Here is a 57,671-nt window from a genome sequence, read left to right as displayed (position 1 = left end):
GTCCTGCAGGTTCTTGGGTTCGGCGGGGTCCGGGTGGTGGTTGGGGAAGGTGCCGTCCACCTCGCAGAACAGTTCGGTAACCTCGCAGCCCAGGGCGCGGAACAGCGCGGGCGCCACGGCGCCGGCCACGCCGTTGCCGCAGTCGATAGCGATCTTCATGGGCCGCGCCAGCTTGACGCCCGAGGCCACGCGCGCGACGTAGGCGGCCACCAGGTCCAGCTGGCGGCGCGTGCCGGCGCGCGCCGCGGCGGCCGGGGCCGGGCCGTTCATGGCGGCGGCCAGCGACTGCACGTCATCGCCGTAGAGGGCGCGCCCACCCATCATCATCTTGAAGCCGTTGTACTTGGGCGGATTGTGGCTGCCGGTGATCGCCACGCCCGAGCCCGTCTGCATGACGTTGGCGGCGAAGTAGACCAGGGGCGTGGGCACCATCCCGATGTCCAGGGTATCCACGCCGCCTTCCAGCATGCCTTCCTGCAGCGCCACGGACAGCATTTCGCTGCTCAGGCGGCCGTCGCGGCCGACGACCAGCGTCTGCACGCCTTGTTCGCGCGCGCGGGCGGCCAGCGCCGCGCCCAGCGCGCGCGCGAAGCGGGCGTCGATCAGGTCCGGCACGGTGCCGCGGATGTCATAGGCCTTGAAGACTGCGGCGGGAAATTGCGTGTTGTTGCCCACGGCGATTCCTTTGGTAAGGGGTTACAGCGCGGGTGTCCGCCAGGTTTAATGGTAAACCCGTATGTCAATGCGCGCCTGGCAAAGGGCCAAGGCGGAATTATCCTCCATTGGAGGTCGCCCTTCATCCGGCGGATGGCGTAGGGCATTTGCCGCCGGGGCGCCCGGGCGGGGCTGCCCCGGCCTGGTGCGTGGAACGGCCGCTTCCGCCTTGTTCCGGTGCGGTTTGCGGGCGCCGGCGGGCGGCGCTCCCCGGGGGCGGAGCATGGCATGGAACTTGCTCGGCACTCGAAGGTGATACGCTTGCTATGCAAGCAGAAAGACCGGGAGGGGCACATGGGTGCAAAAGTTTCTACTGTCATGCCATCGGGAGGCGCCACCAGCCGGCGGGGCCCCCCCACGGACTATGCCGGGCCTGCCGCGGGCCGCGAGCGCCGGCTCGATATCCATGTGTTCGTCTCCGAGTCGGGCAGCCTGGCTACGGGCCGCGCCTGGGAACGCTGCGTCTGGCGCGAAGCCCGGGTCCTGATCGCCGAATGTCCGGCGCCGCACCTGCCGTCTTCCGTCGAGAACGCATTGCGCACTGTCGCCGCCGACGTGGCGCGCGACCACGGCTGGCAGGGCATGGGCACGGTCGCTTTCGCGCTGGATGACCGCAGCGGCGTGTTCCGCGTGATCAGCGCCGAGGCGCAGGCCCATTCGGGCGCGGCCATGGCCGATTGCGAACCCGTCGCCGGCCATGCGCTGGAAGTCCGCATCGACGGCTGCGTGGATCGCCGCCTGCCCTGCACGCGGCTCCTGGTGTGCGGGGCGACCCGCGGCGAGGCCCTGCGCCGCGCCTACCGGGCCCTGTCCGAAATGCCCGGCCCCGCCGGCATCGACCGGGCGTTCCTGATGAACCGTATCGCTTCGCGCGCCTTCTGCTCCGGCCTGACCGGCACGCGGCTGGACCAGGCGGTCGGCTGAGGGCGGTTTGCCGGGCCGTTCAGCCCCTACAATAGTCCGCACATCCCTTGATCCGGCGCCTGGGCGCGACCAGGCCTTACTTGTGCGGCGCATATGACTTTGCTGAGCGAACTTCAGGCCCTCCTGGGCGCATCCCACGTGCTGACCGGCGCCGATGCCGACACCTACGTGCTGGACTGGCGCCGCCGCTATCGGGGGGCGGCACTGGCAGTCATCCGTCCGGGTTCCACGGAGGAAGTGGCGGCGGCGGTGAAGCTGTGCGCCACGCATGGCGTGCCGTTGGTGCCGCAGGGCGGCAATACCGGCCTGTGCGGCGGCGCGACGCCCGACGCTTCCGGCACCGCGATCGTCCTGTCCACCGCGCGTCTGACCGCCGTGCGCGCCGTGGATACCGATAACGACACAATCACCGTGGAAGCGGGCTGCGTCCTGCAGGCCGTGCAGGAAGCGGCCGCCGCGGCAGACCGGTTGTTCCCCCTGAGCCTGGCCGCGGAGGGCAGCTGCACCATCGGCGGCAACCTCGCGACTAACGCCGGCGGCACGCAGGTGCTGCGCTATGGCAACACGCGCGACCTGACGCTGGGGCTGGAGGTCGTGACCCCGGAAGGCGAGATCTGGAACGGCCTGCGCGGCCTGCGTAAGGACAACACCGGCTACGATCTGCGCGACCTGTACATCGGCAGCGAGGGAACGCTGGGCATCATCACCGCGGCCACGCTGAAGCTGTTCCCGCGGCCGGTGGCCTCCTGCACGGCGCTGCTGACGCTGGACAGCATCGACAGCGCCGTGGAACTGCTGTCGCGCGCCCGCTCGGGCTTCGGCGCCGCGCTGACCGGCTTTGAACTCATGAGCGGCGCGTGCCTGCAGGCGGTCGTGCGCCTGTTCCCGCAGCAGCGCCTGCCGTTTGAAGGCGAGTCCGCGGCCTCCCCGTGGTTCGCCCTGCTGGAACTGTCCGACAGCGAAAGCGAGGCGCATGCGCGCGAACGTTTCGAGGCCGTGCTGGGAGCCGCTATCGAAGACGGGCTGGTTAACGACGCCGCCATCGCGGCCAACGTGGCGCAGAGCAAGGCGCTGTGGCAGCTGCGCGAGAGCATTCCGCTGGCCGAAGCCGAGCTGGGCAAATCCGTCAAACACGACGTGTCCATTCCCATCTCATCCATCGCCGGCTTCGTGCACAACACGAACGCCTTGCTGCAGGCCCGCTTCCCAGGCGTGCGCCACGTGATCTTCGGCCACCTGGGCGACGGCAACCTGCACTACAACGTGGCCAATGCGCCGGGGCAGACCGAGGCCGAGCTGCTCGCGCTGCAAAGCGACATCTATGGCGTGGTGCACGACAGCGTGCACGCCCACGACGGCTCCATCAGCGCCGAGCATGGCGTGGGCCAGCTCAAGCGCGACGAGCTGCCGCGCTACAAGAGCCCCGTGGAACTGGCGCTGATGCGCAGGATCAAGCACGCGCTGGATCCGCAGGGGCTCATGAACCCGGGCAAGGTCCTGCAGGCATAGGGCGCGGGGCACGAAGGAAACACGAGGGAATCCAGACCATGGCAGCCAGTCCCGCGGCGGGCGCGAATTGCAGAGTTCTGATCGTCGAAGATGATCCGGTCATCGCCGGCAACCTGTACTCCTTTCTGGAGGCCCGCGGCTTCCTGCCCGATACGGCCTATTCCGGGCCCGCGGCGCTGCAGCGCCTGGCGGAGCAGCGTTTCGACGCCGTGATCCTGGATATCGGTCTGCCGGGCATGGACGGCAATGCCGTGCTGCATACCCTGCGCAACGACAGGCGGCTGGACGTGCCGGTGCTGATGCTGACCGCGCGCGACAGCCTGGAGGACAAGCTGGCCGGCTTCTCGCACGGCGCCGACGACTACCTGACCAAGCCTTTCGCGCTGCTGGAGGTCGAAGCGCGCCTGCTGGCGCTGATCCAGCGCGCCAAAGGGTCGACCGTGGATTCGGTGCGCGCCTTCGGCCCCCTGCAGTACGACACCCGCAGCCGCGCCGTCTCCGTCAATGGCAATCCCGTCCACCTGACGCGCAAGGCGGGGCTCATTATCGAAGCCCTGCTGCGGGATCCGGGCAGGGTGGTGTCGCGCGAAGAACTGGAGTCGGTGCTCTGGGGCAACGAGCCGCCGTCCTCCGACGCGCTGCGCAGCCAGGTGCACCTGTTGCGCCGCGCGCTCGCCGATGCCGGTTTCGATGGCATCGAGACCATACACGGGACCGGATGGCGCCTGTCCCTGGACGGCGGGGCGGCGCCATGACGGTCGCCTCGAGCGGCACGCTCACCCAGCGCGTGGTGTGGGCGCTGACGGGAACGGTGGCGCTGTTCGTGACGGCGCTCGCCCTGCTGGCCTACCTGACCTTCGACCAGATGGAAGACGATCTGGTCAACGACATTCTGAATACCGAAATGGACCGGCTGGTTCAGCATGCGCGGGTCAGCGACGGCTTCCTGCCGCGCGAAGGCGTGCGCGAACTGGGCGGCTCGATGCGTGCCTGGGTGAGCGTGGGCGGGGGGCGGCCCGCGGGCATCCCGGAGGAAATCCTGGCCCTGGACAGCGGCCTGCACCTGATCGAGCCGGGCGCCTATACCTGGCACGTCATGGTGGCCGAAACGGGCCGCAGCAAGGTTTATCTGTTGTACGACGCCACCGACAACGAAGAGCGGGTCCATGACTTCGGCCTGATCGTGCTGGGCGTGGGCGCCATCTGCGTGGTGGGGGCCTATGCGCTGTCGCGGCGCGTCGCCGCCGTGGCGGTCGGTCCGCTGCTGGACCTGACGGACCGGCTGGCGACCTGGGCGCCCGGGTCGCCCGACATGGCCGTCACGCGCGACGACGAGGCCGGGCGCCTGATCGAGGCCTTCAACCGGGTGCAGAATCAGGTGGACAGGTCGATCGCCCGCGAGCGCGAATTCGCGGGCAACCTGAGCCACGAAGTGCGCACGCCCCTGGCGGCGATCCGGTCGGACAGCGAATTGATGCTGCTGACCCAGGCGCTGACCCCGGACCAGCGCGAGCGCCTCGCCCGCGTGGTGGATAACGTGGACGACGTCATCGTCAGCCTGGAGAGCGCCCGCGCCATGGCGCGGGACCAGCTGCGCCCGCCGGAACCGGTGGATCTTTCCGCCTGTATGGAAGACGCCTGGCGCGGCTACGAAGCGAACGCGGCGCTGGCGAAGCTGCGATTCGACAACCAGATCTCCGTCGGGCACGTCCGCACGCTGGACCGCTATGCCTTGCTGACGGTATTGCGCAACCTGGTCCGCAACGCCGTCGAGCACGCCGCGCCGGCGACGCTGACGGCCCGCCTGGCCGTCGACGGGGCGCTGGAGCTGGCCGACGACGGCAAAGGCATTGCCGCGGAAGACCTGCCGTTCCTGTTCCGCCGCTACTACAGCGGCCGCTTGCGGGATTCCGGCATGGCGGCGGCCGACGAAGCGGCGCGGGGGCTGGGCCTGGCGATCGCCAAGCGCGTCTGCGACATGCAGGGGTGGTCGCTGGCCGTCGCGTCATCCCGGGAAGCCGGGGCGAGGGGAACGATCTTCACGCTGCATTTCGAGGATGGGGCGCAACAGCCGGCGGCGGCGATGGGCGCGCAAACGCGAATTTGACGAAATTTCGACTGTCGGCGGCTTACGCTCTGCGTTTGCCCGACGCGCCTCCTCTGCCCATCGACCATGCTGCCCCTATCGCTGCCCGAGCTTCGGAAGCCGACGGCCGCCTCGTACCTGTTCAGCCATGTCATCGCGGTGACGCTCGTCCTGGCCTGCCTGGCCTGGTGGGCCAATGCTTCCGGGCTGGACCTGCGCATCGCGCGGGCGTTGTTCGACACCACCCTGGATGATTTCCCCCTGCGCGCCAACCGCTGGCTCGACCTGATCGGCCATCGCATGGTGCTGGCCTTGCCGATCGGCATCGGGCTGGCCTCCGTGGGCGTGGCGGCGGCCAGTTACCGGATACCGGCCTGGCGGCCCTGGCGCGGGCCGGCGCTGGCGGTGGCGGCAACCTGCCTGGCCGGGCAGGTGCTGGTGAACCAGCTGAAACACCACACGACGCTGCCCCGTCCCTACGATCTGGATACGCTGGGCGGATATACCCCCTATCCGTTGCACTGGTGGACCTGGGCGCGGGCAAAGGCCGGGGGCGCCCTGCCCAGCGGCCATGCCGGCGCGGGCTATTCGATGCTGACCCTGTATTTCGCGGGGTGGGCGCTGGGACGTCCTGCATGGCGCTGGGGCGGGCTGGCCATCGGCATCGCCGCCGGCGCGAGCTTCTCCGTCGTCCGCATCCTGCAAGGCGCCCATTTCCTGAGCCAGACGCTCTGGTCGGCCGCATTGCTGTGGTTCCTGGCGGCGCTGTGCTTCTATCCGCTGATCGCGGTCCAGCCGGCGGGTCATCGTACAACCCCGCACGTATAATCGACAGGCGCGAGTTTTCAGCGCCTCGCGTTGCACAACCGCTTTCGGATCCTCCTGATGACCGCTCCCGCCGAATCCCCCGTCTTGCCGCGGCGTCGTCCCCGGAACCTGGCCCAGGGCCTGGTCGAGAGCATCTCGGAGCGCATCCGCGGCGGCGACATCCGGCCGGGCGATAAGCTCCCGACCGAATCCGAAATCATGCGCCAGTTCGGCGTGAGCCGAACCGTCGTGCGCGAGGCCTTGTCGCGGCTCCAGGCGTCGGGCCTGGTTGAAACCCACCATGGCGTGGGCACCTATGCGCTGGAGCCCAGCGGCGGCGGCGATTTCCGGGTGGACCCGGCCGACATCGCCACCGTGCGTGACGTGCTGGTGCTGCTGGAACTGCGCATCTGCCTGGAAAGCGAGGCCGCGAGCCTGGCCGCCGGCCGGCGCACCGACACCCAATTGCACGAGATGCGGCGTGCGCTGGACGCGTTCAAGGCGGCGCTGGACAGCGGCGGCGACACGGTCACGCCGGACTTCCAGTTCCACCTGCTGATCGCGCAATCCACCGAGAACCGCTATTTCGCGGATCTCATGTCGCACCTGGGATCGGCCATCATCCCGCGCACCCGCATCAATTCCGCGAAGTTCGCGCATGAAGACCGGGCGGCCTACCTGGCGCGCGTGAACCTCGAACACGAGGACATCTACAGCGCCATCGTGCGCCAGGACCCCGAAGGCGCGCGCGCAGCTATGCGCACGCACCTGAGCAACAGCCGCGAACGCCTGCGGCGCGCGCAATAGCGCAGGCATGGGGGTAAGCCGCGCCAAACCGCGTTAATCTTGCCCGTTTTCTTTTTTTCGACGACGAGGCGGCATGGTTCTGCTCGGTACACACAGCATTTTTTCCATTGAGCAGGCATCCCAAGGCCAGCGGGGGGCGGGTTCATGCGCCGCTTGACCCTCAGGTTCATCATTGCCGTCCTGGCGCTGCTGACGCTTTCGCGCCTGGGCCTGGCGTTCTGGATGTGGGACCGCGTGGAGGCGGCCGGTGGGCTGGCGCCGCTGCTGTTGGGCGGCCTGCGCATCGACGTCTGCCTGATGTCGATGGTGATCGCGCTGCCGGCGGTGTTCTCGCCGTGGTTCGGGCACCGGCCGCTGGCCGCCCGCATTACCGCCTGGTGGTTCCGCGTGTGGTGGATGCTGTACGTGCTGCTGGAGGTCTCCACGCCGCAGTTCATCGCCGAATACGACACCCGGCCGAACCGCCTGTATTTCATCTACCTGCTCAACCCCAAGGAAGTCGGGTCCATGCTGTGGCAGGGCTACAAGGGGGTGCTGCTGGCCGCTTTCGTGGTGCTGGCGCTTGCCGCGTGGATGGCGATCAAGCTGTTTCCGACCCGGGTGCGCGACCCTTTCATGTCGTGGTGGAAGCGGCCGCTGGCCTCGCTCGTGATCCTGGCGCTGGTGTTCCTGGGCGCGCGCGGCACGCTGGAGCATCGTCCGATCAATCCGGCCAAGGTCGCGTACAGCTCGGACGCTATGGTCAATGCGCTGGCGCTGAATTCGCTGTACAGCGTGTTCGACGCCGCCTACCGCATGCGCGACGAACGCTCGTCCGCGGCGATGTATCCCAAGATGTCCGTGGACGAGATGAACGCCATCGTGCGCGACAAGGCTGGCATGACCGGCGCGCCGCTGGATCCGCGCTATCCCAGCCTGCACGAGCAGAAGGCCACCGTGCGGCGCGGCAAGCCCCTCAACGTCGTGATCATCCTGCAGGAAAGCCTGGGCGCCCAGTACGTGGGCAGCCTGGGCGGGCGCGACCTGACGCCCAATATCGACCGGTTGGGCAGGGAAGGCTGGATGTTCCATCGCGCCTACGCCACGGGCACGCGGTCGGTGCGCGGCATCGAAGCCGTCACGGCGGGCTTCCTGCCCAGCGTGGCTGACGCCGTCGTGAAGCTGCCGCGCTCGCAGACCGGCTTCTTCACGCTGGCGCAGCTGCTCGGCAAGCATGGCTACCATTCGCGCTTCGTGTACGGCGGCGAGTCGCACTTCGACAATATGCGCGCCTTCTTCCTGGGCAACGGCTTTGACGAAATCGTGGACCGCCCCAAGTTCGTGGACCCGGTGTTCGAAGGATCGTGGGGCGCATCGGACGAAGACATGTTCAACCAGGTGGACCGGCTGCTGCGCACCGACGGCGACAAGCCCGTGTTCACGCTGGCGTTCTCGGTCACCAATCACTCGCCCTGGGAGTACCCGTCCGGACGCATCACGCCCGTGGGGGATCCCGCCTCGGTGGACAACACCGTGCGCTATGCGGACTGGGCGCTCGGCCAGTTCTTCGACAAGGCGAAGCAGGCTCCCTACTGGGACAACACGGTGTTCCTGGTGATCGCCGATCACGATTCGCGGGTCTATGGCTCGATTCCGGTGCCGGTGCGGCACTTCCAGATCCCGGCGCTGATCCTGGGGGCCGGCATCGCGCCCCGCCAGGACGACCGCCTGGTCAGCCAGATCGACATGGCGCCCACCTTGCTGTCGCTGATCGGCCTGGACAACGTGAACCCGATGCTGGGGGTGGACCTGACGCAGCGCGACCCCAACCGCGCGATGATGCAATACGCCGACAATTTCGGCTACCTGCAAGGCGACAAGCTGCTGGTGCTGGAGCCGTCCAAGCCGCCCAAGGAGTTCCGTTATGAAGCGGCGCCGGTGGGCCGGGACGAAATCTACGACCCGGTGCTGCCCGCGGATCCGACGCTCACGCAAGAGGCGCTGGCGCACGCCCTGTGGGCGAGCTGGGCATACCGCGAGGAGAAATACCGCTTGCCTTGAAGGGGTATTTTGTCCCTGGGCGGGGCCCGTCGCATGCCGGCCGGGTTGATCCTGCGCAAGCCATTTTCCGTCCGGCGGCCGCAAACTGGCGGCCATGAATTTTCCAGATCAGCCCTCCGACGCGGCCCGCGCCGCCGCCATGCAACGCAGCACGGATGCTCCTGGCAAGCCCTTGCCGCAACGCCGCGCCTTGCCGGTGCCGCGCGGCCGGTTTGCATGGATGACCGGCGCATTCAGCGTGGCGCTGCTGGCCGTCAGCACCGTGTTCTGGTGCCTGCTGCTGTTTCCGGTGGCATTGCTCAAGCTGCTGCTGCCTTTCGCCGCGGTCAGGCGCCGCGTCGACCCGGTGCTCAACGCCATTGCGACGGCCTGGGTGTCCAGCAACGCCGGCTGGTTCGCGCGCATCCAGCGGGCGCCGTGGGATATCCAGGGCCATGCCGGGCTGCGCTATGCGGACTGGTATCTGGTCAACTGCAATCACCAGTCGTGGGTAGACATCTTCGTGCTGCAGCATTCGCTGAACCGGCGCATCCCCCTGCTGAAGTTCTTCCTGAAGCGCCAGCTGATCTACGTGCCGGTGATCGGCCTGGCCTGGTGGGCGCTGGACTTCCCGTTCATGAAACGCCATGGCAAGGCCGAATTGCGCCGCAACCCCGCATTGGGGCGCGAGGACCAGGAAGCCGCGCGGCGCGCGTGCGAGAAGTTTTCGCTGGTGCCGACCAGCGTGATGGTGTTCGCCGAAGGCACGCGCTTTACCGACGCCAAGCGGGCCGCGCAGGCCTCGCCGTACCGTCATTTGCTAAAACCCAAGGCGGGCGGGCTGGCGGTGGCGCTGAACGCGATGGGCTCGCGCTTTCGCTCGATGATCGACGCCACCATCGCCTATCCGGAAGGCATACCCAGCTTCTGGGACCTGGCTTGCGGCCGTGCTGGGCAGGTGGTCGTGCGCATGCGGCAGCTGCCGGTGCCGCCGGCCTTCTGCGACGCCGACTACACCCGGGACAAGGCTTTCCGAACGGAATTCCACCATTGGCTGGGGCAGCAGTGGCAAGCCAAGGATGACGAGATCGAGCGGCTGACGGCGCGCCGCGCAAACTGAGCGCGGGCGCCGCCAGCTCCTCGGGATCAGGCGCGCGCCGGCAGGACCGTGCCCGAGCTTTCCCCGAAGCCGATCCGCGGGTAGCCCGCCTTCACGCATTCGGCCCGCATGATGACCTGGTCGCCGTCTTGCAGGAAGGTGCGCTTTTCGCCCCAGGGAAGTTCGATCGGCGCCTTGCCGCCGTTGCTCAGTTCGAGCAGCGAGCCGGCTTCGGCGGCCTGCGGGCCGGACAGCGTGCCCGTGCCCAGCATGTCGCCCGGCTGCAGGTTGCAGCCATTGACCGTGTGGTGCGTGATCAGCTGCGCCACGCTCCAGTAGGCGTCGCGGAAGTTGCTGCTCGACAGCGGGGCGGGAGGCCGCTTTTCGGCACGCGACTTCTCTGTGGTCAGCAGCACTTCCATTTGCACGTCGAAAGCGCCCTTGGCGCGGTTCGCGTCGGATTCCAGGTAGGGCATCGGCTGCGGCTCGGACGGGCCGCGGTTCCATTGTGTGCGGAACGGCGCCAGCGCTTCCAAGGTGACGACCCAGGGCGAGATCGTGGAGGCGAAGTTCTTGGCCAGGAAGGGGCCGAGGGGCTGGTATTCCCAGGCCTGGATGTCGCGGGCCGACCAATCGTTCAGGATGCACAGGCCGAACACGTGCGATTCGGCGTCCGCCAGCTTGATCCGGTCGCCTTGCGCGTTGCCGGTGCCAACGAAGATGCCCAGTTCCAGTTCGTAGTCCAGGCGGACGCAGGGGCCGAATTGCGGCGCCTCGCCTTCGTTGGCTGGGCGGGTCTGGCCGACGGGCCGGGGGAACTTCTGATCCACGCCGATGCTGGACGCGCGTCCGTGGTAGCCGATGGGCACCCACTTGTAGTTCGGCAGCAGGGGATTGTCGGGACGGAACTGCTTGCCCACCGCAGTGGCGTGGTGCACCGAGATGTAGAAGTCGGTGTAGTCGCCGATGCGCGCCGGCGTGGCGTATTCGGCGTCGGCCTGGGAGACCAGCAGCGGCTCGATGGCGCCGCGCAGGGCGGCGCCTTCGCGCAGGGCGCGCGACAGCGCCAGGCGCAGCGCGCTCCAGTGCGCCTGGCCCAGCGCCATCAGCCCGTTCAGGCTGTCGGCGGCGCAGGCCGCCAGGGCCTCGGCGGCCAGGCCTTCGAAGGGCTGGCTGGCGCCCAGCGCGGCCAGGTCCAGGATCTGGTCGCCGATGGCGACGCCCACCCGGAACGGCTCGGACGTGCCCTTGCGGCGGAACGAGGCGTACGGCAGGTTCTGCACCGGAAAATCGGACGCGTTCGTGTTGGCACTGGCGATCCAGCTCTTCAGGGACGGGTCGTGGGTTTCATTGATGGTGGTGGTCATGGCTGCGTGTCTCTTTCAGTGTTGTGATTCGTGCTGCCCCAGAGGGGCAAAAAACCAAATGCCAAACGGCGATGAGCTTGCGCTCATCGCCGCGGGCGTGGCAAGCCGGGGCTTTCCCGTCACGCCTTCTTGGGATCGAAATGCTTGGCGAGGCCCTGCCAGCACCGGTAATAGTCGCCCTGCAATTCTACCGAGGCCAGCGCCTGTTCCGTGGGGCGGATGACGCGGCGGGTCTCGAACATGAAGGCCATCGTGTCGCGGATGTAATGGGCCGTGCCGGTGTCGGCGTGGGAGGCCTTTTCGAAGGTTTCCGCGTCGGGGCCGTGGCCGCTCATGCAGTTGTGCAGGCTGGCGCCGCCGGGGGCGAAGCCGTCGGCCTTGGCGTCGTAGACGCCCTGGATCAGGCCCATGAACTCGCTGGCGACGTTGCGGTGGAACCAGGGCGGACGGAAGGTGTTTTCCATGGCCAGGATGCGCGGCGGGAAGATCGCGAAGTCCATGTTGGCCGTTCCCGGGGTGTCCGACGGCGCGGTCAGCACGGTGAAGATCGAGGGGTCCGGATGGTCGTAGCTGATCGAGCCGATGGTGTTGAAATTGCGCAGGTCGTACTTGTACGGCGCGTGCGTGCCGTGCCAGGCGACGACGTTCAGCGGGGAGTGGTCGATGGAGGCGCGCCAGAAGCCGCCCGTGAATTTCGCGATCAGTTCGAAGTCGCCATCCTGGTCTTCGTACCAGGCTGCGGGCGTTTTGAAGTCGCGCGCGTTGGCCAGGCAGTTCGAGCCGATGGGGCCCAGCTCGGGCAGGCGCAGCGCGGCGCCGAAGTTCTCCAGCATGTAGCCGCGGGCGGTATCGTCCAGCAACTCCACGCGGAAACGCACCCCACGGGGGATGACGGCGATTTCGAGGGGCTCCAGGTCGATCAGGCCGAGCTCCGTGGCCAGGCGCAGGCGGCCTTGCTGCGGCACCAGCAGCAGTTCGCCGTCGGCGTTGTAGAAGTAGCGGCCCTGCATCGAGCGGTTGGCCGCGTACAGATGGATGCCCACGCCGCCCTGTTCGTCGGGGCCGCCGTTGCCGCCCCAGGTTTTCACCCCTTCCAGGAAATCGGTGGGAGCGGCCGGAATCGGCATCGGGCTCCAGCGCAGCTGGTTGGGCGTGACGGGGCCGTGGCCGAACGTGCTGAGCCAGCCCGAGGCGCCTTCAAAGGGCTCGAAGGGCTTGTGCTGGGCGCCGGGACGGATGCGGTAGAGCCAGGAGCGGCGGTTTTCGTTGCGGGGCGCCGTGAAGGCCGTGCCCGAGAGTTGCTCGGCATACAGGCCATAGGGGCACTGCTGCGGCGAATTGCGGCCCACCGGCAGTGCGCCGGGCAGGGCCTCGGTGGCGCAATCGTTACCGAAACCGGTTTGGTATTGCAGTTCCATGGAATCCTCCTGGGCGGCGGCGCGGTGCTTGGCCGCGCGGCCTGGTTCAGATGGCCCGTCCGGAGCGGGTCCGCAGGGCGATATGCCATTGTCGGAAAAATTCTCCCTTGCGGCTACGGGAATGCAAAAATAGAGACTATAAAATTTGTGAATAATGGAGAGGCCCATGGCCGAGCTGCGCGACGTCGATCTGAACTTGTTGCTGCTGTTCCAGCATTTGCTTGAAGACCGCAACCTGTCGGCGGTGGCGCGCCGGATGGACCTGTCGCAGCCGGCCGTCAGCAATGCGCTGCGCCGCCTGCGGGAGGCCTTCGGCGACGATCTGTTCGTGCGCACCGGGCAGGGCATGCTGCCCACGCCGCGCGCGCAGCGCCTGGCAGGCCCCGTCAGCGAGGCGCTGACCGTGCTGTCGCAGGCGCTGAAGGACCAGGACGTCTTCGACGCCACGACCAGCACCCGCCGGTTCCGGGTGGCGATGACGGACGTGGGCGAGATCCATTTCATGCCCCGGCTGATGGAAGTGTGCGTGCAGGTCGCGCCGCAGGTGCGTATCGATTCAGTGCGCATCCAGGGGCCGGACCTGCCCCGGGAAATGGAGGCGGGGCGGGTCGATCTGGCGATCGGCGCCTTCGATGAGATGGGGGCGGGCACGCTCGCGCGCATGCTGTTTCGCCAGGGGTATGCCACCCTGTTCCGGCAGGCGCACCCGACAGCGCACGCCGGCATGGGCATCAAGGCGTTCCGGGCCGAGCGCCACCTGATCGTTTCGCGGGCCGCGCCCTACGGGCAGGTGAACCAATCCATGGAACGCGCGGGCGTGGACCTGGCCGAGCACTTCAGCGTGCCGCATTTTTCGGCGGTGCCGTATATCGTGAGCGCCACCGACCTGCTGGCCACGGTGCCCGAGAAACTCGCCGCCAGCGCCGCGCCGCCGTTCGGCTTGCGCTTTATGACGCCGCCGGTGAAGGTCCCCGCGCTGCAGACCAATCTGTACTGGCAGCGCAGGGTGGACCGCGATAGCGGCAACCAATGGTTGCGCGCGCTGATCGTGAACGCGTTCGCGGTCGGGGCGTGAGCCGTACCGGGGCGGGCCCCGGCTCGGCGCGCACCCGCCGTCAGGCGGGCGGCACGACCGACGCGCGCGCCTGGCGCAAGGCTTCGCGCAGCACGTCCATGTCGCCCAGGTGGTTGGCTAGCAGCAGGATCAGCGCCGCATTGAGCTCCTGGCTCTGTTCGTTGCTCAGGTCGCGGTGCGTGTCGATCAGCGCTTCGTAGAAGTCGTCCGGCGAGATCAGGTTGGTTTCGGTAATCAGCATGATGGAGGACCTCGGGGTTCAGGCGCGGCCCGTGGCGCGGTTGACCGCCGCCGCGATGGCGGCGGCGTCGAAGGCTCGCCAGCGCGCGGCGATGTGCTGGTCGGGGCGGATCAGGTAGGCGGTGCCGGTCTGCGCGTCGTAGCGCTTGCCCAGGCAGCCTTCGCGGTCCGTCACCGCGGCCAGTTCCCCGGGCAGCGCGGACAGATCGCATGGCGGGCTGGCCACCAGGACGGCCTTGACCGGCACGGGCGCCAGGCGCAGCGCCTGCAGGGCGAGCAGCGCCTCGCGGCCGGGCAGGGCGTCCCCGCAGAACAGCGCCAGCACGAAGCCGCCATCCAGCTGCGACAGCCACCAATCCGGCGTGCCCTGCGTTTCCACCGGCGCGTCCAGCGCAACGGCGCCGGGCACCATGCGGCCCGTGAAGGCGTCCGCGTCGGGCGTGTTCAGCGGCGAAGCCGCGTAGGTAGCGGGCAGCGACAGACGGCCGCTGTTGACCAGCGAGCGCGCGAAGGGGTGGGTCTTGGCCAGGTTCAGCACCGCGTTGCGGAAGCTGCGGCTGATGTCGCTCTTGGGCGTGATGAAGTCGGTGGCGCGCGAGGAATTCAGGATGTTCTCGTCGGCGGCGTATTCGCGTTCGGCGCCGTAGCTGTCGATCAGCGTGTCGGGCGCCTGGCCGGCCAGCACCAGTTTCAGCTTCCACGCCAGGTTCTCTGCGTCCTGCACGCCGCTGTTGGCGCCGCGCGCGCCGAACGGCGATACGCGGTGCGCGGAGTCGCCGGCGAACACGATGCGGCCGTGGCGGAACTTGTCCATGCGCTCGCACGCGAAGGTGTAGACGCTGACCCATTCCAGTTCGAAGCGCGCGTCGGGGCCGAGCAGGGCCCGGATGCGGGGCAGCACGTTTTCCGGTTTGACGGCCTCGATGGGATCGGCATTCCAGCCCAGCTGGAAGTCGATGCGCCAGACGTTGTCGGGCTGCCGGTGCAACAGCACGGACTGGTTGGGATGGAAGGGCGGGTCGAACCAGAACCAGCGTTCGGTGGGGAAGTCCGCCTGCATCTTGACGTCGGCGATAAGGAAGCGGTCGCGGAAGATGCGGCCATGGCTTTCCTGGCCGATCAGCTTGCGCACCGGCGAACGCGCGCCGTCGCAGGCGATGAGCCAGTCGGCGTGCAGCGTGTATGCGCCGTCGGGGGTCTCCACGTTCAGGACCACGCCGTCATCGCGCTGCTCCACGCCGGCGACCTTGTTCTTCCAGCGCAGATCGATATTGGGTTCCTGGCGCGCCTGTTCGTACAGATAGCCTTCGGCGTAGTACTGCTGCAGGTTGATGAAGGCCGGGCGGCGATGGCCGGGCTCAGGCAGGAGGTCGAAGCGCCACACTTCCTGCTCGCGGAAGAAGACCTTGCCCACGTTCCACGACACGCCCTTGTCGATCATGCGTTGACCCACGCCCAGACGGTCCCAGATCTCCAGCGTGCGCTTGGAGAAACAGATGGCGCGGGATCCGGTCGACAGCCGGAAGTCGTCGTCCAGCACCACCACGCGCACGCCCTGGCGCGCCAGGTCCAGCGCCGTGGTCAGGCCGACCGGGCCGGCTCCCACTACCACCACCTGATGGCGCGCAAGCTGGCTGGCCGCCTGGTCGGCGTGCTTTTCATAGGCGAACTCCATCGCCTGAAAATCGATGTCTCCCACGGTTGTCTCCTGTGTGGGTCATTTTGTTTTTATGCGCCGACGCCGCGCGCTGCCTGGCGGCGCGCGATTCCGGTTCCTGCTCGGCGGGGAGGGGCCGTTTGCCGCGGCCCCTTCGGGTCAGCCTTCCAGCTGCGCCCACATTTCCAGGTCGCGCTTGTCGGTCCAGATGCGCGGGTCGTTGTAGCCGGTGGCCTCGTCATAGGCGCGCGACACGTCGAACGGCATGCAGTGGTCGAAGATCACCCAGTCGCTGTAGCGCGGCTTCATGAAGTCGTAGACCTCGCGGTAGATGGTCTTCAGGTCCTTGCCTTCGGCCACGCCGCGGTTCACGGCGCCGTACAGGTCGGTCAGGAAGGCGCGAGTGCCGGCCAGGCCCTGGCGGACTTCGGTGGCGTTCTTGAGCGCCGGGCCGCGGCCGGGGACCATTTTTTCGGCTTCGAAGCCCGACAGCGCGTCCAGCGTCGTGGGCCAGTCGCGGAAGTAGGCGTCGCCGCAGTAGGGGGTGGACTGGTATTCGACCAGGTCGCCGGCGAACAGGATCTTCTGCTCGGGCAGCCAGGCGATGGTGTCGCCCTTGGTGTGGCCGCGGCCCACTTGCAGCAGCTTGACTTCCAGGTTGCCCAGGTTGACGGTCATTTCGCCCTTGAACGTCATCGTCGGCCAGACCAGGCCGGGCGGAATCGATTCGGCGTTGCGGAACAGGCGGGGGAAGCGGCCGATTTCGCTGGCCTTGTCCTGCTCGCCGCGCTCGGCGATCAGGTCATAGGTGTCGCGGCTGGCCAGGATTTCCTGCGCGTCGTAGGCGGACGCGCCGAACACGCGCACCGCGTGGTAATGCGACAGCAGGATGTACTTGATGGGCTTGTCGGTGACTTCGCGGATGCGGCGGATCACGTCTTGCGCCATGACGGGAGTGGCCTGGGTGTCAATCACCATGACAGCCTCGTCGCCGATGATCACGCCCGTGTTGGGGTCGCCTTCGGCCGTGTAGGCATAGGCGTTGTCGGACAGTTTTTCGAACGAGACGACCTTGTCGTCCAGGTCGGCGTGCGAGGCGAATTGCTTGCTCATGGAGGCTCCTTCCACTTTTATAGGAATAGGGGTGTGGAAGAAATATAGCGCGGCGTTAGTGTTTGTGCAATACGTTTGCTATAAACAAATGTCCTTGTTTTTACAGGGATTTCCCGTGGATTCCGGGTGGGCGAAGGCTTAATTCCTTTGGCATTTCGGGCAGTAGTAGGTTGCGCGCTGGCCCTGCACGAAGCGCCGGATCGGGGTGGCGCAGGCGCGGCACGGCTGACCTTCCCGTTCATAGACCGCCGCGTGGATCTCGAAGTAGGCCCCCGGCTCGCCCGTGGCGCCGACATAGTCGCGCAGGGTGCTGCCGCCCGAGGTGAGAGCGTCGGCCAGGGTGGCGCGCACCATGTCCGCCAGCCGGTCGCAGCGGGCCGGCGAAAGCTTGTTGGCTGGGGTCTTGGGGTTGATGCGGGCCCGGAACAGGCTTTCCGATGCATAGATATTGCCCACGCCCACTACCGCCATGCCCGCCAGCAGCACCTGCTTAACGGCGGCGCCATGGTTCTTGAAATGGCGGTGCAGCCACGCCCCGTCGAAGCGCGGGTCGAAGGGCTCGATGCCCAGCTTGGCCAGCAGGGGATGGGCCTCGATGGGGCCGTCGGACTCGGGGTGCCACAGCACCGCGCCAAAGCGCCGCGGGTCGTGCAGGCGCAGCACCGCCTGATCGAAGATCCATTCGACGTGGTCGTGCTTGCGCAGGAATTCGCCCGGGGCGACGCTGCGCAGGGACCCCGACATGCCCAAGTGCACGATCTGGGTGCCGTGCTCGAAGCGCAGCAGCAGGTACTTGCCGCGGCGCGCGCACTCCAGCACGGCGCGGCCGCCGACCAGGGCAGGCAGATCCGGCGGGATGGGCCAGCGCATGCGGGATTCGTGGACGACCAGCCGCGTCAGCGTCCGGCCGGTGATGACGGCGTCTATTCCCCGACGCGTGGTTTCGACTTCAGGCAGTTCCGGCATGAGCCAGTGTAAGATCATCAATTGCGTGTACGAAGATTGTGCCATCAACCGGACGGGCCGCGTGAAGTCGTCTTTCAAACCAATGAACATCGGGATTGCCGCGCTTGCGCTTGCGCTGGCAGCAATACTGACCCCGCCGGCGCAGGCCGCCGACAGCCGGACCCGCGATGCGACCGGGCCCCGCATGGCGCCCCAGAGCCGCCAGCCTGAAACCGAGGTGATCCGTCTGCGCCCGGGCCAGTTACCCTATGTGTCGCTGACCGCCGACATCTTTTATCGTGTGCTGGCATCCGAGATCGCCGCGCAGCGCGGTATGTACGGTTCCGCAGCGACCACCATGCTCGGCCTGGCCCGGGACACCAGCGATCCCCGGCTGGCCCGCCGCGCCCTGGAATTCCAGCTCGCCGGCGGCAACCTGCCCGGCGCGCTGGAGGCAGCCCGTGTCTGGGCGCGTCTGTCCCCCAACGACATCGAGGCTAGTTCCACCGAACTGGCGCTGGCCGCGGCCAATGGCCAGACCAAGGGCCTGGCGCAGGCGCTGCGCAACCGCATCGACGCCTCCCGCGACAAACCCGCCGCCATCGGCCAGGCGCTGGCCGTGCTGAGCCGGCTCAACGACCGCCGCCTGGCCCTGCGCATCCTGGACGAATCCCTGAGCGACAACGTGCGCAAGCTGCCCGCCGCGCACCTGGCGCTGGCGGACGTGGCCTCCGCCGCGGGCGACTACGAGCGGGCCGCCCAGGAGTCCCGCGCGGCCCTGGCCGCCGATCCCAAATCCGAGGCGGCCGCCCAGCGCGTGCTGGAATACGGCTCCAAGGTGGATCCGCAGCGCGCGCAGGCCGAGGCCCGCGCCTATATCAACCGCAATCCCAATGCGCGCAAGGTGCGCCTGATGCTGGCCGGCCAGTTGGCCGATAGCGGCGATTACAACGGCGCCCTGGCCGAATTGCAGGCCATGTCGCGCCGCTCGCCGGAAGATTTCGACCTGCTGTTCATGCAGGCCCAGTTGGCCTACAAGGCCGGACAGCTGCCGCAGGCCAAGACGCTGCTGCAGCAATACCTGGATGTGCAGAACCAGCGCCAGCGTGCGACCGTGCCCGGCGCCACCGACGCCGGCGCCGCGGCCGCCGACGCCCACGTGCTGCTGGCCCGGATCGCCGAAGACCAGGGCCACTACGACGATGCCATCGCCGAACTGGGCCGCATCGACGACCCGACCTTGCGCTATTCCGTGCGCATGCGGCAGGCCGCGCTGCGCGCCAAGAGCGGCAAGATCGACAGCGCGCTGTCCATGATCGATGCCGCCGGCCCCCAGGACGACGAGGAACGCACGTTGGGCGTGCTGACCAAGGCCCAGATCCTGCGCGACGCGGACCGCGTGCCGCAGGCGGTTTCGGTGCTCGAGGCTGCCGACCAGGCCATGCCCGACACGGTCGAGATCAAGTACGAGCTGGCCATGCTCTATGAGCGTGAGAACCGCCTGGCTGACCTGGAGCGCATGTTGCGCCAGGTCATCGCGCTGGATCCGGATCACGCGCACGCTTACAACGCGCTGGGCTACACCCTGGCCGATCACAACCAGCGCCTGCCCGAGGCTCTGGATCTGATCACTCAGGCGCTGGAGCTGGCGCCCAACGATCCCTTCATCCTGGACAGCATGGGCTGGGTGAAGTACCGGATGGGCGATTCCACGGCCGCCGCGGATTACCTGCGCCGCGCCTACAGCGTGCGTCCGGAAGCCGACATCGCCGCGCACCTGGCGGAAGTCCTCTGGAGCCAGGGCAAGCAAGACCAGGCCGTCGACCTGCTGCGCGCCGCGCTGCAGAAGGATCCAAAGAACAAGACCGTCCAGGACGTGATCAAGCGCCTGGGGGTCCGTCTGTGACCGCGGCAATCCCGCGCCTGCGCGATGCTGCGATGTTGCTGCGCTGGGCGCTGATGGCGATGCTGGCAGCCGTGCTGGCCGCCTGCACCACCCCCAAGCCGATCGAAGGCGCCAGCGCCGACGCGTTTTCACGCATCGGCCGCTTTGCGCTCACCGTCAATGAAGAAAGCGGCAAGCAGAATGCGGTGCAGGGCGGTTTCTCCTGGTCGGATGACGGCCGCCGCTATGTGCTCGACCTGACCAATCCGCTCGGTTCGACCGAAGCCCGCGTGGAAGGGCGGCCGGGCGCCGCCAGCCTCACCAAGGCCGACGGCACGCGCCTCGTCGCCGACAACCCCGATGCCCTGGCCGGAGAGGCGCTGGGCAGCAGCGTGCCCGTGTCGGGCCTGCGCGATTGGCTGCGCGGCAAGCTGGCTCCGCAGCCGGAAGCCACCGAGGTCACCAGCGATGACCTGGGCCGCCCGGTGGCGTTCGAGCAAGGCGGCTGGCGCGCGCGCCTGTCGCGCTACGACGCGCTGGGGCCGCAGCTGCTGGTCCTGGAGCGCCAGGAGCCGGGCCGCCGCATCCTGCTGCGGCTGGTCGTCAACCAACCCTAGTTTCGCCGTGACGCTCTACGACGTACCCGCGCCCGCCAAGCTGAACCTGTTCCTGCATGTCGTGGGCCGGCGCCCCGATGGCTATCACCTGCTGCAAACCGCTTTCCGGTTCATCGACCTGTGCGACACGCTGCATTTCGATGCGCGGGCCGACGGCGTCATCAGCCGCGCCACGGCGCTGCCGGGCGTGCCGCCGGAGCAGGATCTGACGCTGCGCGCCGCGCACGCCTTGCAGCGGGCCACGGGCACGAAGCAGGGCGCGCAGATCGGGCTGGAAAAGCGTATCCCGCAGGGCGGCGGCCTGGGGGGCGGGTCCAGCGACGCCGCCACGGCGCTGATCGCGCTGAACCGGCTGTGGGGAACGGGGTTGTCCCGGCGCGAACTGATGGCGCTGGCCTTGCCGCTGGGCGCCGACGTGCCCGTTTTCGTGTTCGGCCAATCGGCGTTTGCGCAGGGTGTGGGCGAAGAGCTGGCCGCCGTCACGCTGCCGGAACGCGCCTACCTGGTGGCGCAGCCGGACGCCAGCGTGCCGACTGCCGAAATATTTTCGGCACCCGATTTGACAAGGGATTCTTCTTACATCACAATAGCGGACTTTCTTGCTTCGCCAACTTTCTGCTTCGGCAGGAATGACTTGGAGCCGGTGGTCTACCGCCTTTACCCAGAAGTGCTTGGGGCATCGCGGTGGCTTGCTGAACAGCTGAAGCCTCAGGGCATCGCAGTTCGCATGTCGGGATCTGGTGCGTGTTTGTACGCCGAGTTTTCCGAGCTTTCCGAAGCCGTTTTGGCGAAAACAGAAATTACCGCTATAATGCGCGGCGCTGATAAAAAAATCAGCCGAACGCATCCACGGTTTCGGTTAGTGCAGGCTTGTACTGGATTGGCTGAGCATCCGTTGCGGAATTGGATTGCAAGATAGTTGGGGAGTCGCCAAGCTGGTTAAGGCACCGGATTTTGATTCCGGCATGCGAAGGTTCGAATCCTTCCTCCCCAGCCAACCGAATACATAACAAAGCTGTTGAACACGCCTGTAAGACACTGGCCCGGGTTCAGCAGCTTTTTTATTTTCCGGATCGGCTGGTGTTCAGTATCACCCCCCGCATCACTCGTCAGTGTCTTAAACGACCATCGCATCATCCATCATGGCAAACGATAGCTTCATGATTTTCACGGGCACCGCCAATACTCGGCTGGCCGTGGACGTAGTCAACCACCTCGATATGTCCCTGGGCAAGATGACCGTCGGTCGCTTCTCGGACGGCGAAGTGATGGTCGAGATCAACGAGAACGTGCGCGGCAAGGACGTCTTCGTCCTGCAGCCCACCTGTGCTCCCACCAACGACAACCTGATGGAAATCATGGTGATGGTCGATGCGCTGCGCCGTGCTTCCGCCGGCCGCATCACCGCCGCGATTCCCTATTTCGGCTATGCCCGCCAGGACCGCCGCCCGCGCTCGGCGCGCGTGGCCATTTCGGCGAAGGTCGTGGCCAACATGCTGCAAGTGGCCGGCGTCGACCGCGTCCTCACGATGGACCTGCACGCCGACCAGATCCAGGGTTTCTTCGACATCCCCGTGGACAACATCTACGCGGGCCCGATCCTGCTGGGCGACATCTGGCGCCGCAACTTCTCGAACTTGGTCGTCGTGTCCCCGGACATCGGCGGCGTGGTCCGGGCCCGCGCGCTGGCCAAGCAGCTCGAAGCCGACCTGGCCATCATCGACAAGCGCCGTCCGCGCGCCAATGTGTCGGAAGTGATGAACATCATCGGTGAGGTCGACGGCCGCACCTGCATCATCATGGACGACATGGTCGACACCGCCGGCACGCTGTGCAAGGCGGCCCAGGCCCTGAAAGACCGCGGCGCCGGCGCCGTTTACGCCTATTGCACGCACCCCGTGCTGTCGGGCGGCGCCATCGACCGCATCGAAGCGTCGGAACTGGACGAACTCGTCGTCACCGACACCATTCCGCTCTCCGAGCAAGGCCAGGCCAGCGGCAAGATCCGCCAGCTGTCGTGCGCCGCGCTGCTGGGCGAGACCATCCTGCGTATCTCGAACGCGGAATCGGTCAGCTCGCTGTTCGTCGACTGAAGCCTCGGCCGACGGACAGACAGTCCGAATATTCAGTTCTTGCGTCTTGCTGGTCGCGGCAAGGCGCAACAAACACGGCGCGCGTTTTGCGCGCCGTGCATTTAACCGGTGAAGTCTCTTCACCTTATTGTTTTTGGAGTTATCCATGAAATTCAATGCCACTGCGCGTAGCGTCCAGGGTTCGAGTGCGAGCCGCCGCCTGCGCCGCGCGGGCCGCGTTCCCGCCATCGTTTATGGCGGTACGGCTGCCCCGCTGAACATCGAACTCGACCACAACGAGATCTACCACGCCCTGCGCAAGGAAGAATTCCACGCGTCGATCCTGCAAATGGCGCTGGAAGGCGCAGCCAAGGAAGAGCAAGTCCTGCTGCGTTCGGTTCAATGGCACGCCTACAAGCCGCAAGTCCTGCACGTGGACTTCCAGCGCGTGGACGCCAACCAGGCCCTGCACACCAAGGTCCCGTTCCACTTCATCAACGCTGAAATCTCGCCGGCTGTGAAGCTGGGCGGCGCCATCATCAGCCACGTCCTGACCGAACTGGAAGTGACCTGCCTGCCGGCGGCTCTGCCCCAGTTCATCGAAGTCGACCTGAAGGACCTGCTGCCTGGCGCGTCGGTCCACCTGGCCGACATCAAGCTGCCCAAGGGTGTGACGTACGTCCCCCACGGCGGCGATGCCAACCCGCTGCTGGCCGCCACTGCCGTGGTCAAGGGCGGCGCTGCCGCTGCCGACGAAGGCGAAGCCGAAGCTCCGGCCGCCTAAGTTTGCCTCGGGCCCTAGGGGCCCGCAGGCGGCTTGAGCCCGAAACCCTGCGTGTGCATTTGCATGCGCAGGGTTTTTTGGTTTAAACACCCCCATCATGTCTATTCCCATACGCCTCATCGTGGGATTGGGTAATCCCGGTCCCGACTACGAAACCACCCGGCACAACGCCGGCTTCTGGCTCGCCGACCACCTGGCGGACGATCTGCGTGCGTCTTTCGCGCTGGAGAAGTCCTTTTTCGGCATGGTGGCCAAGGCCCGCCTGGGCGCGGATAACGTGCTGCTGCTCAAGCCCACCACCTACATGAACCGGTCTGGCCAGGCGGTCGGCGCGTTGGCCCGCTTCTACAAGCTGGCGCCGGAGCAGGTGCTGGTGCTGCATGACGAACTCGACCTGATGCCGGGGCAGGTGAAGCTCAAGCAGGGCGGCGGACATGCCGGCCACAACGGCCTGAAGGATATTCAGGCCGCGCTGGGCAGCCCCAATTTCTGGCGCCTGCGCGTCGGCATCGGCCACCCGCGCACGCTGGGCCTGGCGCAGCAGGTGGCGGACTTCGTCCTGCATCCGCCGCGCCGCGAAGAACAGAAGCAGATCGAAGCCGTCATCGACCGCTGCCGGGCCGTCGTGCCCGCCATGCTGGCCGGCGACTTCCCGCTGGCGACCCGCCAGCTCCATAGCGGCAACGACGCCTGATGTCCGAAACCGGCGACCGGCCCGCCATGCCGCGAGGAAAAACGCGCTTCCGCAGCGAAGTCGTGGATTTCTGGCGCTTCATCCGGCACCCGCACCCCGCCGCGCGCCTGCCCGGACGGGCGGCCGCCAGCGGGCTGGTGGCGGACTGGTGGCCGGGCATCTCGCCGGGACGGCTGCTGGCCTGGGCCGCGCTGCTGTGGGCCTTGAATCTATTCGCGCTGGGGCCGGTGGCGGTGGCGGCGGCCGGGCTGGGCGGCGTGACCCACCGGCTCGACCCCGCCAACATCCCCTGGCTGACCGCCGTGATCTGGGCCCCGCTGGTCGAAGAACTGCTGTTCCGCTATGGGCTGCGCCGCCCGAAGCAGGCCCTGTGGCTGATCCCCGCGATGCTGCCCGTGGTCCTGTGGGGCCCCAAGGTCTGGACAGGCCTTCTGCTGGCCGCATTCGTGATACTGGCCTGCTGGGGCGTGCGCCAGCGCGCCGAGCCCCTGAAGGCCTGGGACACGACTTGGCGCCGCTACTACCTGAGGCACTTCGGCCTGGTGTTCCACCTGGTGGCGCTGACCTTCGCGGCCGTGCACCTGACCAACTTCGTCTATGCCAAGACGCCGTACTGGCTTCTGCCGCTGCTGGTCCTGCCGCAATGGCTGACCGGACTGGTGCTGGGCTGGATGCGCGTGCGGCGCGGCATCGGCGCGGCCATGCTGCTGCACTCGGCTTTCAATGCCGGCCCCATTTTGATGATCTGGCTCATCATGCGCTGGGCCCCCACCGCCGCCGGTTAGCGGGGCCGCATGCCCCGCCGTTTCCGGAAAACCCATTCCGCCCGGCGGGGTAAACTAGAACGTTAACGATCAATACCGTACTCACACAGGATTCCCATGGCTCTGCAATGCGGCATCGTCGGCCTGCCCAACGTCGGCAAATCGACGCTTTTCAATGCTCTGACCCGCGCCGGCATCGCCGCCGAGAACTATCCCTTCTGCACGATCGAGCCCAACGTCGGCGTGGTGGAAGTGCCGGATCCGCGCCTGCAGAAGCTGGCTGAAATCGTCAAGCCCGAGCGCATCCTGTCCGCCACCGTCGAATTCGTCGACATCGCGGGCCTGGTCGCTGGCGCGAGCAAGGGCGAAGGCCTGGGCAACCAGTTCCTCTCGCACATCCGCGAAACCGACGCCATCGTGAACGTGGTGCGCTGCTTCGAGGATCCCAACGTGATCCACGTGGCCGGCAAGGTCGACCCCATCGCCGACATCGAAGTCATCGAGACCGAACTGGCCCTGGCCGACCTGCAGACCGCCGAGAAGGCCCTGCAGCGCCACCAGAAAACCGCGCGTTCCGGCGACAAGGAATCGCAGCGCATCGTCGCCGTGCTGGAAAAGTGCGTGGCCCAGCTCAACCAGGCCCAGCCCATCCGCGCGCTGGACCTGAGCACCGAAGAAAAGGCCGACATCGCCCAGCTCTGCTTCATCACCGCCAAGCGCGCGATGTACGTGGGCAACGTCGCCGATGACGGCTTCGCCAACAACCCGCTGCTCGACCGCCTGACCGAATTCGCCGCGAAGCGCAATGCGCCCGTGGTCGCCATCTGCGCCGCCATCGAATCCGAGATCGTCGACCTGGACGACGCCGACCGCCAGGCCTTTCTGTCCGACATGGGCATGGAAGAGCCGGGCCTGAACCGCCTGATCCGCGCCGCCTTCAAGCTGCTCGGCCTGCAAACCTACTTCACCGCCGGCGTGAAGGAAGTGCGCGCCTGGACCGTGCCGATCGGCGCCACCGCGCCCCAGGCCGCCGGCGTCATCCACACCGACTTCGAACGCGGCTTCATCCGCGCGCAAACCATCGCTTACGAAGACTTCATCACCTACAAGGGCGAACAGGGCGCCAAGGAAGCGGGCAAGATGCGCGCCGAAGGCAAGGAATACATCGTGCAGGACGGCGATGTGATGAATTTCTTGTTCAACGTCTGACCCATCCCCCGCGTTTCCGGGACACGACGTAGCGTCCCGCTAGAATCCACGCAAGCCGCCACGGTTCGCGTGGATTTTTTTCGGCCCTGCCGACCAATGGAGATTCAACCATGCCAGAGACTTTCGACCTGCTGGAGCACAACGCCGCCGCCTGGAATCACCGGGCGCGGCAGGACAGTCCGTGGTCGCGGCCCGTGACTAGCGAGGCGATTGAAGCCGCGCGGCGGGGTGAATGGGGCGTCTGCGTGACGCCGTCTCCGCTGCCGGCCGATTGGCTGGGCGATGTTGCGGGCAAGGATGTGCTGTGCCTGGCGTCGGCGGGCGGCCAGCAGGCGCCGGTGCTGGCGGCGGTGGGGGCCCGGGTGACGGTGTTGGATCTCTCCAGCGAGCAGCTGGCGCGGGACGCGATGGTTGCTCGGCGCGACGGCCTGGCGTTGACGCTCGAGCAGGGAGACATGCGCGACCTGTCGCGGTTTCCGGATGGGGCCTTCGACCTGATCCTGCATCCGATTTCCAACCAGTTCGTGCCGGATATCCAGCCGGTATGGAACGAGTGCTGGCGCATGCTGCGCAAGAACGGGGTGTTGATCAGCAGTTTCTTCAACCCCGCCGTGTTCATCGCGGACCGCGACCCCGCGTTTGCGCGGCAGGGGCTGATCCGGCCGCGCTTCGCCGTGCCGTATTCCGACCTCGAACAGTTGAGCGAGGCTGAGCGGGCCGCCAAGGTCGCGCGCAATGAGCCGATGATGTTCGGCCACGGGCTGAGTAGCCAGATCGGCGGCCAGTTGGCGGCGGGCTTCACGATCGCTGGCTTCCTGGAAGAGATGCATCCCAGCCCGCGCTTCGAGATCGAGAAGTACTTGCCCGCCTTTATTGCCACGCGCAGCGTGAAGGGCTGAGGCCGGGCCTTGGCGGGCCCGCGGTTACTGTGGCGTGATGCCCGCTGCCGTCACGATCTCCCGCCACTTCTTGCCTTCCGTTTCGTTGAACCGCGCGAAGTCGGCGGGCGCGGATCCTACGGGCTTGGCGCCCATGGATGCATATTGGCTGATCACGTTGGGCTGGCGCAGCGCGAGCGCGGCATGTTCCGCGAGCTTGGCGGCGATGGCCGGCGGCGTGCCCTTGGGGGCCCACAGGCCGTACCAGGTGCTGATGTCGAAACCGGGGAAACCGGACTCGGCCATGGTGGGCACATCCGGGAATTCCGGCACGCGCTCCGAAACCGTGACCGCGACGGCGCGCAGCTTGCCCGATTTGATGAACGGGGTGGCCGAGGGCATGGAGTCGAACATGAACTGGATCTGGCCGCCGACCAGGTCCGTGAGCGCGGGCGCGCTGCCTTTGTAGGGCACGTGCTGCATCGGCAGGCCGGTGCGCGCCTTGAACGATTCGCCGGCCAGTTGCTGGGCGGACGCGCTGCCGGCCGAGCCGAAGTTCAGCGGTTGCGCTTTTGCCTGCGCCACCAGGTCCTGCGGGGTTTTCACGGTGCTGGTCTGGGGCACCACCAGTACCAAGGGCACGTCGGCCAGCTGCGTGATGGGCGTGAAGTCCTTGAAGGCGTCATACCGCATGCTGCGGTAGATGTATGGGTTGATGACGTGGAGCGAGGCGTTGGCCAGGAAGGTGTAGCCGTCCGGCGCGGCGCGGGCCACCAGGTCGGCGCCTATCATGCCGCTGGCGCCGGGCTTGTTGTCGACGATGATGTTCTGGCCGATGGTCTTGGACATTTCGGCCGCGACCAGGCGCGAGACGATGTCTGTCGGGCCGCCGGGCGGGTAGGGCACGACCATCGTGATCGGACGGCTGGGATAGTCGTCCGCGGCGGCGGCGGGCGCGGCGGCCAGCACGCTGACGCATGCCAGGGCCAGCACCGTGCCGCGGAGGTTCAGTCGGTGGTATCTTGCGCTGCTGCCGCGATGGGCGGTGAGGGATTGCATGGGCGAGTCTCCGATATTATTTTGAGCGCCACTTTGCCCACGACCTGACGGCTTTCCAGCGCCTGGAGCGCGGCGGCAAGTTCGGCGATCGGATAGACCGCCGTTACTGCGGGATGGATGCGCAGGCTGCGCGTCCAGTCGAACAGGGTCGCCATGGCCCGCTGCATGGCGGGCGCATGGACCACGCGCTCATCGGCCGGCGTCCAGCCGATATAACGCCCGAAGAAGAAGCCATGCAATGCGATGTTCTTGACCAGCAGCAGGTTCAAGGGGACGGGCGGCACGTCGCCGCTGGCGAAGCCCACCGACAGCATGCGCGCGTTGGCCGCCGCGGCCCGCGCGGCGTGGCCGAACGCGGCGCCGCCCACCGGGTCGAACACGATGTCGGCGCCGCGGCCGGCGGTCAGGGCCTTGACCGCGGCCGCCATGCCGTCGTCGGCCGCCATGGCGTGGCAGGCGCCCGCCACGCGCGCGGCCTCGCGCTTGGCTTCGGTGCTGGCGCAGGCGATGACGCGCGCGCCCAGCAGGGCGGCCAGCTCTACCGCAGCCAGGCCGACGCCCGATCCCGCACCCAGCACCAGCACGGTTTCGCCGGGCTGCAGGGCCGCGCGCCATAGCAGGCCGCAGTACGCCGTGCCATACGAAATGGGCACGGGCAGCGCCTGGAGCGGATCCAGGCCGTCCGGCACGGCGTAGACGGTGTATTCGGGCAGGGTCAGCCGTTCGGCATAGCAACCCCAGCGCGAGAGCGCCACGACCCGATCGCCGGGGCGCAGGCGCGTTACCGCGCTGCCGCAGGCCAGCACGTGGCCGACCGCTTCGGTGCCGGGCACGAAAGGCATCGGCGGACGGGTCTGGTAGCGGCCTTCGATCAGCAGCTTGGTGGCATGGCTGACGCTGGCGTACTCCACCGCGATGGTGACTTCGAAGGGGCCGGGAGGCGGCGCGTCGGGCGTGTCGTGCAGCGCTACTTGCTGCGCGGGGCCGAACTGTTCGCAGAGCAGGGCGCGCATCACGCGGCCTCCGCCTGGACGTTGCCCTGCACCAGTGCGCCGGCCGCCAGCAGCGCCTGGATGTCGGAGGCGGTCCAGCCCCAATCGCGCAGCACGTCGCGGGTATGCTGGCCGATCGCGGGCGCGGCGGCAAGCGGGCGCCGTTGCGCCAGGCCCGGCAGCGCGGCGTAAGGCAGCGCGCCGACGCCGGGCTGGGCCAGCGTTTGCAGCAGATCTACGTGCTGGGCCTGCGGATGGGCGGCTAGTTCGTCGTAGCCGCGTACGCGGGCATGCAGCACGTCCTCGCGCGACAGCCGTTCGATCCAGTGGCAGGACGTCCGGGTGGCGAGTTGCGCGGCCAGTTCGCGGTGCAGGGTTTCGCGCCGCGCCATGCGGCCGGCGTTGTCGGCATAGGCCGGGTCGAGCAGCCACTCGGGGCGCTCCAGGGCGCGGCAGAGCCGGGCGAACTGATCGTTGTTCAGCGCCAGCACCGAAAGGCGCCCGTCGGCGGTGTCGAACACACCGTTGGGCGCGCTCACCGGGCCGGCGCGGCGCGCGCCCGCCATGCCGTAAGCCAGGATGTCGTTGACCTGCAGCGCGGCGCAAGCCTGGAACAGGCTCAGCTGGACGTGGCTGCCCAATCCTGTGCGGGCCTGCCGGTACAGCGCGGCCATGGTGGCTTGCGCGGCGTAGAGCGCAGTGGCGATGTCGGCCATCAGCACGCCGATGCGGCGCGGCACGCCCGCCTCGTCCTGATTGGCATACATCAGGCCGCTGTCGGCCTGCATGACGGAATCGGAGGCGGGGGCGCTGGCGTAGGGGCCGTCTTCGCCGTAGCCGCTGATCGATACGTAGACCAGGCCGGGCGCGTGGGGCGCAAGATCCTGGTAGCCCACCCCCATGCGCGCGGCGACGCCGGGACGGAAGTTCTGGATCAGTACGTCGGCGCCATCCGCCAGGCGTCGCAGCGCCTCGCGCCCCGCCGGATGGCGGGCATCCAGGCAAACGCCGCGCTTGCCCGCGTTGTAGGCCACCGACAGCGCGCTGTGCGCGCCGGCCACGGTGCCTACATGACGGCCCCAGTCGCCCGCGGGAGGCTCCACCTTGACGACCTCCGCGCCTTGCTGCCACAACATCTGCCCGCAATACGGGCCGGCGATACCCTGGCTGATATCGAGCACGCGCAGGCCGGAAAAAGGGCCATCGTTCATATCGGCGGCAACGGCGGAGTCCATGGCATCCAAGGGAAAAACGTCGATGAGCCGATGGTAGACTCGGCCCATCGGCTGGACAATCTGCGTACTTGTGCCTTGAATGGTGAACAATAATTGACAAAGAGCTGGATCTGAACCTGGTCAGGCTGTTCGTCGCCATGGCCGAGTCGCGCAATCTCAGCGCCGCGGCCGAACGCTGCGGCATGACCCGTTCGAATATGTCGCATCGCCTGAAGCGGCTGGAGCTGGCGATGGGGTCGCAGCTATTGCGCCGCACGACCCGCCATGTCGAGTTGACGCAGGCGGGCCAGCTGCTCTACCAGCACGGCGTGCGCCTGCTGGATGAAATGCGCACGGCGCAGGCCTCCATCCACAGCCTGGACGGCAGCGTGCGCGGCGATGTCCGCATCCGCCTGCCGACGGGCCTGGGCCATCTGTATCTGGCGCCCGTGCTGCTCGATTTCACGCGCCGCTATCCGGACATCTCATTGCGCGTGCATATCAATGACGCCATCGGCGACCTGGTATCGGCCGAAGTCGACATGGCGTTGAAGATCACGTCCGCGCCGCCGGAAGACCACGTCGCGCGTCGCATCTGCGATGTGCAATGGTGCTTGTGCGCCACGCCCGCGTTCCTGGCGCAGCACGGCGCAATCGCTCAGCTGGAGCAGCTGAGCGATTGCTCGCTGATCGCGCCGCAATCGCTGGGGCGGCGTTTCGACCTGCGCTGCAAGCGCGACGATGGCGATCCCCTGCTGCTGCGCGTGGCGCCCCGGCTGCAATCGGGCGACTATCCCTTCCTGCGCGATGCCGTGCTTGCAAGCCTGGGCGTGGCGCTGCTGCCGCGTTATGCCGTGTGGAGCCAACTGCGCGAAGGCACGCTGGTAGAAGTGCTGCCCGAACTGGAACCCGAAGGCGTGGGCGATGCGATCTACCTGCTGACCGCGCCCAATCGCTTTCCGTCCATGGCGACGCGCACGCTGGTGGATCACCTGCGCGAGCACATCGAACGGCATCGCGGCGACTGGCAGCGCGCGCAGGCGGGCTAGGCGCGGCCGCCGGGCGCACCGTATCCGCCAGGCTCCAGGTCATAGGTGATCCATTGCGTCGCTTGCGAAACCCCGTCATAGAGCCGCCTCGCCGGCGCGTTGTCGCGGGCGGTAATCCAGCGCACCAGGGGCCAGCCGCGGGCGTGGGCAATGGATGCTACCGCCACGATCAGGCCGCGGCCGATGCCTTGTCCGCGGTGCGCGTGCGCGACGTATAGGTCATCGAGAAATCCGGCGTCCCGTCCGAGCAGCGGCTTGGGAAACGGGCGGTAGTGCGCCAGCCCTGCCAGCTCGCCGCTTTGCGTCTCGGCGACGATGCCTTCTTCGGCATGCTCGGGCCGCATCAGCCATGACCAGGTGCGCCGCAGGATCTCGTCGTCCATGGTCGCGCGGTAGAACGCCGCGTACTGCCGGTACAGCCGCGCCCATTGGTCCTGGTCGCCCGGATCGAGATTCCGGATCGTGATGGCGTCCGCGCTTCGCGGAGTGTCGGGATTCATGCGGGTTTCCTCCTGCAATCGGGTTGGGGCGGCGCCGGCGTTCCGGGGCTTACCATGCGGCCGGCGCGGCGGCGGGGCCGGGGTGCGAGGGAAAATGCGGCAGCACGTCCTCGGCCAGTTCCTGGATGATTTCGGCCGCGGGCCGTTGCGCGAACTGGATGCCCAGCGCGGCATGGTTGACGCCGGCGGCCTGCCAGACGTGCAGCAGATCGATGAGGCCCTTGCGTCCGGTGCGCAGCACGAAGCCGCCTTGCAACGGCGTGGGCGGATGGTCGGGGTCGTCCGCCAGGTCCAGCCATTCGTTGGTCATGTGGGGGCGGAAGCCGCCGTCGGGGATCCGGTGGCGCCAGGCGCGGATCTTATTGGCCAGGCGCTGCGGCCCTTCGGCCGTGTGCGTCGCATCGGGATAGGTCAGCCAGCCGTCCGCCTGTTCGGCGATCCAGGCCAGCGATTGGCCGGATGCGCCCGTGACCATCAACGGGATCGAGCCCGTGGCCGGCTGGGGCAGGAAGCTGGCTCCCTCGAAATGCCCCAACGGCGAATCCACGGCGAGGGGGCCGGGCCGCAATAGCTGCCGGAAGTACGCCACCGCCTCCACGAAGCGTTCGCCGCGCTCGCCGTGCGCTACACCATACGCGGGAAACTCGATGGGGCGGTCGCCGGAGGCGATGCCCAGCACCAGGCGGCCGCCGGATAGCTGATCGATGGTGGCCGCGGCCTTGGCCAGATCGATGGGATGGCGCAGCGAGAAGATGGCGCTGCCCGTCGCCAGCGCGGCCGTTTTCGTCCGCGCGGCGAGGAAGGCCAGGTAGGTGAAGGGATCGAAGATCTGCCCGGCATCGCCGAACGATGGGTCGAACAGCGGCACGTCGCGTACCCAGACGGCGGCGAAGCCGCGCCGGTCGATCTCGGCCACCAGGTCTGCCTGCCCGGTCAGCACGCGCATGTCGCCCGCGTAGAAGCGCAGCGGAAGGAAGATGCCGAGGGTCAGCCGGTCCGGCGCGAACATGCGCCGATAGCCGGGATGCGCCTGGAATGCCGCGTACGAGGCGCCCGTCGGAAGCGTGAGGGAAGGTGTGTTGTCCATGTCGTGTCCGTCCCTATCCTTTATGCGTCCGTCGCGGGCGCTGGCAGCGTGACGCCCTTGCGCACGGCGGGCCGCGCTGCCACGCGTTCATGCCACGCGCTCAAGTGGCGGTGCCGGCTGAAGTCGAAGTCGATAATGCGCGCGATGTGGGTCCAGCCGAAATGCGCGATGTCGGCGATGGAGTAGTCGTCCCCGGCCAGGTACGGATACTCGGCCAGGCGTTGGTCGAGCACGGCGAAGACGTCTTCCGTCAGCCGCTGGTAGCGCTCGATGGCGGCGGGAATGCGCGTGCCGGCGAACCGTTCGAAATGCACGCGCTGTCCGATGATGGGACCGACGCTGGAAGCGTGGAATTGCAGCCACTTGACCGCTTCCCAGCGCGCGGCGGTTTGCGCCGGCAGCAGCTGGCCGGTCTTCTCGGCCAGGTAGAGAAGTATGGCGGCCGACTCGAACAGCGTGATGCCGGTCTCGTCGTCGGTGATGACCGGGATGCGGCCATGCGGGTTCAGCGCCAGGAAGTCCGGACGCCGGTGCTCGCCCGCCTCGATGCGGACGTGGTGCAGGCGGTAGGGCAGCGCCAGTTCTTCCAGGGCGATCGTGGCTTTGAAGCCGTTGGGCGAACTGTCGGTATAGAGGTCGATCATTGCGGGTTCCGTTCAGCAGTGCCGCAGGCTTTCAAGAAGAAGCGCGGCTAAACTTGGAGAAGTTTCCTGCTGGGAATTCTGAACGCTATACCTCGGGAAAAGAAACGATTTGATCTGCCGCTTAGGTTTAGAAGAGCTAAATCATGAATCCTGTTTACCCACTGCTTGCCCTGCGTGCTTTCGCGGAAGTCGGCCGCCACGGCAGCATCAAGCGCGCGGCCGCGGCCCTGGGTGTGACGTCGGGTGCCGTCAGCCAGCAGATCCGGCTGTTGGAAGCGCGCGTGGGCCTGTCTTTGTTCTTGCGGGGGCGCCGCAGCATGACGCTGACCGAGGCCGGAGCCAGCGTGCATCCCAACCTGTTGGCGGCTTTCGACCAGATTGAAGGCGCGCTTCGGACCCTGGAAGCCGCCCGCGCGCGCAAGGCGCTCACCATCAGCACCGTTCCGTCGTTTGCGGCGTCCTGGCTGGTGCCTCGGCTGGGGCGCTTCACCCGCCTGCATCCGGACATCGAAGTCCGCGTCGAGGCCGCGGCTAGTCTCGTCGACCTGCGCCGCGACCGGGTCGATATCGCCATCCGCCACGGGCTGGGCAGCTATCCCGGCCTGCTGTCGGAGCCGCTGATCGCGCCGGTGCTGCTGCCGGTCGCCAGCCCCGCGCTGCTGGCCGCGGGGCCGCCCATCCTGGCGCCGGCCGATTGCCTGGCCTATCCGCTGCTGCAGGACGGCGACCGCGCCGACTGGGGGCTGTGGCTGGCGGCGCACGGCGTGGCCGAGGACGCGCGCGCCGAGCGCGGCACGGCGTTCGAGGACGACTATCTGCTGATCCGCGCGGCCGAGGCCGGCCAGGGGCTGGCGCTGGTGCCGCAGGAATACGCGCGGGAGGAGATTGCCGCGGGGCGCCTGGCGCTGGCGCTGGACAAACCCTGGCCCGCGCGGTTCGCGTACTACGTGGTCATGCTGCCGGACACCGGGCAGCGCCCGGAAGTCGCGGCATTCGTGGAATGGCTTGGACAGGAGGCGCGTCAGCCCGCCTGAACGTAGCCCGTGGCGCGGATCATTTCCTTGTGCTTCGCGATTTCGGCCGCGTAGGCGGCCGCCGCTTCGTCCAGGGTCATGTGGCGCGAGACGTTGCGGCCGTCCGCCTCCAGCTTGGCGACGACGTCGCGGTTTTCCAGGGCGTGGCCGATCGCCTTGTTGAGCGCTTCCTTGACCGCGGCGGGGGTTCCTTTCTTGACGAAGTAGCCGGCGTAGCTGGCGTACTCGAAGTTGGCCAGCGCGGGCGTTTCGGTGATGCTGGCGATCTTGGCCAGCACGGCGGGCTTGTTCCGGGACAGCACCGCAAGCGCCTTGAAGCGTCCGCCCTGGATCATTTCCAGCATCGAGGCCTGGAAAGGCATGATGCTGAAATCGATCTGGCCGCCGGCCAGGTCCTGGATGACGGGCGCCGTGCCGCTGTAGGGCACGTGGGTGAAGGGCACCTTCACGGTCTTGCCCAGGTATTCGGTGATCAGGTGGTAGAGCGAGCCGACGCCCACCGTTCCGTAGGTCAGGGAGTTCGACGCGTCGCGCTCGCCGGCCAGCTTCAGGAACTCGTCCACCGTGCCGACGGGCAAGCCGGAGCGCACCAGCAGCACCAGGTGCGTCACCGTGATGGGCTGGACGCTTTCGAAGGCGTCCGGCTGGTAACGCACGGCGCGGTTGGTCAGGGGCGGCAGAATCAGTTCGTTCTGCGTGCCCTGGAAGAACACGCTGCCGTCGGCCTTGGCGTTCAGCACTTTCGAGGCGGCGATCGTGCCGGTTGCGCCGCCCAGGTTTTCGACGACGACGCGCGCGCCGAGGCTATCGCCGATCGGGCCGCTGAGGATGCGGGCGCTGACGTCGCTGGGGCCGCCGGCGGGGTAGGGGACCATCATGCTGACCGGTCCGGACGGATAGGTCTGCGCGTGCGCGGTTTTCATCCATGCGGCGGGGGCCAACGCCAGCGCCGTGCCGGCCTTGAGGAGGGCGCGGCGTGTCTGCAATGCGTGTGAAGTCATGAAAAGCACCTGATGAGAATGCCGGGCGGAAAGGCCGCGACGTTTGCGCCGCTTACCACTGGGTGTGGGCAAGCCGCAGTATCGTGTTGAGCACGGCCTGTCCGCGGGGAACGATGGTGCCGATCTCGCAATATTCGTCCTGCGTGTGGAACTTTCCGCCCACCGGGCCGGTGCCGCACAGCGTGATGGCGCCCAGGCTGGACGTCACGCCCGAGTCCGCGCAGCCGCCGCTGAATTCGGCCTCCGCCTTGTGCCCGATCGCGCCTAGCTCGGCCTGGTACAGCTCGAACAGCTTGCGGGATTGGGCCGTGGGCACGAAGGGCCGGAATTCGCCGGTGATGTCCAGCTTGGACAAGGTGCCGGTAATGAAGGATTTGTCGCAAATGCAGCGGATCTTGCCGACCAGCGATTCGCGTTGCTCCAGATCGAAGATGCGCAGGTCGATCGCCGCGCTGGCGGAAGGCGCGGACGTGTTGACGGACAGGCCGCCGTTCACCAGACCGACGTTGACGGTGACGCCCGCATCGAGATCGGTCAGGGCGTCCAGCGCCACGACCTTGTGCGCCAGTTCGGAGATCGCGCTGATGCCTTCGGCGAAGTTCGCGCCCGAGTGCGCCGCCTTGCCTTCGATTTCCATGTTGAAGAAGACGCCGCCCTTGCGCCCGGTCACGACGTTGCCCGACGGGCGGCCCGGCTCGGCGTTGAACACGAAGCCCGCCTGCTTGCCGAAATGCGTGATCGCCTCCTTGCTCAGCGGCGATCCGATTTCTTCGTCGCAGGTGAACAGGCCGGTGATTTCGGGCGCCGCTTCGCCGGCGCGGGCGAAGGCGGCCAGCAGGAAGGCGTTCATGACGATGCCCGACTTCATGTCGGCCACGCCGGGCCCGTAGGCGCGGGCGCCGTCGATGCGGAAGGGCCGGCGGGCGGCCTCGCCCGCCGGAAAGACGGTGTCGCAATGGCCCATCAGCAGCACGGGCTTGCCCACGCGGCTGGTGCGGTTCACGGTGACCGAGATCGCGGCCTCGACGTCGCCCGCGTAGTGGGAGGTTGTCTCCAGGCCGTGCGAGGCGAAGAACGATTCCAGCCGCCGGAACACGCGCGCCACGCCGGGTTTGTCGAAACTGCCGGAGTCGATATTGACGATATCCTCCAGTAGCGCAAGCATTTCCGGCTGTTGGCTTTCGAGCCATTGCGCCGCGGTGAGTCCGGCCTCGAGATTCATTGTCTGTTCCTCAGGTATTGTTATTTAATACTTGGTATTATTATGTGCTACCTGGGAAAACTCGTACATTAGGTAAAACGATGACGACCAACGCGCTGTACGTAGGATCCGTGGGCAAGGCCTTCCGGGTCCTGGACTGTTTCAAGAACGCATCGGGCGACCTCAGCCTGATGGAGATCATGGCCATGAGCGGGCTCGACAAGAGCGCCGCCCAGCGCTATGCGTACACCTTGTGCGCCGAGGGCTATCTGGAGCAGAACGCGCAGACGCGGCGCTACCGGCTGGGCACGGGCATGCTCAACCTGACCTTCCATTTCCTGCGCATGCATGCGCTGGTCGAGGCGCTCAATCCCATCATGCTGGAGCTGTCGAAGTCCACGGGCGAAAAGATCAGCCTGTCCCTGCTGGACGGCAACGAACTGGTTCACGTCATGCGGCACCAGACCCAGACCGAGCACTACCACGCATCGCTGGTCGGGCGGCGCGTCCCGCTCTACTGCACGGCCGGGGGGCGGGCGGTGCTGTCCTGCCTGGACGAGGCCGAGGCGTCGTCCCGCCTGGCTTCCGTGGAACTGGCCGCCTACACCCCCAGTACCCAGACCTCCGCCAAGGCGATCAAGGGCGAGGTGAAGAAGGCCCGCGACCAGGGCTATGCCCTGATCGCCGACGAGTTCATCGTGGGAGAGGTCAGCCTGGCCGCGGCGGTGACGAATGCGCAGGGCGCGCCCTACGGGGCCTTGCACCTGTCGGGCTCATCCAATGCCTGGACCGGCGAGGAGTATGCCGCGAAGTTCGCGCCGTTCCTGTTGCGCGCGATCGCGCAGTTCGAGCGCCGCAATCCGCCCGAATAGGCCAGGGTGCCGCGCGTCAGGCCTGGGGAGGCTTGTCCGCGGCGGCATGCAGGAAATTCTGTTCCAGCACGCTGAGCACGCGGTTCAGGGTGTCGATATCGGTCCCGGACAGGCCCTTGAGCGACTCTTCGAAGAAGGCCGCGCGCCGGGGCAGGGCCTCGTTTACGACCGCCTGCCCGGCCGGCGTTAGGCGGGCGTTGGTCAGCCGGTTGTCCTGCGGATCCACGGCGCGTGAAATCCAGCCCAGCTTCTGCATGGCCTGCAATTGGCGCGTGAGCGAGGCGGGATCCAGCCGGCAGCGTTCCGCCAGGTGCTTCTGCGAACATTGGCCGCATTCGTGCAGGGCCAGGAGGATGCGCCAGCGGGGCAGCGCGTGGCCGACCCGGCTGCTGAACGCGCTCTGCATGACGCGGTAGGTCAGCCCCATGTGCTGGATGACCTGCAGGCCTTGTTGCTGTTTGGGCAAAAGCTATTCTCCGACGCTGGCCGGCTCCGGCTTGGAGGGGCGGACCAATTGAACCGGGGGCACGCGCCGCACGCACCAGAGCGCGAAGACGGCCACGGCCAGGGCGATGAGCTGCCCTTCATGGATGGCGCCGACGAGCGCGACGCGCGCGATCTCGATCAGCGAGGTGCCATCCTGCCCCTGGTGCGCCAATTGTGCCAGGAACTGCGTCTGGGCCTCGGGGTTGACCAGCATCTGCGGATCGTTCAGTTCCGGCAGCCAGCGGGCGGCGGCCCCGCGCAGGGTGGACTCGACGCCGCTGAAATAGCTGTGGCTGACCATGGTGCCGACGATCGCCGTGCCCAGCATGCCGCCGATCATGCGCAGGGACTGCAGCAGGGCGGTGGCGATGCCGAGGTGGCTGCGGCCCGCGGTCTGCTGGGCGAAGACGGTCAGGTTGGGCATGATGAAGCCCATGCCCAGGCCGGCCATCAGCATGTACGTGGCGATGACGGCGTGCGAGGTGTAGTTGTGGGTGGTGACGATGCCCAGGCACGACAGCGCCATCAGGATGAAGCCCGCGTACAGCATGCGGTTGGGATGGCGGATGCGGGTAATGATGCGGCCGTTTACGATGCTGCCCACCGTGATGAAGACGACCATCGGCGTGATCAGCATGCCCGCGTCCTGGGGCGACAGGCCGAAGCCGCCCTGCAGCAGCAGCGGCGCGTAGAACAGCAGCGAATACATGGTCACGCCGACCAGCAGCGCCAGCGTGAATAGCATGGCCAGGCCGCGGTTGCGGAACATATCCAGGGGCAGCAGCGGGTGCGGGCAGCGCCGTTCCCACCAGTACAGCAAGGCGAAGGCCGCCGCGCTACCCGCGCCGAGCAGCAGGATGGCGGCGCTCAGCCCTTCCTTGGGCAGCAATTCGACCAGCAGCTGCAGGGAGCCCAGGGCCAGCGCGATCAGCAGCGCGCCCTGCCAGTCCAGCCGCACGGGGCCGGCGGTGTTGTTGCGCAGATGCGGCAGGTAGCGCGCGACGAACCAGAGGCCCAGGGCGCCGATGGGCAGGTTCACGTAGAAGACCGATCGCCAGCCGTAGTGTTCGGTCAGGGCGCCGCCCAGGGTCGGGCCGACGGCGTTGGCGATGCCGAAGGCGGAGCTGAGCATGACCTGCCAGCGCAGCCGCACGTGGGGATCGGGGAACAGGTCGGGAATGGACGCGAATGCGGTGCCCACCAGCATGCCGCCGCCGATGCCCTGCAGCGCCCGGGCCAGCACCAGGGTGAGCATGCTGTCGGCCGCGCCGCACAGCGCCGAGGCGAGGGTGAACAGCACGATCGCCGTCACGACGAAGGGCTTGCGCCCGTAGTAATCGCCCAGCCGCCCGAAGATGGGAACGGTGATGACGGACGTCAGCAGGTAAGACGTCGCTACCCATGCATACAGTTCGAAGCCCTTGAGTTCGGCCACAATGGTCGGCAAAGCCGTGCCGACCACGGTCTGGTCGATGGCGACCATCATCATGACGAAGCACATGCCGAGCATGGCGAGCAGGGTTTGGCGGAAGGGAAGCACCTGGCCGGGGGAATGCGGGGTGCCTGAAGCGGGGGCGGACATTGTTGGATCTATCAATGATTGATGTGTCAATCATTCTAGTCCTACAATCCGCCAGACAGAAAATCGTCAGCTTCCGGCGTCCGTTTTGCGGGCCGGCGGCCAGCGGTCCGAGGGGGGGAGATCGGGGAGAATTGCCCGGCGGTCTCGCGAAGCCGGCCCGATTTGTTACGATAGCGGTATCTGTACGCTGGCCCTGCCAGCGTCTTCACCTCTCAAAAGGCCGGCGGCATGGCATGCCGGGCGGTCTTTTCCACCGGTAGGGCACCATCCCCGCGTTCCGGCGCGGTGGGCGGCATTCGAGGATTTCCAGTCGAGGTACCGACGGGGCAGCAATGAAAACGTGGTTCAAGCGCATTTTGATAGGCCTGGTGGTGTTGGTTGTCGTGGCCGTCGTTGGCCTGGCCATCTTCTTGCTGACATTCGACCCCAATGCGTACAAGTACAAGCTGGAAGAGCTTGTCCAGCAACGCTATCACCGCACGCTGACGATCGACGGCGAGATCGAGCTGTCGCTTTTCCCGCGCATCGGCCTGTCGGTGCAGGGAGTGTCGCTGTCCGAGCCGGATAGCGCCGAGACCTTCGCTTCCATCGAAAGCACCCGCCTGGCGGTCGCCGTGTGGCCCTTGCTGTCCAACAGCTTCGTGGTCGACCACGTGGCCATCAGCGGCTTCAAGGCGCGCGTGATCCGCGACAAGCAGGGCCAGTTCAATTTCAGCAATCTTGTGGGCGGCACCTCGCCGGTCACGGCCGTGCCGTCCAATCCGGCGGAGGCGCTGGTGGGCGCGGCCCAGACCGCCGCGCAGGCTATTACCAATGGCAGCCTGCCGCAGCCGCGCAACAACATGCAGATCGATATCGCCGGCCTGGACCTGAAAGACGGCGAGGTGCAGCTGCAGGACGCCATCAGCGGCATGGCGGTGGCGGTCACCAAGATCAACGCCAATACCGGGCGCGTCACGTTCAACCAGCCGTTCGACGTGCGCCTGACCGCGCGCGTCGAAGGCGGCAATCCGCGCGTCGACGCCAACCTGACCGGTCAGGCCCTGCTGACGCTGGATCCGTCCGCCAAGCGCTATGCCGCGCAAAAGCTCGACCTGCGCATGGACGGCAAGCTGCCGGGCGCAGAAGCCAAGAGCCTGGCCATGCGCGGCAACCTGGCGTTCAACGGTCAGAAGTCGGCGCTGGACGTGGCCGGCCTCGAGGTCGTGTTCCAGGGCGACATCACCGATCCCGCCGCGCGCGCCACCAATGTGGACGCCAGCGTGGCCATGCCTAAGCTGTCGATCGATCCGCACAAGAGCCAATTGCAGATCGAGAAGCTGGCCATCCGCGCCAAGGGCGGCGTCGAGGACGGCCCGTTCGAATTCGCCGTGGACGCGCCTGCGCTCAATATTTCCCCCGCCTCGGCCACCGGCGAGGCGCTGACCGGCCGTGTGCGCCTCAGCGGCCTGGACGCCAGCTTTGGCCTGAACGGCATCAGCGGCAACGCCGGCGAGCTGGACATCAAGGAAGCCAAGCTCGACAGCACGTCCAAGAACGGCGAACGCGTGGTCAAGCTGAACTTCGCCTCGCCGCTGTCCTTGAACCTCCTGCAGCGCAGCGGCGGCCTGTCCGGCTTGCGCGGCGACGTGAACATCACCGATCCGGGCCTGCCCAAGGGCAGCCTGCAGATCCCGGTGATCGGCAGCGTGACGGCCGATCTGCTGAAGGATCAGGCGACCAGCAAGATCAACGCGGTGCTGGAAGGCGGCAAGTTCGACCTGAGCGCCGACATCACCCGCCTGAGCGAGACGCCGCGCGTGAATTTCGCGCTGGTGGTGGATACGCTGGACCTGGACAAGCTGGTGCCGCCGGCCGCGGCTCCCGTGCCTAAGCCGCCCGCCGAAGGCAAGAAAGACGAAAGCAAGCCCGCACAGCCCGCTGCGGCGCCGGCGCCCGCTCCCCCCGACGACTCGATCAACCTGTCCGCGCTGGTCGGCCCAAGCGTCAATGGCACGCTCAAGGTCGGCAAGCTGGTGGTGCGCGGCCTGAAGGCCGACGACGTCGGCGCGTCGGTGAAGCTGGACAAGGGCAAGCTGGAAATCACCAGCCTGACGGCGGGTCTCTACGGCGGCAAGCTGGCGGGCGCCCTGACGGTCGACGCCGCGCAGGGCAACCAGCTGGCCACCAAGATGTCGTTGGCGGGCATTGCGATCGAACCGTTCCTGATGGACCTGGCGAACCGGAACGTGCTGAGCGGCACGGGCAGCCTGGCGCTGGACCTGAAGACGGCCGGCGCCAATGCGTATGCCATGAAGAGCGGCCTGGGCGGCACCATGCAGCTGCGCCTGCGCGACGGTGCGGTCAAGGGCATCAATCTCACGCAGACACTGCGCGACCTGAAGGCCGCGTTCAAGCCTGAATCGCAGGACGAGACCGTTCCCGCCGACACGAGCAAGCAGACGGCGTTCTCCGAAATGGATGCGGACCTGGCGTTCACCAAGGGCGTCGCCGCCGTGAAGCGCCTGAATGTCGTGTCGCCGCTGCTGCGCGTGACGCAAGGCGATCCGGCTACGATCGATTTCGTCAAGAGCGAGCTGAACCTGGTGGCGCGCGCGCGCATCGTCAATCCCGCCGCCGATCCCGAAGGCCAGGAACTGATCGATCTGAAGGACGTGACCATCCCGGTGCACGTCAAGGGGCCGTTCGAGAAACCCACCTACACGCTGCTCTGGAAAGACGCCGTCGGCGCTATCCTGAAGCGCAGCCTGGAGAACAAGCTGCGCGAAGCCGTAACCGGCAAGGGCAAGAACGGCGCGGCGGTCGACAAGGCCTTGAAGGGATTGCTGGGCAAATGAGCGCAGAACACTTCCAACCCATCGCCGAATGCGGCGCCACGCCGCAACCCGAAGCCGCCGGCTACCATCGCCAATGGCTGATCGCCAACGATTCCGGCCAATGGCTGAACCGCGCCTTGTGCCCCCGGCTGGCCGATGTGTCGGTCGAGCTGCGCCTGGGCTACCTGGTGCTGAAGGCGCCCGGCATGCTGCGCATGGACATCCCGCTGGACGTCATCGAAGACGACGACAGCGTGCGCTACAGCATGAAGGTCGGCGAGCAGGCCATCGACGTGATCGATGAGGGAGAACTGGCCGCGGCCTGGATCTCCAATTTCGTGCAGGTGCCTTGCCGCATCATGAAGGTGCACCCCGACACGCCCGTCGCCGTCTGGCCCTGAGGGGCCGGCGCGTCAGGCCTGTGCGCCGGCGCGTTTGTATTCGAACGCCGCGTGGGCCAGCAGGCCCGCCGCCAGGCCCCAGAAGGCCGATCCGATTCCCCAGAAACTGAAGCCCGATGCCGTGGCCAGCAGCGTGATGAGCGCCGCTTCGCGGCGTTGGGGATTTGCCATGGCCGCGGCCATGCCGCCCATGATGGTGCCCAGCAGCGCCAGGCCGGCCAGGGCGGCCAGCAGGGCGGGAGGCAAGGCTTGGAAGAACACCGCCACCGCGCCCGCCACGACGCTCAGCGCGACATAGCCCAGGCCGTAGGTGGCTGCGGCGATATAACGCTTGGTGGAGTCCGGATGGGCTTCGGGGCCCGTGCAGATGGCCGCGCTGATCGCGCCCATCGTGACGCTGTGCGCGCCGAAGGGCGCGGCCAGCAGGCCCAGCAGACCGGTGGCCGCTACCAGGCGGGACGCGGGAGGCCGGTAGCCGGCCGCCTGCAGGATGGCCAGGCCGGGCAGGTTCTGCGACGCCATGGCCACGACGAACAGCGGAATGCCCAGGCTGACTGCCGCCTGGGCGCTGAAGGCGGGCGTGGTCCAGACGAATTCGGTAAGGCGCCAGTCCAGCAGATCCAGCTGCATCAGGTCCAGCGCGAACGCGATGGCGATCGCCACCAGCATGACCACCAGCACCGCGTAGCGCGGCGCCAGGCGCCGGCAGACGAGATAGGAGGCGCACATCGCCAGCACCAGCGCGGGCTGCTGGTTGATGCTGCTGAAAATGCCCATGCCGAAATTCAGCAGCACGCCGGCCAGCATGGCCGCGGCGATCTCGCCGGGGATGCGGCGCAGGATGGGATCGATCCAGCCGAACAGGCCGCAGGCCAGCGTCAGCGCCGCCGCCAGCACGAAGGCGCCGATGGCTTCATTGAACGGCACGCCGGCCAGCGCGGTGACGAGCAGGGCCGCGCCGGGGGTGGACCACGCCATGACGATGGGCAGGCCGGTGCGCAGGCTGTACAGGGCGCCGCCGAAACCGAACGCGAGGCTCAGCGAGCCGATCCACGAGCCGATCCGGGCCGCGTCCAGGCCCGCGGTGTGGCCCGCCTGCACCATCAGCACGGCGGTTCCGCCGAAGCTGACCAGGACGGCGACCAGGCCGGCCGTGACGGCCGACGCGGAGAGGTCGCGGCGGGCGCGGTGGCGAGGGGGAGGGAGGTCGATGCTGGATTGCGCCGCGTCGCTCATGCGGCACCAGTGAGGCGGCGGTACTTGGCCATGAGCTGTTCCTGGCCTTCGTGCCATTGCGGGTGCAGTTCGATGCACTCCACGGGGCATACCACCTTGCACTGCGGCTCGTCGTGGTGGCCGACGCATTCGGTGCACCGGTCAGGGTCGATGACGTAAAAGTCCGCGCCCATGGAAATTGCTTCGTTCGGGCACTGGGGCTCGCAAACGTCGCAATTGATGCATTCTTCGGTGATGGTCAGGGCCATGGCGGACGGCGGAAAAAAGCGATGGGGCGGCCATCATTGTACCGCCGCTGCCCGCCCGGCCTGCGCAGCGCGGAAAGGGCGCGGCAAGCGCCCTTCGGGAATGGAGCCCGGCCGGGTTCAGCCCGGCCAGGATTGCTCGCGGCGCTCCTTGGCTTTTTCCTGTAGCCAGCGTTCAACGGACGGGAACACGAACTTGCTCACGTCGCCGCCCAGCTGGGCGATTTCGCGCACGATGGTGCCCGAAATGAACTGGTACTGGTCCGAGGGCGTCATGAACAGCGTTTCGACGTCGGGCAGCAGGTGGCGGTTCATGCCGGCCATCTGGAATTCGTACTCGAAGTCGGACACGGCGCGCAGGCCGCGCACGATGACGCGGCCGCCTTGGTCGCGCACGAAGTCCTTGAGCAGGCCGCCGAAGCTCTGCACTTCCACGTTGGGGTAGTGGCCCAGCACCTCTCGCGCGATTTCCACGCGCTCTTCGATGGTGAAAAAGGGCTTCTTGTTGCGGCTAATGGCGATCCCAACCACGACTTTGTCGAAAAGCGTGGCTGCACGGCGGACCAGGTCTTCATGGCCTCGGGTCAGCGGGTCGAAAGTGCCGGGATATACAGCGGTGATCATGCGAGCTCCGTACCGTTATTAGTGGTGTACACCATCCTCCGAAGCTCGGATTATTGATCTATTTGCGCAATGCAGCAAATTCGAGAAGATGGTAGTGGACCGCGCCGGCCTTGTCCTGCCGCAAAATCGTGAATCCTTCGGGGGCTTCGATGGGGGATTCCGCCTCGACGTAGACCAGTCCGCGTTCGGTCAGAATACCCGGAAGCAGCGGCCACAGGCGAGGCAGCCAGCCCTGGCCGAACGGGGGATCCAACAGGATGAGGTCAAATCGGGACGCATCCATGCGTTCGGTCACCTGCATGGCATCGCCCACGTGGATGCGTATCATGTCGGCTTTGAGTTTATCGCGCAGTGTCCGTAGCGCGGACGCTGCGGTTCTGTCGCGCTCGACCATCTGCACGTGCGCCACCCCGCGCGAGGCTGCCTCGAAGCCCAGGGCGCCACTGCCGGCGAACAGATCCAGCACCTGCTTGTCGGCGAATTCGCCGCCCCACAGGTGAGTCAGCCAATTGAACAGCGTTTCGCGGACCCGGTCGGGCGTGGGGCGCAACGTTTCCACGTCGGGCACGACAATGGGGGTGCGCCTGTATTGGCCCCCTACGATACGAATATACTTGTTACCCATGTTCAGCCGCTTCTTCAAGAAAAAAACCCCTCCGCCCGCCGCGCCGGTCCAACCCGCGCCGCCCCCGGAGGCAGTAGACCCCATTCCCGCGCCGGCCGAGCCCGTTGCCGAGCCGGCCATCCCGGCTCCGCCCGCGCCGCAACCCCAGACCGAGGCGCTTGCGCCGGCCCCCGTAGCACCGCCACCGCCCGTCGAACCCGCCGCGGCGCCGGCGGCAAGGCCCGATCCGGCGCCGGCCCGGGCAAGCGATACGGTTCGCGAGCCCGCGCCTGTTCCAGCCGCGGAACCGGCGCCCGTGCCGGCTGCCGCGCCGGCGCCCGCCCCTCAACCCGAGCCCGCCCCTCAGCCCGAGCCTGCACCCCAGGCTGAGCCTGATCCTGCTCCGGCGCCAATCGCCGAGGCGCCCAAGAAGGCGTCGTGGCTGGCGCGGCTGAAGCAGGGCCTGTCGCGCACCGGTCAAAGCATTGGCGGCATCTTCATCGGCGTCAAGGTCGACGAGAACCTGTTCGAGGAACTCGAATCGGCGCTCATTATGGCCGATGCGGGCCTGGAGGCCACCGAGAAGCTGTTGACCGCGCTGCGTGCCAGGGTCAAGAAGGAACGCATCGAAGACCCGGCCAAGGTGAAGGCGGCGCTGCGCCAATTGCTCGCGGACCATCTGCGTCCGCTGGAACGATCGTTCGATCTCAAGCGCACGCAGCCGCTGGTCGTCATGATCGCCGGCGTCAACGGCGCGGGCAAAACCACCTCCATCGGCAAGCTGGCGCATACGTTCCAGCGCCAGGGCGCCAGCGTGCTGCTGGCCGCGGGCGACACGTTCCGCGCCGCCGCCCGCGAGCAGCTCATCGAATGGGGCAGCCGCAACAACGTCACGGTCATCTCCCAGGATGGCGGCGATCCGGCGGCGGTGGCGTTCGACGCCGTCAATGCAGGGCGCGCGCGCGGCATGGGCGTGGTGATGGTGGACACCGCCGGCCGCCTGCCGACGCAGCTGCACCTGATGGAAGAACTGAAGAAGATCCGCCGCGTAATCGGCAAGGCCGATGCCGCGGCGCCTCACGAGGTGTTGCTCGTGGTCGATGGCAATACGGGGCAGAACGCCCTGACGCAGATCCGCGCCTTCGATGCCGCCATCAACCTGACCGGACTGGTCGTGACCAAGCTGGACGGCACCGCCAAGGGCGGCACGCTCGCCGCCGTGGCCGCGGGCAGTCAGGGCGTGCGCCCGATCCCCGTGTATTGGATCGGCGTCGGCGAAAGCCTGGAAGACCTGCAGCCCTTCGTGGCGGACGAGTTCGCCGGGGCGTTGCTGGCAGATTAGTTCTAGCTCTTTCTTCCGAGTGTCTGACACCATCTCTTCCTTCCGAGTGTCTGACACCCTTACGAGAGTTCTCGCGAATACGAGATCGTCTTCCCGGGTGTCTGACACCATCTCTTCCGTCCGAGTGTCTGACACCCTTACGAGAGTTCTCGCGAATATGAGATCGTCTTCCCGGGTGTCTGACACCGGCTGACTTCGACCGGCTGTCCAGATAAAGCCCGTGTCAGACACCCGGGAAGACGGTATCAAAGCCTCAGACTGTCTCATAAGGGTGTCAGACACTCAGAGAATAAGTCAGACACTCAGAGAGTAAGCCAGACACTCAGAGAATAAGTCCAGACACTCAGAGAGTAAGCCAGACACTCAGAGAATAAGTCCAGACACTCAGAGAGTAAGCCAGACACTCAGAGAGTAAGTCTGGCATTCGGAAAGTAAGGCTTTTACTTCCAGAACGGCTTGCTCGCCGCCAGGTCGTCGAACGCGCGTTGCGCATCTTCCGCCAGTTCTTCCAGACGGGCGCTGATCCAGCCCAGCGCGAACCACGCTTGCGGATGGGTGGCGGTACACGACTCGTAATAGTCCTTGGCGACCGCCAGGTCGTTGATTTCGCCCAGTATGTCCTGCACGCGCGACAGCAGCTTGCGGTAGCCGCGCAGTTTCCCCGCGGGCAACAGCGATTCCGCGAAGGCCAGGCTGTAGCGCAGCCGCTTGCCGCGCTTGCGCAATTCATGCCTGGCCGGGATATCGAGCGTTGCGAATTGCGTGCCCTGGTCGGCCACCTTGCCGTGCCAGCGGTGCAGGCGGCGGGCCAGTTGCTTGCGCAGGCGTTGCGGATCGGGTTCCGGCGCGAGCATGGGGATGATCGTGGGGCGGACGCTGGGGCCCGCCACGCCGCCGTCCAGCCGGATGGCGGGCTCGGGCGCGGTATCGCTCGGCGTGCCGTTGGCGATGGGCTGGCCGCCGGACGAGGGCACGGCAGGCGGCACGTCCAGGCTCCATTCCAGCAGGTCCAGCAGCCACGCCTGGAAGGCTTTGCCGCCCGCGATGGAGCGGGCGTCCTGTTCGGGAGGCGCGGCCTCCATGGGGATCACGGGCATGCCCGCGCGCATCAGCGCGGGCGCCACGGTTTCATTCAATACGTCCTGGTCGCGATTGGCGCCGAATGCGGCGAAGTGCGTGCGCACGCCTTGCAGCAAGCCTTCCGAGACCGGCGCGATCCAGCCGTCGAAGAGTTTCCAGGCCGAGCGCAGCCGGCGCACGCCCACGCGCAGCTGGTGCACGTGCTCGGAGTTGCCCGCGCGGTAGGCATCCTCGGTATCCACTTCGGCCAGGACCGAGGCATTGCGGGCGATCTGGTCCAGGCATTCCGCGGCAATGCGGGCCATGGCCTGCGAAGGCGTCATGTCTTCGCGCAACTTGACCGCGGCGGCGCCGCGCGGCGCCCAGAATTGCGCGATGGCCTGCGCGCGGCGCGCTTCCAGGTCTTCGCCCGGGATCGCGTCCGCGTCGGCCAGCCGCTGCGCCAATTGGGCCAGCGCGTCACCGCGTTCCGACTTGCTGCGCGGATCCAGCACCAGGGCGTGGCGCTGCTGCCAGCCGCGCGCTGCCGCGAAGATAGCGGCGGGGCGGCCCGACACCAGTTCGAATTCCAGTTCGGAGATGGGCAGTTCCAGCGCGCCGGCGCGCAGGATGCCGGTGTCGTAGGCCAGTTCGACCGTGCCATAGCGCGTGCGGACCTTGCGCAGTAGCCGCTGCACGTCGGTTTCGTAACGCAGGCCCAGTTCGCCCTTGATGGCCGACAGCGCGGCCTCGACTTCGGTGCCGGCGTACACGGACAGGTCCAGCACGGGACCGGGGCGCGGATGGTTGAGTTCGATGCGCGTGATGGCATTGATGCCAGGCATCTTCAAGGTCTGTACCCAATCGCGGCCTTCCTGGCGCAGCCGGATGGCGATGCGCGCCCGCGCCAGTTCGCGTTCGGGCGTATCGAAATACATGGCGTGCAGACGGATGCGCGTCGCCTCGCGTTGCTTGATCTCTCGCAGTACGGCCTGGCGGGAAGCCGCGGGCACGTGCAGTTTCAATTCCTGTTCCGACATGGCGGCAAGTGTCCAACGGCAAAAGCCGAGATCTTAATCAAACGGGGCGGCGATTTGATGACTGGTCATATTTAATTCACATAGAGCATAGACGGGTTTGCGGCGCATCAACAATCGCAAGAGCCGGGTTGGGGCGTGGTCGGGGATCGGACCAAATTCCGGCAATTTACCCAATATCAGTGATATGCAACGCTCAGCCCCTCTTTTCTAATTGTAAGTGCCGGATGGGGTAGTTCCTGCCATGCCCCGGCCTTCGATTGCGCCCGTATGAGCACCTCACCAACCGGCGCCGACCCTGAAAAGAGAAAAACGCCATGAACCGCACCTATCGCATCGTCTTCAATCGCCGCTCCGGCCTCTGGCAGGTTGCCAGCGAGCACGCCCGGGGGCGGGGCAAGAGCCGGTCGCGGAGCGTGGCGGTGGCGGCTGTATTGGCGGCTGTCAGCGCCGCGCCTACCGCGCAGGCGCTGGCAAGTGTGGTGGCGGTCGGCGACGTGACCCCCCCGATGAACTGGAACGGCTCCAATGACATGGTCGTCGGCAATGCCGCGTTCGGTTCGCTGTTGATCCAGTCCCCGGCGACGACGCTGCGTAGCGCCAACGGCTGGCTGGGGGCGACGCCGGACGGCGAGGGCACGGTGACGGTATCGGGCCTGGGCGCGTCCTGGGAGGTCAATGGCCGCCTGGTCGTCGGCGCCAACGGCAGTGGCACGCTGACGCTCGCCAATCAAGGCATGGTCTCGGTGGGCGCCAATGGCCTGGGGGTTGTCGAGGTGGCCAGCAATCGCGACGCGGTCGGCGTCATCAACATCGGGGCCGCGCCCGGCGGCGCGGCCGCCGATGCCGCCGGCATCCTGGACGCGTCGGAGGTGCGCTTTGGCGCGGGCAGAGGCACGCTGAACTTCAATACGTCGGGGGCCCAGATCTTCGCGTCCGCCCTGAACAGCGGCCAGGGGGGGCAGCACCAGCTCAATCATTACGCCGGCCTCACGCTATTGCTGGGCGACAATTCGCGGTTCGACGGCGATACCACCGTCACGGGCGGATCCCTGCAGATCGCCAACATATTGGGCTCCGCGCAAGGCCGGATCGATGCCGGCGCGGCGTCTGGCGCCTCGGCCCGGGTCAACGTGTACAACCCGGGCTCGACCTGGGCCCTGACAGGCAACCTGTTCGTTGGCGGCAGCGGGCTCGGGGACCTGAGCATCTTCTATCAAGGCACGGTCTTGAACCAGTTCGCCACGGTCGATGCGCAGCAGAACGGCGCGGCGACCGTCGCGGTTTCGGGTGTGGGAACGCTCTGGAACAATCGCGCGGCGCTGCTGGTCGGCTCGGAGGGCGGCAAGGGCGCCGTGTCGGTCCTGGCGGGCGGGTATGTCGCCAGCGTTGACGGCGTCGTCGGGCGCAATCAGAACGGCAACGGCAATTTCCTGGTGTCGGGGGGCGGTTCTACCTGGGCCAATGCCGGTGAGCTCAGGGTGGGCGACGTATCCGGCCAGGGCACCCTGAACATCGAGTCGGGTGGCACGGTCTCGAACCGCGACAGCTATGTGGGCAGCATGAGCGGCAACGGCGCCGTGGCGGTGCGCGGTGCCGGCTCCACCTGGAACAACAGCGGCGCGATGAACCTGGGGTTCGGGGGGGGCACCGGAGCGGGCACCCTGACGATCGGGCAGGGCGGCACCGTCAACGTCGGCGCGGCCGGCACGGGGACCGTGTCGCTGGCGTTGGACAGGTTCCTGATCTTTCCCACCACCGGCACCCTCAACATCGGTGCGGCGGCGGGGCTGCCGGCCGTGGGTGCGGGCACGCTCAATGCCGGTGCGGTCCAGTTCGGCGCGGGCATTGCCTCGCTGAACTTCAATCATACGGATACGGCCTATCGATTTTCGCCGGCGTTGAAGAGTACGGCCGGGGGGATAGCCCAGAGCCTGAACCAGATTGCCGGCACGACTATCCTGACTGGCGCCAGTTCCGGCTTCGAGGGCAAGACCACGGTGTCGGGCGGCAAGCTGGTGGTGCTGGGCTCGCTGGGCGGTTCGGCGGAAGTGACCGGCGGCACCTTGCAGTACGGCGACGGCGCGGCGGGGGTGGCTAATCGCCTGACCGGCGATCTGCGCGTGGCCGGCGCCGGCAGCACGTTGTCGGTGCAAGGCCCCGCGACGCTGGCGGTGGCGGGCAACCTCGGCCTGGCCGAGGGCACCGTCCTGGACGTGAGGGCCGGCACCGGCGGGCCGTCCCTGCGCGCCGATACCGTCACGCTGGGCGACGGCGTGACCTTCAAACTGAGCGGCATTGCCGACGAGAGCCAGCTCGATGCGGTGCTCATCGATTCCGCCAATGGCATCAGCGGGGATTTCGCCGCGGTGAACGTGGGCGGCTTCTCGGGTTCCGTGGACTATCTCACGGTCAATACGCACAAGTCGGCCGACAGCCTGCAGTACCGCGCAACCTACGCGCCAAGCTGGATGGCCAACAACAACCTGGCCCACGGCACGTTCACGCTGACCGATGTGCTGAGCCGATTCGACATGGGCCTGGCGCTCGCCGACCAGGCGCCCAATCCCGCAAAGGGCTGGAACGGCAGGACGCTGACCAAGGCGGGCGATGGCACGCTGGTTCTGAGCGGCCGCAATAGCTATACCGGCGGCACCGTGATCACCGGTGGCACGCTGCAGGTCGATCGCAACGAGAACCTGGGGGATACCGCGGGCGCTGTGGTGTTCAACGGCGGCGGGCTGGCGGTCTCGAACTCCTTTACGACCTCGCGCGCCATCACGCTGGCGCAGGCCGGCCGCATCGACGTGGCGACCGGCTTCACGCTCGGATTGGCGGGTGGGGTGTCGGGTGGTGGCGACCTCATCAAGACCGGCGCGGGTACGCTGCGCCTGAGCAACGCGAGCAACACCTACCGCAATACCTGGATCCAGTCGGGCGTGGTGATTGGCAACGCGGATGCCATTCGTGGCAATGTCGAGAACCGAGGCACGCTGGTGTTCGAGCAGTTGAGCGGCGGAACCTTTGGCGGCTCCCTCTACGGAGACGGAGTGCTGGCGAAGACCGCTACGGGCACACTGGAACTGACCGGCAATCATGCCTCGTACACCGGCCACACCCAGGTGTGGAACGGCAAGCTGGTGGTGCTCGGCGCGTTCGGCGGTTCGGCTCAAGTGGCCGGCGGCACATTGCAGTTCGGCAACGAAGTCGCGGGCGCGGCCAGCAGCCTGAGCGGCAACCTGAGCGTGGCCGGGGCCGGCAGCGTGCTGTCGGTGCAAGGTCCGGCGACCCTGGCGGTGGCGGGCGATATCGGCATGGCCAATCACACGGCCCTGGATGTCGCGGCGGGCGCGGGCCGCCCTTCCATCACGGCCGGCAGCGTCACGCTGGGCGACGGCGTCTCGCTCGCGATCAATGGCATCAACGGCGCCGGCCTGTCCGACGAAGTCCTGATCGATACCCGCTCGGGCATCAGCGGCGACTTCGGCTCGGTGAGCGTGGGCGGCTACACCGGCGCCGTGGATTATCTGAGCGTCAATACCCGCAAGTCCGCGGACAACCTGCAATACCTCGCGTCCTACGGCCTGAGCTGGATGGCCGGCAACAATCTGGCGCACGGCACCTTTACCCTGACCAACGCGACGGACGAATTCGAGGTAAGCGCGGCGCTCGCCGACCAGGCGGCCAATGCCGCGACGGGATGGAGCGGCCGGACGCTGGCCAAGGCCGGCGCGGGCACGCTGGTGCTGAGCGGCGACAACCGCTATACCGGCGGCACGATCGTAACCGGCGGCACGTTGCAGGTGAACCGCGACGCGAACCTGGGCGATGCCGCGGGCGGCCTGGCGCTCAACGGTGGCACATTGGCCAGCACGGGTTCGTTCGATACCGGGCGCGCCGTTACGATGATGAATGGCGGAACCTTAGATGTGGCGGACGGCGCCATGCTGGGACTGCACGGCGTCGTCTCGGGCAACGGCTTGCTCGTCAAGAAGGGCGAGGGCACGCTGGCCTTGCGTGGCGGAAACAGCTACGTCGGCGGCACGATACTGGACGGCGGCACGCTGCGGATCGACCACGATTCCAGCCTCGGCGCGGGAACCGGGCCTCTTATCATCAACGGCGGCATGCTGGCGACCACGTCGTCCTTCGGTATGTCGCGCGCCATCAGCCTCGGGACATCGCAAGCAGTGGGCTTCGAGGTCGCCGCCGGCACGACGCTGGGGGTGAGCGGCCCGGTGTTTGGCGCCGGCACCCTCATCAAGCGCGGCACGGGCACCCTGGCCTTGAGCAGCGCCAATGTCTACGCCGGCGGCACGGCGATCCTGGATGGCACGCTGCAGGTGGCGCGCGACGATAACCTCGGCGCCGCGACCGGCGGGCTGACGTTCGGCGGCGGCACGCTGTCCGCTACGGCTTCCTTCGACACGTCGCGCGCTATCACGCTGGCGCAGGCGGGCCGTGTCGACGTGGCTGCCGGCGCCGCCCTGACGCTGGCCGGCCAGGTGTCGGGCAGCGCCGACCTGATCAAGGCCGGCGAGGGCGCGCTGCGCCTGGACAACGCTGCCAATGCCTATGGCAATACCTGGATCCAGTCGGGCACGCTGATCGGCAATGCCGGTTCGATCTCGGGGAACGTCGCCAATGATGCTGCGCTGGTTTTCGAGCAGGCGGCCGATGGCGCCTTCGGCGGCGCCATTTCCGGCGTTGGCACGCTGATCAAGACGGGCATCGGAACACTGGGCCTGACCGGCGTCAATACCTACACCGCCGGCACGACGATCGTGGGCGGCGCCGTGAAGGTCGAGCGCGACGCCAACCTGGGCGCGGCGGCGGGCAGCCTGATTTTCAACGGCGGCATGCTGGCGACCACCGGCACCTTCGATACCTCGCGGGCAGTCCTGCTGGCACAGACGGGAGGTTTCGATGTCCGTGCCGGCACCACGCTGGGGGTAGGCGGCAAGGTGTCGGGCAACGGTGCGCTCGTCAAGAACGGCGCCGGCACGCTGGCCTTGACCGGCGGCAATGATTATCGTGGCGGCACGGTCATCGCGGACGGCACCTTGCGCATTGGCGGCGACGCGAGCCTGGGCGATGCCTCGGGCGGCGTGGCGTTCAACGGCGGCTCACTGGCAACTACCGGCACCTTCGATATCGCGCGCGCGGTCATCCTGGCGCAAACGGGCCGCATCGACGCGGCGGCCGGCACGGCGCTGGGCCTGACCGGCGCGGTTTCGGGCAGCGGCGGGATCGTCAAGCAGGGCGACGGCACGCTGGTCCTGCGTGGCGCCAACAGCTATGGCGGCGGCACGACGATCGAGGGCGGTATGCTGCAGATTGCCCGCGACGCGAACCTGGGCAATGCCGCGGGCGGTCTGGCATTCAACGGCGGCGCGTTGGCCACGACGGGTTCCTTCGATATCGCGCGCTCGGTCGTCCTGGCGCACACGGGCCGCATCGACGTGGCGGCCGGCACGTCGCTGGGCCTGGACGGCGCGGTGTCGGGCGTGGGCGGTCTCGTCAAGAGCGGCGGCGGCACGATGGTCCTGAACGGTAGCAACGGCTACGCCGGCGGCACGATGATCGACGGCGGCACCTTGCGAGTCGGCCGCGATGCGAATCTGGGCGATGCCGCGGGCAGCCTGACGTTCAACGGCGGCTTGCTGGCCACGACGGCTTCCTTCGATACGTCGCGTGCCATCGCGCTGGCGCAATCGGGCCGCATCGACGTGGCGGGCGGCACCGCGCTGGGCCTGTCAGGCCTGGTGTCGGGCGGCGGCTCGCTCGTCAAGGCCGGGACCGGAACGCTGGTGCTGGACGGCGCCAACACCTATGGCGGCGGCACGCGGATCGATGACGGCACCTTGCAGGTTACGCGTGATGGGAACCTGGGCAACGTGACGGGCGCGCTGGTGTTTGGCGGCGGTGCGCTGGCTACCACGGACTCTTTTACGACGTCGCGTGCCATCACGCTGGCGCAGGCCGGCCGCGTGGATGTGGCGGCGGGGACGACCCTGGGCCTGGCGGGTGGGGTGTCGGGCAGCGGCGACCTCATCAAGGCGGGCGCCGGCACGCTGCGCTTGAGCAACGCGGGCAACGCCTATGGCAATACCTGGGTCCAGTCGGGCACGCTGATCGGCAACGCGGGTTCCGTGCGCGGTAACGTCAGCAATAGCGGCACGTTGGTGTTCGAGCAAATGGCCGACGGCGCTTTTGGCGGCGCTATTACAGGCGGCGGGGCGCTGTGGAAGACCGGCGCAGGCACCCTGGATCTGACTGGCAATCACGCGGCCTACACCGGCAAGACCACCGTGTCGGAAGGCACGCTGGTGGTGCAGGGCGCGCTGGGCGGTTTGGCCGAAGTGGCCGGGGGCGCGTTGCAGTTCGGCAATGGCGTGGTGGGTGCGGCGAGCAGCCTTGCCGGCAACCTGCGGGTGGCCGTTGGCAGCGCACTGTCGGTGCAAGGCCCGGCGACCCTGACGGTGGCGGGCGACATCGGCATGGCCGATGGTGCGGTGCTGGACATTGCTGCTGGCGCGGGCGGCCCGTCGATCACGGCCGACAGCGTCACGCTGGGCGATGGCGTGGCGTTCAGGCTGGGCGGCATTTCCAGCGCGGGCCAGCTCGACAAGGTGCTGATCGATACCCGCTCGGGCATCGACGGCGATTTCGGCTCGGTGAACGTGGGCGGCTTCATGGGCGCGGTGGATTACCTGAACGTCAACACCCGCAAGTCGGCGGACAACCGGCAGTACCTCGCCACCTACGGCCTGACCTGGACGGCCAACAATAACCTCAGCCACGGCACGTTCACGCTGACCCATTCCACCGACCGCTTCGTGGTGGGCGCGGCGCTGGCCGACCAGGCCGCCAACGCCGCGACGGGCTGGGACGGCCGGACGCTGACCAAGGCCGGCGCGGGCACGCTGGTGCTGAGCGGCAACAACAGCTACACGGGCGGCACGCGGATCGATGGCGGCACGTTGCAGGTGGACCGCGACGCGAACCTGGGCGCGGCCACGGGCGGGCTGACGTTCAACGGCGGCACGCTGGCCACCATAGGGTCCTTCAATACTTCGCGCGCCATCACGCTGGCGCAGGCCGGCCGCGTCGACGTGGCCGCCGGCACGGCGCTGGGCCTGGCTGGCGCCGTCTCGGGCATGGGCGGACTCGTCAAACAGGGCGCCGGCACGCTGGTGCTGAGCGGCAACAATACCTACGGCGGCGGCACGACGATCGATGGCGGTACGCTGCAGATCGGCCGCGATGCAAGCCTGGGCGATGCCATGAGCGGCCTGGCATTCAACGGCGGCGCGCTGGCCACGACAAGCACTTTCGATATCGCGCGTGCCGTGACGCTCGCGCAGTCGGGGCGCTTCGACGTGGCGGCCGCCACCACGCTGAGCTTGAACGGCACGGTGTCGGGCGGGGGCGGTCTCGTCAAGAGCGGCGCCGGCACGATGGTCCTGAATAGCGGCAACCATTACACGGGCGGCACGACGATCGCGGGCGGCACCTTGCGAGTCGGCCGCGATGCGAACCTGGGCGATGCCGCGGGCGGCCTGATGTTCAACGGTGGCTCGCTGGCCACGACGGGTTCTTTCGATACGTCGCGCGCCATCGCGCTGGCGCAATCGGGCCGCATCGACGTGGCAGGCGGCACCGCGCTGGGCCTGACCGGTGTGGTGTCGGGTACCGGTGCGTTCGGGAAGGCCGGGGCCGGCACGCTGGTGCTGAGCGGCAACAATACCTACGGCGGCGGCACGCGGATCGATGGCGGCACGCTGCAGGTCGGGCGCGACGCGAATCTGGGCGGTGCGACGGGCGCGCTGGTGTTCGGCGGCGGCTCGTTCGCCACGACGGACTCCTTCAACACGTCGCGCACCATTACGCTGGCGCAGGCCGGCCGCGTCGACGTGGCCGCCGGCACGACCCTGGGGCTGGCCGGCGGGGTATCGGGCAGCGGCGACCTCATCAAGGCAGGCGCGGGCACGCTGCGCTTGAGCAACGCGGGCAACGCCTATGGCAATACCTGGGTCCAGTCGGGCACGCTGATCGCCAATGCCGGTTCCCTCTCTGGCAACGTCAACAACAGCGGCACGCTGGTGTTCGAGCAGGCAGTGGACGGAATTTTCGGCGGCCGCTTCTCCGGCGGCGGCGCGCTGTTGAAGACCGGCGCGGGCACGCTGGACCTGACCGGCAATCACATCGCCTACACGGGAAAGACCACGGTATCGGGCGGCAAGCTGGCGGTGCTGGGTGCGCTGGGCGGCTCGGCTGAAGTAGCCGGAGGCGCATTGCAGTTCGGCAATGGCGTGGCGGGTGCGGCCAGCAGCCTGGCCGGTAATCTGAGCGTGGCCGGCGGCGGCACGTTGTCGGTGCAAGGCCCCGCGACCCTGGCGGTGGCGGGCGATATCGGCATGGCCGATCACGCGGTGCTGGACATCGCGGCGGGCGCGGGAGGGCCGTCGATCACGGCCGATAGCGTCACGCTGGGCGACGGCGTGGCGTTCAGGCTGGGCGGCATCTCCAGCGCGGGCCAGCTCGACAAGGTGCTGATCGATACCCGCTCGGGCATCGGCGGCGATTTCGGCTCGGTGAACGTGGGCGGCTTCACGGGCGCGGTGGATTACCTGAACGTCAACACCCGCAAGTCGGCGGACAACCGGCAGTACCTCGCCACCTACGGCCTGACCTGGACGGCCAACAATAACCTCAGCCACGGCACCTTCACGCTGACCCATTCCACCGACCGCTTCGTGGTGGGCGCGGCGCTGGCCGACCAGGCCGCCAACGCCGCGACGGGCTGGGACGGCCGGACGCTGACCAAGGCCGGCGCGGGCACGCTGGTGCTGAGCGGCAACAACAGCTACACGGGCGGCACGCGGATCGATGGCGGCACG

The 57,671-nt window shown here is 67.5% G+C and carries 47 protein-coding genes and 1 tRNA gene (1 of these 48 running past the window's edge); 26 read left to right on the top strand and 22 right to left on the bottom strand.

From position 1 onward, the window contains the following. Positions 1-675, bottom strand: partial view of a phosphomannomutase/phosphoglucomutase gene (locus AGI3411_RS27000; RefSeq protein ID WP_129530390.1) — the beginning only. It extends 717 nt beyond the left edge of the window; 675 of the gene's 1,392 nt are visible here — the first part of the coding sequence; the start codon lies at positions 673-675; its stop codon lies beyond the left edge, outside the window. 333 nt (positions 676-1,008) lie between these two features. Between AGI3411_RS27000 and AGI3411_RS26995 the strand changes: the two genes are divergently transcribed. The 8 genes from AGI3411_RS26995 (at position 1,009) to AGI3411_RS26960 (ending at position 9,986) form a co-directional block, all read left to right on the top strand. Beyond that, positions 1,009-1,638: a BPTD_3102 family carboxylase-like protein gene (locus tag AGI3411_RS26995; RefSeq protein ID WP_165359285.1), complete on the top strand. Its 630-nt coding sequence runs from the start codon at positions 1,009-1,011 to the stop codon at positions 1,636-1,638. Positions 1,639-1,731: 93 nt separating this feature from the next. Further along, entirely contained in the window at positions 1,732-3,147 is a 1,416-nt protein-coding gene (locus AGI3411_RS26990; protein WP_129530389.1) for an FAD-binding oxidoreductase, read from the top strand. Between the two features lie 38 nt (positions 3,148-3,185). Next, a complete protein-coding gene (locus AGI3411_RS26985) occupies positions 3,186-3,902 on the top strand; it encodes a response regulator transcription factor (protein WP_129530388.1) in 717 nt (238 codons plus the stop codon). After that, the gene (locus AGI3411_RS26980) at positions 3,899-5,254 is read left to right on the top strand and encodes a sensor histidine kinase (RefSeq protein WP_129530387.1); all 1,356 of its coding nucleotides are present in this window, start codon (positions 3,899-3,901) and stop codon (positions 5,252-5,254) included. Before AGI3411_RS26985 ends, AGI3411_RS26980 begins: the two co-directional genes overlap by 4 nt. 66 nt (positions 5,255-5,320) lie before the next feature. After that, entirely contained in the window at positions 5,321-6,061 is a 741-nt protein-coding gene (locus tag AGI3411_RS26975) for a phosphatase PAP2 family protein (RefSeq protein WP_129530386.1), read from the top strand. Positions 6,062-6,118: 57 nt separating this feature from the next. After that, positions 6,119-6,847, top strand: coding sequence for a FadR/GntR family transcriptional regulator (locus AGI3411_RS26970; protein ID WP_129530385.1), 729 nt, complete (start codon positions 6,119-6,121; stop codon positions 6,845-6,847). Positions 6,848-6,991: 144 nt separating this feature from the next. Beyond that, positions 6,992-8,887, top strand: a complete 1,896-nt coding sequence (locus tag AGI3411_RS26965; RefSeq protein ID WP_129530384.1) for an LTA synthase family protein — start codon at positions 6,992-6,994, stop codon at positions 8,885-8,887. Positions 8,888-9,083: 196 nt separating this feature from the next. Further along, entirely contained in the window at positions 9,084-9,986 is a 903-nt protein-coding gene (locus AGI3411_RS26960; protein ID WP_129530401.1) for an acetyltransferase, read from the top strand. A gap of 26 nt (positions 9,987-10,012) precedes the next feature. On the opposite strand, the gene fahA is transcribed toward AGI3411_RS26960, so the two are convergent. Further along, on the bottom strand, positions 10,013-11,332 hold the full coding sequence (gene fahA / locus AGI3411_RS26955) for a fumarylacetoacetase (protein WP_129530383.1): 1,320 nt from the start codon (positions 11,330-11,332) through the stop codon (positions 10,013-10,015). A gap of 119 nt (positions 11,333-11,451) precedes the next feature. Beyond that, positions 11,452-12,750: a homogentisate 1,2-dioxygenase gene (gene hmgA, locus AGI3411_RS26950; protein WP_129530382.1), complete on the bottom strand. Its 1,299-nt coding sequence runs from the start codon at positions 12,748-12,750 to the stop codon at positions 11,452-11,454. A 166-nt stretch (positions 12,751-12,916) separates the two neighbouring features. Here hmgA and AGI3411_RS26945 point away from each other — a divergent pair, with 166 nt between their 5' ends. Beyond that, positions 12,917-13,825 (top strand): LysR family transcriptional regulator, encoded by a 909-nt coding sequence (locus AGI3411_RS26945; protein ID WP_129530381.1) that lies wholly within the window; start codon positions 12,917-12,919, stop codon positions 13,823-13,825. Positions 13,826-13,865: 40 nt separating this feature from the next. Here AGI3411_RS26945 and AGI3411_RS26940 read toward each other — a convergent pair whose 3' ends face one another. The 4 genes from AGI3411_RS26940 to mutM all read right to left on the bottom strand — a co-directional run bounded on the left by AGI3411_RS26940 (position 13,866) and on the right by mutM (position 17,801). After that, a complete protein-coding gene (locus AGI3411_RS26940) occupies positions 13,866-14,069 on the bottom strand; it encodes a DUF2783 domain-containing protein (protein WP_129530380.1) in 204 nt (67 codons plus the stop codon). Between the two features lie 15 nt (positions 14,070-14,084). Beyond that, positions 14,085-15,764 carry an FAD-dependent oxidoreductase gene (locus tag AGI3411_RS26935; protein ID WP_129530379.1) on the bottom strand — a complete coding sequence of 560 codons (1,680 nt, stop codon included), beginning with the start codon at positions 15,762-15,764 and terminating at the stop codon, positions 14,085-14,087. A 117-nt stretch (positions 15,765-15,881) separates the two neighbouring features. Next, positions 15,882-16,835: an MBL fold metallo-hydrolase gene (locus AGI3411_RS26930; RefSeq protein ID WP_129530378.1), complete on the bottom strand. Its 954-nt coding sequence runs from the start codon at positions 16,833-16,835 to the stop codon at positions 15,882-15,884. A gap of 138 nt (positions 16,836-16,973) precedes the next feature. Then, positions 16,974-17,801: a bifunctional DNA-formamidopyrimidine glycosylase/DNA-(apurinic or apyrimidinic site) lyase gene (gene mutM, locus AGI3411_RS26925; RefSeq protein WP_129530377.1), complete on the bottom strand. Its 828-nt coding sequence runs from the start codon at positions 17,799-17,801 to the stop codon at positions 16,974-16,976. On the opposite strand from mutM, the gene AGI3411_RS26920 reads away from it, so the two are divergent. From AGI3411_RS26920 to AGI3411_RS26875, 10 genes are all read left to right on the top strand, one after another. Further along, positions 17,800-19,686, top strand: a complete 1,887-nt coding sequence (locus AGI3411_RS26920; RefSeq protein ID WP_129530376.1) for a tetratricopeptide repeat protein — start codon at positions 17,800-17,802, stop codon at positions 19,684-19,686. The genes mutM and AGI3411_RS26920 overlap by 2 nt on opposite strands. Before the next feature lie 32 nt (positions 19,687-19,718). After that, positions 19,719-20,282, top strand: a complete 564-nt coding sequence (lolB, locus tag AGI3411_RS26915) for a lipoprotein insertase outer membrane protein LolB (protein WP_129530400.1) — start codon at positions 19,719-19,721, stop codon at positions 20,280-20,282. A gap of 7 nt (positions 20,283-20,289) precedes the next feature. After that, entirely contained in the window at positions 20,290-21,201 is a 912-nt protein-coding gene (gene ispE / locus AGI3411_RS26910; RefSeq protein WP_129530375.1) for a 4-(cytidine 5'-diphospho)-2-C-methyl-D-erythritol kinase, read from the top strand. A 1-nt stretch (position 21,202) separates the two neighbouring features. Further along, positions 21,203-21,279, top strand: a tRNA-Gln gene (locus AGI3411_RS26905). Between the two features lie 145 nt (positions 21,280-21,424). Then, a complete protein-coding gene (locus tag AGI3411_RS26900; protein WP_006227587.1) occupies positions 21,425-22,375 on the top strand; it encodes a ribose-phosphate pyrophosphokinase in 951 nt (316 codons plus the stop codon). A 145-nt stretch (positions 22,376-22,520) separates the two neighbouring features. After that, a complete protein-coding gene (locus AGI3411_RS26895; RefSeq protein WP_129530374.1) occupies positions 22,521-23,138 on the top strand; it encodes a 50S ribosomal protein L25/general stress protein Ctc in 618 nt (205 codons plus the stop codon). 97 nt (positions 23,139-23,235) lie between these two features. Continuing rightward, the gene (pth, locus tag AGI3411_RS26890; protein ID WP_129530373.1) at positions 23,236-23,832 is read left to right on the top strand and encodes an aminoacyl-tRNA hydrolase; all 597 of its coding nucleotides are present in this window, start codon (positions 23,236-23,238) and stop codon (positions 23,830-23,832) included. Next, entirely contained in the window at positions 23,832-24,617 is a 786-nt protein-coding gene (locus tag AGI3411_RS26885) for a CPBP family glutamic-type intramembrane protease (protein ID WP_129530372.1), read from the top strand. The genes pth and AGI3411_RS26885 overlap by 1 nt, the downstream gene beginning before the upstream one ends. Before the next feature lie 96 nt (positions 24,618-24,713). Next, positions 24,714-25,805, top strand: a complete 1,092-nt coding sequence (gene ychF, locus AGI3411_RS26880) for a redox-regulated ATPase YchF (RefSeq protein ID WP_129530371.1) — start codon at positions 24,714-24,716, stop codon at positions 25,803-25,805. Positions 25,806-25,915: 110 nt separating this feature from the next. Then, positions 25,916-26,704: a class I SAM-dependent methyltransferase gene (locus AGI3411_RS26875; RefSeq protein WP_129530370.1), complete on the top strand. Its 789-nt coding sequence runs from the start codon at positions 25,916-25,918 to the stop codon at positions 26,702-26,704. 24 nt (positions 26,705-26,728) lie between these two features. Here the strand turns inward: AGI3411_RS26875 and AGI3411_RS26870 are convergent, their stop codons facing one another. From AGI3411_RS26870 to AGI3411_RS26860, 3 genes are read right to left on the bottom strand one after another with little or no spacing between them, the layout of a single operon-like run. Beyond that, the gene (locus AGI3411_RS26870; protein WP_129530369.1) at positions 26,729-27,742 is read right to left on the bottom strand and encodes a Bug family tripartite tricarboxylate transporter substrate binding protein; all 1,014 of its coding nucleotides are present in this window, start codon (positions 27,740-27,742) and stop codon (positions 26,729-26,731) included. After that, complete coding sequence (locus AGI3411_RS26865) at positions 27,691-28,755, bottom strand: NADPH:quinone oxidoreductase family protein (RefSeq protein ID WP_129530368.1); 1,065 nt, start codon at positions 28,753-28,755, stop codon at positions 27,691-27,693. The genes AGI3411_RS26870 and AGI3411_RS26865 overlap by 52 nt, the downstream gene beginning before the upstream one ends. Beyond that, positions 28,755-29,969: a CaiB/BaiF CoA transferase family protein gene (locus tag AGI3411_RS26860; RefSeq protein ID WP_129530367.1), complete on the bottom strand. Its 1,215-nt coding sequence runs from the start codon at positions 29,967-29,969 to the stop codon at positions 28,755-28,757. The genes AGI3411_RS26865 and AGI3411_RS26860 overlap by 1 nt, the downstream gene beginning before the upstream one ends. Positions 29,970-30,058: 89 nt before the next feature. On the opposite strand from AGI3411_RS26860, the gene AGI3411_RS26855 reads away from it, so the two are divergent. Then, entirely contained in the window at positions 30,059-30,997 is a 939-nt protein-coding gene (locus AGI3411_RS26855; protein WP_129530366.1) for a LysR family transcriptional regulator, read from the top strand. Here AGI3411_RS26855 and AGI3411_RS26850 read toward each other — a convergent pair. The 3 genes from AGI3411_RS26850 to AGI3411_RS26840 are packed head-to-tail and all read right to left on the bottom strand — an operon-like array spanning position 30,994 to position 33,228. Beyond that, positions 30,994-31,497, bottom strand: a complete 504-nt coding sequence (locus AGI3411_RS26850) for a GNAT family N-acetyltransferase (protein WP_129530365.1) — start codon at positions 31,495-31,497, stop codon at positions 30,994-30,996. The two genes, AGI3411_RS26855 and AGI3411_RS26850, sit on opposite strands and share 4 nt — an antisense overlap. A 49-nt stretch (positions 31,498-31,546) precedes the next feature. After that, positions 31,547-32,584 (bottom strand): LLM class oxidoreductase, encoded by a 1,038-nt coding sequence (locus tag AGI3411_RS26845; RefSeq protein ID WP_129530364.1) that lies wholly within the window; start codon positions 32,582-32,584, stop codon positions 31,547-31,549. A gap of 20 nt (positions 32,585-32,604) precedes the next feature. Further along, positions 32,605-33,228, bottom strand: coding sequence for a glutathione S-transferase family protein (locus AGI3411_RS26840; RefSeq protein WP_129530363.1), 624 nt, complete (start codon positions 33,226-33,228; stop codon positions 32,605-32,607). A 143-nt stretch (positions 33,229-33,371) separates the two neighbouring features. On the opposite strand from AGI3411_RS26840, the gene gcvA reads away from it, so the two are divergent. Then, positions 33,372-34,262, top strand: coding sequence for a transcriptional regulator GcvA (gcvA, locus tag AGI3411_RS26835; protein WP_129530362.1), 891 nt, complete (start codon positions 33,372-33,374; stop codon positions 34,260-34,262). Here the strand turns inward: gcvA and AGI3411_RS26830 are convergent. Both AGI3411_RS26830 and AGI3411_RS26825 read right to left on the bottom strand, forming a co-directional pair. Next, entirely contained in the window at positions 34,250-35,263 is a 1,014-nt protein-coding gene (locus tag AGI3411_RS26830) for a Bug family tripartite tricarboxylate transporter substrate binding protein (protein WP_129530361.1), read from the bottom strand. The two genes, gcvA and AGI3411_RS26830, sit on opposite strands and share 13 nt — an antisense overlap. 52 nt (positions 35,264-35,315) lie before the next feature. After that, positions 35,316-36,485, bottom strand: coding sequence for a M20 family metallopeptidase (locus AGI3411_RS26825; protein WP_244240462.1), 1,170 nt, complete (start codon positions 36,483-36,485; stop codon positions 35,316-35,318). An 80-nt stretch (positions 36,486-36,565) separates the two neighbouring features. On the opposite strand from AGI3411_RS26825, the gene AGI3411_RS26820 reads away from it, so the two are divergent. Continuing rightward, positions 36,566-37,336, top strand: coding sequence for an IclR family transcriptional regulator (locus tag AGI3411_RS26820; protein WP_129530359.1), 771 nt, complete (start codon positions 36,566-36,568; stop codon positions 37,334-37,336). A 16-nt stretch (positions 37,337-37,352) separates the two neighbouring features. Here the strand turns inward: AGI3411_RS26820 and AGI3411_RS26815 are convergent, their stop codons facing one another. Continuing rightward, positions 37,353-37,802, bottom strand: coding sequence for a MarR family winged helix-turn-helix transcriptional regulator (locus tag AGI3411_RS26815; protein ID WP_129530358.1), 450 nt, complete (start codon positions 37,800-37,802; stop codon positions 37,353-37,355). 3 nt (positions 37,803-37,805) lie between these two features. Then, positions 37,806-39,404 (bottom strand): MDR family MFS transporter, encoded by a 1,599-nt coding sequence (locus AGI3411_RS26810; RefSeq protein ID WP_129530357.1) that lies wholly within the window; start codon positions 39,402-39,404, stop codon positions 37,806-37,808. 332 nt (positions 39,405-39,736) lie between these two features. Between AGI3411_RS26810 and AGI3411_RS26805 the strand changes: the two genes are divergently transcribed. Together AGI3411_RS26805 and AGI3411_RS26800 are read left to right on the top strand one after the other, a co-directional pair. Further along, the gene (locus AGI3411_RS26805) at positions 39,737-42,241 is read left to right on the top strand and encodes an AsmA family protein (protein ID WP_129530356.1); all 2,505 of its coding nucleotides are present in this window, start codon (positions 39,737-39,739) and stop codon (positions 42,239-42,241) included. Beyond that, positions 42,238-42,621, top strand: a complete 384-nt coding sequence (locus AGI3411_RS26800; protein WP_129530355.1) for an MOSC N-terminal beta barrel domain-containing protein — start codon at positions 42,238-42,240, stop codon at positions 42,619-42,621. The genes AGI3411_RS26805 and AGI3411_RS26800 overlap by 4 nt, the downstream gene beginning before the upstream one ends. A gap of 12 nt (positions 42,622-42,633) precedes the next feature. Here the strand turns inward: AGI3411_RS26800 and AGI3411_RS26795 are convergent, their stop codons facing one another. From AGI3411_RS26795 to rsmD, 4 genes are all read right to left on the bottom strand, one after another. After that, positions 42,634-43,857 carry a benzoate/H(+) symporter BenE family transporter gene (locus AGI3411_RS26795; protein ID WP_165359283.1) on the bottom strand — a complete coding sequence of 408 codons (1,224 nt, stop codon included), beginning with the start codon at positions 43,855-43,857 and terminating at the stop codon, positions 42,634-42,636. Next, on the bottom strand, positions 43,854-44,105 hold the full coding sequence (locus AGI3411_RS26790; protein ID WP_129530354.1) for a YfhL family 4Fe-4S dicluster ferredoxin: 252 nt from the start codon (positions 44,103-44,105) through the stop codon (positions 43,854-43,856). Before AGI3411_RS26790 ends, AGI3411_RS26795 begins: the two co-directional genes overlap by 4 nt. A gap of 117 nt (positions 44,106-44,222) precedes the next feature. Further along, complete coding sequence (coaD, locus tag AGI3411_RS26785) at positions 44,223-44,726, bottom strand: pantetheine-phosphate adenylyltransferase (RefSeq protein ID WP_129530353.1); 504 nt, start codon at positions 44,724-44,726, stop codon at positions 44,223-44,225. 58 nt (positions 44,727-44,784) lie between these two features. Continuing rightward, positions 44,785-45,351: a 16S rRNA (guanine(966)-N(2))-methyltransferase RsmD gene (rsmD, locus tag AGI3411_RS26780; protein ID WP_129530398.1), complete on the bottom strand. Its 567-nt coding sequence runs from the start codon at positions 45,349-45,351 to the stop codon at positions 44,785-44,787. On the opposite strand from rsmD, the gene ftsY reads away from it, so the two are divergent. Next, positions 45,350-46,672 carry a signal recognition particle-docking protein FtsY gene (gene ftsY / locus AGI3411_RS26775; RefSeq protein WP_165359282.1) on the top strand — a complete coding sequence of 441 codons (1,323 nt, stop codon included), beginning with the start codon at positions 45,350-45,352 and terminating at the stop codon, positions 46,670-46,672. The two genes, rsmD and ftsY, sit on opposite strands and share 2 nt — an antisense overlap. A gap of 440 nt (positions 46,673-47,112) precedes the next feature. On the opposite strand, the gene AGI3411_RS26770 is transcribed toward ftsY, so the two are convergent. Beyond that, positions 47,113-48,771 (bottom strand): CYTH and CHAD domain-containing protein, encoded by a 1,659-nt coding sequence (locus AGI3411_RS26770; RefSeq protein WP_129530351.1) that lies wholly within the window; start codon positions 48,769-48,771, stop codon positions 47,113-47,115. A gap of 314 nt (positions 48,772-49,085) precedes the next feature. Here AGI3411_RS26770 and AGI3411_RS26765 point away from each other — a divergent pair. Continuing rightward, a partial coding sequence (locus tag AGI3411_RS26765; protein WP_129530350.1) for an autotransporter-associated beta strand repeat-containing protein occupies positions 49,086-57,671 on the top strand: 8,586 nt, incomplete at its 3' end.

It is taken from the genome of Achromobacter agilis, assembly GCF_900496965.1.
Taxonomy (GTDB): domain Bacteria; phylum Pseudomonadota; class Gammaproteobacteria; order Burkholderiales; family Burkholderiaceae_B; genus Achromobacter; species Achromobacter agilis.
This window is presented reverse-complemented; position numbering and strand designations above follow the sequence as displayed.

Bases quoted from the DNA above. Each gene is read 5' to 3' on its own strand.
- AGI3411_RS26995 (WP_165359285.1), top strand. From the start codon at position 1,009: ATGGGTGCAAAAGTTTCTACTGTCATGCCATCGGGAGGCGCCACCAGC.
- AGI3411_RS26990 (WP_129530389.1), top strand. From the start codon at position 1,732: ATGACTTTGCTGAGCGAACTTCAGGCCCTCCTGGGCGCATCCCACGTG.
- AGI3411_RS26985 (WP_129530388.1), top strand. From the start codon at position 3,186: ATGGCAGCCAGTCCCGCGGCGGGCGCGAATTGCAGAGTTCTGATCGTC.
- AGI3411_RS26980 (WP_129530387.1), top strand. From the start codon at position 3,899: ATGACGGTCGCCTCGAGCGGCACGCTCACCCAGCGCGTGGTGTGGGCG.
- AGI3411_RS26975 (WP_129530386.1), top strand. From the start codon at position 5,321: ATGCTGCCCCTATCGCTGCCCGAGCTTCGGAAGCCGACGGCCGCCTCG.
- AGI3411_RS26970 (WP_129530385.1), top strand. From the start codon at position 6,119: ATGACCGCTCCCGCCGAATCCCCCGTCTTGCCGCGGCGTCGTCCCCGG.
- AGI3411_RS26965 (WP_129530384.1), top strand. From the start codon at position 6,992: ATGCGCCGCTTGACCCTCAGGTTCATCATTGCCGTCCTGGCGCTGCTG.
- fahA (WP_129530383.1), bottom strand. From the start codon at position 11,332: ATGACCACCACCATCAATGAAACCCACGACCCGTCCCTGAAGAGCTGG.
- hmgA (WP_129530382.1), bottom strand. From the start codon at position 12,750: ATGGAACTGCAATACCAAACCGGTTTCGGTAACGATTGCGCCACCGAG.
- AGI3411_RS26945 (WP_129530381.1), top strand. From the start codon at position 12,917: ATGGCCGAGCTGCGCGACGTCGATCTGAACTTGTTGCTGCTGTTCCAG.
- AGI3411_RS26930 (WP_129530378.1), bottom strand. From the start codon at position 16,835: ATGAGCAAGCAATTCGCCTCGCACGCCGACCTGGACGACAAGGTCGTC.
- AGI3411_RS26920 (WP_129530376.1), top strand. From the start codon at position 17,800: ATGAGCCAGTGTAAGATCATCAATTGCGTGTACGAAGATTGTGCCATC.
- mutM (WP_129530377.1), bottom strand. From the start codon at position 17,801: ATGCCGGAACTGCCTGAAGTCGAAACCACGCGTCGGGGAATAGACGCC.
- lolB (WP_129530400.1), top strand. From the start codon at position 19,719: ATGTTGCTGCGCTGGGCGCTGATGGCGATGCTGGCAGCCGTGCTGGCC.
- AGI3411_RS26900 (WP_006227587.1), top strand. From the start codon at position 21,425: ATGGCAAACGATAGCTTCATGATTTTCACGGGCACCGCCAATACTCGG.
- AGI3411_RS26895 (WP_129530374.1), top strand. From the start codon at position 22,521: ATGAAATTCAATGCCACTGCGCGTAGCGTCCAGGGTTCGAGTGCGAGC.
- pth (WP_129530373.1), top strand. From the start codon at position 23,236: ATGTCTATTCCCATACGCCTCATCGTGGGATTGGGTAATCCCGGTCCC.
- AGI3411_RS26885 (WP_129530372.1), top strand. From the start codon at position 23,832: ATGTCCGAAACCGGCGACCGGCCCGCCATGCCGCGAGGAAAAACGCGC.
- ychF (WP_129530371.1), top strand. From the start codon at position 24,714: ATGGCTCTGCAATGCGGCATCGTCGGCCTGCCCAACGTCGGCAAATCG.
- AGI3411_RS26875 (WP_129530370.1), top strand. From the start codon at position 25,916: ATGCCAGAGACTTTCGACCTGCTGGAGCACAACGCCGCCGCCTGGAAT.
- AGI3411_RS26870 (WP_129530369.1), bottom strand. From the start codon at position 27,742: ATGCAATCCCTCACCGCCCATCGCGGCAGCAGCGCAAGATACCACCGA.
- AGI3411_RS26865 (WP_129530368.1), bottom strand. From the start codon at position 28,755: ATGCGCGCCCTGCTCTGCGAACAGTTCGGCCCCGCGCAGCAAGTAGCG.
- AGI3411_RS26860 (WP_129530367.1), bottom strand. From the start codon at position 29,969: ATGGACTCCGCCGTTGCCGCCGATATGAACGATGGCCCTTTTTCCGGC.
- AGI3411_RS26850 (WP_129530365.1), bottom strand. From the start codon at position 31,497: ATGAATCCCGACACTCCGCGAAGCGCGGACGCCATCACGATCCGGAAT.
- AGI3411_RS26845 (WP_129530364.1), bottom strand. From the start codon at position 32,584: ATGGACAACACACCTTCCCTCACGCTTCCGACGGGCGCCTCGTACGCG.
- AGI3411_RS26840 (WP_129530363.1), bottom strand. From the start codon at position 33,228: ATGATCGACCTCTATACCGACAGTTCGCCCAACGGCTTCAAAGCCACG.
- gcvA (WP_129530362.1), top strand. From the start codon at position 33,372: ATGAATCCTGTTTACCCACTGCTTGCCCTGCGTGCTTTCGCGGAAGTC.
- AGI3411_RS26830 (WP_129530361.1), bottom strand. From the start codon at position 35,263: ATGACTTCACACGCATTGCAGACACGCCGCGCCCTCCTCAAGGCCGGC.
- AGI3411_RS26825 (WP_244240462.1), bottom strand. From the start codon at position 36,485: ATGAATCTCGAGGCCGGACTCACCGCGGCGCAATGGCTCGAAAGCCAA.
- AGI3411_RS26820 (WP_129530359.1), top strand. From the start codon at position 36,566: ATGACGACCAACGCGCTGTACGTAGGATCCGTGGGCAAGGCCTTCCGG.
- AGI3411_RS26810 (WP_129530357.1), bottom strand. From the start codon at position 39,404: ATGTCCGCCCCCGCTTCAGGCACCCCGCATTCCCCCGGCCAGGTGCTT.
- AGI3411_RS26805 (WP_129530356.1), top strand. From the start codon at position 39,737: ATGAAAACGTGGTTCAAGCGCATTTTGATAGGCCTGGTGGTGTTGGTT.
- AGI3411_RS26800 (WP_129530355.1), top strand. From the start codon at position 42,238: ATGAGCGCAGAACACTTCCAACCCATCGCCGAATGCGGCGCCACGCCG.
- AGI3411_RS26795 (WP_165359283.1), bottom strand. From the start codon at position 43,857: ATGAGCGACGCGGCGCAATCCAGCATCGACCTCCCTCCCCCTCGCCAC.
- AGI3411_RS26790 (WP_129530354.1), bottom strand. From the start codon at position 44,105: ATGGCCCTGACCATCACCGAAGAATGCATCAATTGCGACGTTTGCGAG.
- coaD (WP_129530353.1), bottom strand. From the start codon at position 44,726: ATGATCACCGCTGTATATCCCGGCACTTTCGACCCGCTGACCCGAGGC.
- ftsY (WP_165359282.1), top strand. From the start codon at position 45,350: ATGTTCAGCCGCTTCTTCAAGAAAAAAACCCCTCCGCCCGCCGCGCCG.
- rsmD (WP_129530398.1), bottom strand. From the start codon at position 45,351: ATGGGTAACAAGTATATTCGTATCGTAGGGGGCCAATACAGGCGCACC.
- AGI3411_RS26770 (WP_129530351.1), bottom strand. From the start codon at position 48,771: ATGTCGGAACAGGAATTGAAACTGCACGTGCCCGCGGCTTCCCGCCAG.